The organism is Acinetobacter sp. 766875, assembly GCF_000582055.1.
Classification (GTDB): Bacteria; Pseudomonadota; Gammaproteobacteria; order Pseudomonadales; family Moraxellaceae; genus Acinetobacter; species Acinetobacter nosocomialis.
This window is the reverse complement of record NZ_JEXX01000002.1, coordinates 1-57,671: the sequence shown is the minus strand read 5'-3', so window position 1 is coordinate 57,671 and position 57,671 is coordinate 1. Positions and strand designations below refer to the sequence as shown.

Sequence of the window (57,671 nt, the reverse complement as noted above, 5' to 3'; positions counted from 1 at the left end):
GCCAATTGTAGGCTTTGTTGCCAGTTTAATATTTCTGGGTCGAGTGCCTCGGTAACAACATGGTGATCTTTATCTAAAGCTTGTGCAGTGAAATTGTTTTTAGTCCATTGCGTTAAAATCTGAATGATTTGCTCCATTTGAATTGGTTTGGTGACATAGTCATTCATACCAACTTTCAGAAGCTTTTGTTTTTCATCAGCAAGGGCATGGGCTGTTAATGCAATAATTGGAAGCTGCATTTCTCCATCTAGCGTTGACTCTAGTGAACGGATCGCGCGAGTAGTATCAATGCCTGACATAACTGGCATTTGAATATCCATAAACACCAAATCAAACGGTTTGAGTTTTTGGTCAATGCGTTCTTGGATGATATTCAGAGCTTCTTGTCCACTTAAGGCTTTAGTGGTTTTAACATTTAACTCACCTAACAATGCTTCTAAAACAATTAAGTTCGGTAAATGGTCATCGACCGCTAAAATATGTAAACCCTGACCATTAAAGTCTTGTTGTTCCTCTTCAAAAATAGGTTGGTCACTTAATAATTGAATGAGTCCGCTACGGCTTAATGGTTGATAAAGTGGGCGAGCACGATATTCAGTGAGCATGTTTGGCTCAAGGGTCATTTGATAGCCGTAAACTGCTAAGTTGCCCTGATAGCGGCTACGAATTTCTTTAAGCAGAGCTTCTGTATCGCCACTATGATCAACAATAAGCCATGTATTGTCTTTCTGGTCGAGGTGTTTTAGGCGGCTAAACAAGTCTAAAATTGATTGAGTTTCAATGTGTGGAACTTGGTAATTTTCAAGATAGTATCGTAATACACTTGCCGTTGCAGGGTGTGCTAAATAAGACACCACTTGTAAGTGTTCGAAGTGAGGGTGTTCTATTTCATGCTCTTCATCTACAGCAAACTGTGCAGTAAACCAGAATGTTGAACCTTTTTCTGTTGGTGCACGTTCTTGGTTATCTTCAAAACCAATTTGACCATGCATGAGATGAACCAGTTGTTTGGAAATTGCAAGACCTAAGCCTGTACCACCAAATTGGCGGGTAACAGATGCATCACCTTGTGAAAACGACTCAAATAACTTTTTACGGTCGGTACCACTTAAACCAATACCACTATCTTGAACGCTAAAATGCAGCAAACATTGACCAATGTCATCATGTTCCATACGTACACGAACAATAATTTCGCCGTCTGGGGTGAACTTGATTGCATTTGAAATTAGGTTGGTCAAGATTTGCTTAAAGCGTAAAGCATCTCCAATGACTTCTTGAGGAATGTTGTCTGCATAATAAAATGCCATGGCTATATGCTTTTGCGCAGCCAAAGGTGACAACATATCCATCACATCGAAAATAGCTTCTTCTAAATCAAACGGTGCTGTCTCAAGCTCTAATTTCCCTGCATCAATTTTTGAGAAATCTAATACATCGTTAATTAATGCTAATAAATGGGCAGAGGACTTGCGAATAGTCTGTAAATAGAGGTTTTGTTCATTACTTAGATTTTGTTGGCGTAGTAATAAATGAATAAAGCCATCAATACTGTTAAGTGGTGTACGAAGCTCATGACTGATATTGGCAAGGAAAACTGATTTTGCCTGATTTGATGAAATCGCTTGGTCACGTGCTTGACGGTAAGTAATGTTTTGAACTTCGAGGGTATCTAATGTTCTACGTAAATCTTCTTCGGTTTGTTCGGTGTGTTCTTTAAGCTCTAAAAAACTAAAATGTAGTCTTTTCACCACACTTGCGATATCACGTTGGAGTAAGCGTAATTCACCCGTACTGTTAATGACCATATGCTGATCTAATGTGTCTGCATTGAGTCGCTGTAGTTGCATCCGAATTTCGTACATTGGTGCAACCCAGCGACGAGAGAAGAAATTCAGACAGAGCAAAAGTAAGAGCAGCGTCATTAAACTCGTAATAACTAAAGCGATCAGAATACGATAACGTGCTAATTCTAGTGGTTGATTATCCATTTCAATCACTAGCCAGACAGGGGTTTTACCTGTGATATTGCTGATGCGAACCCCATAAATATTGTTATTGTTATAAGAGATCGGGCCAAAAAAACTATTGTTTTGCGTAAAGTTAGGCCAATAACGATTATCTCGATAGCCTACACTTAAGTAAGTCTGACCATTACTGTCAATTAAAGCAGCACGCTTGAGATTTTTTTCACTGAACATGCTTTGCATAATATGTTGAGCATGGTCATATTCATCGGGTTTGAGTTCTACTAATGTATAGAGATCTTTAGCGATTTGATTATAACGCGCCAGAATAGCTGAGGCATGATGCAGTTGCTGTTGTTTTGCAGAGTAAGATGTTTCAGTTAAAACCAGAAAAGCACCAACACCAGTTAAAATCATCATGGGCACAAAAATAAGAGCAATCAGTTGCCCATATGCATGATTCAGACGTAAGCGTTTCGATAAGGTTTTATTGAAATTAGACATGGCTACATCGGATTGATCTCTCTGTAGGGCATATTATCACGCTTTATTTTAAAACAGACGGCATTTTATAACTGACTGGGCTTTAATCACTTTAATTAAAAAGCATAGTGAAATGGGTGCAGTACCGATCATTTTTTCATACAATAGTGCCACCCCGATTTAGGTGTTGATCATGAGTAATACACAACCTGATTTTTTAGCCGACGAATTTTTGTTAGATCACTATGTAGGTAAAACACCTCTAGTCCGTTTGCAGCGCTTGGCTTGTCACACGCAGGCAACGGTTTTAGCAAAATTGGAAGGTAATAATCCGGCAGGTTCTGTAAAAGATCGCCCTGCATATAACATGATTATGCAGGCAGAAAAGCGTGGTCAAATTAAACCGGGTGATACGTTAATTGAAGCAACTAGCGGCAATACAGGTATTGCTTTGGCTATGGTTGCGGCAATGCGCGGCTATAAAATGAAACTTATCATGCCAAATAACATGAGCCAAGAACGCAAAGATGCGATGTTAGCTTATGGCGCAGAGCTGATAGAAGTGACTCCACAGCAAGGTATGGAAGGCGCACGTGATTTAGCTTTGCAAATGGAAAAAGACGGCAAAGGTCATGTTTTAAACCAGTTTGGTAATCCTGATAATGTTGAAGCTCATTACCTGACGACAGGTCCTGAAATCTGGAAGCAAACGGGTGGTAAAATTACTCACTTTGTAAGCTCAATGGGTACAACCGGTACCATTATGGGTGTTTCTAAGTATTTAAAAGAACAAAATCCAGACATTCAGATTGTGGGCTTACAACCAGCAGACGGTTCAAGTATTGCCGGTATTCGCCGCTGGCCAAAAGAATACTTACCAACAATTTTTGATAGCAGTCGTGTAGACCGAATTATTGATATTCCTCAAATTGAGGCGGAAAAAACCATGCGTAAATTGGCTCGTATGGAAGGTATCAGTGCAGGTACATCTTCAGGTGGTGCAGTTTGGGCATCAATTAAGATTGCAGAAGAAAATCCAGAAGCTGTTATTGTTTGCATTATCTGTGACCGTGGCGACCGCTACTTGTCTACAGGTTTGTTCTCAGTACAGGACGATAACTCATAATTGAGAGAAAGAATGCGTTTCCCAACTTTAGTTTTTGACATTGAAACTTTAACTGATTTAAAAGCGGGAGCGCATTTATATCATCTTGATTTGCCAGAGGCAGATGTTGAACAGGCACTCACAAAAATCCGCCGCCAAGAATCAGGTATGGATTTTCAGCGTTTGCCATTGCATGAAATCGTTTGTATCTCTGGTTTATGGATTGATGAATCGGGCTTTAGACTGTTTTCTTTTAGTCGAGAGCACTATTCAGAAGCTGAAATTTTACAGAAATTTCTATCTATTTTTGACAAGCGCCATCCCACTTTGGTGAGTTGGAATGGCTCACAATTTGATTTGCCGGTTATCTTGTTCCGTGCCATGTATCATGGTCTTTCTGCACCGGGCTTGTTCGATCAAGGTGAGCTTGATAGCCAGAAGCGTTTTAATAATTACCAAAACCGTTATCACCACCGTCATATTGATTTAATGGATGTGATGGCAATGTTTAATGGCCGTAATTTCCAGAAACTTGATGAGGTTGCCTGTATTTTAGGTTTACCAGGTAAGCGTGGTGAATCGGGGTATCATGTTCCTGAATATGTACGTGCTCAGCAATGGTTAAAGTTAACCAGTTATTGTGAGGGTGATGTACTCAATACATGGTTTATTTATTTGCGTTGGTTGTTACTTAAAGGTCAAATCAATGTAGATGAACATAATCATTGGATTAGTTCTAGTATTGAATATTTACAGACTATGCCTCAGCAGGCCGATTTTCTTGAAGTGTGGCAACGTTCATCGAAACATACCGACTTTACATCCCACTATTTTAATCCTTTAGATTTTTAGGTTCATTCTTTGAAACAGCAAGCCAAATCTCGCAAAGCTCAGCAACCTGAATATATTTTTCAGGTTGAAACTCTTTCTCATGAGGGGCGAGGAATTGCGCACTATGGTTCTCATCCGGATCATCCGGCAGATAAGCATGGTAAAAAGGTATTTATCCGTTATGCGTTGCCTGGAGAAACAGTAAAGGCTCAAATTACGCATGAGGCTAAGCGCCTTGAAGAAGCTGAAATGATTGAGCTTTTAGCAGAACCTTCGTCAAATCGCGTAGAGGCTGTTTGTCCTCATTATGGTATTTGTGGCGGCTGTAGCATGCAGCACATTCATCCAGATGAGCAAATTCGCTTAAAGCAAAATGTACTCCAGTCACATTTACAACACTTTGCGGGTATTCAACCTGAACAGTGGTTAGAGCCAATTCGATCTTTACAAAGTGATTATCGCCGTCGAGCGCGTATTGGTGTGCGCTATTTGCCAAAACAGGACCGTTTGATTTTAGGTTTCCGTGAGCATCATAGTAATCGTTTAACTTCTATCCATACCTGTAGTGTTTTGGACAAAAAATTATCAGATAGTCTGCCAGAATTGCGTACTTTACTCCAAAGTCTAAAAGGCAAAGCGCATATTGGTCATGTAGAATTAGCAAAAGGTGATGATGAAATTTCTTTATTGGTTCGCCATGTAGAAAAATTAAACAATTCTGATGTCAACCAATTAAGACAATTCGCGTTACACAAAGGCTGGCAGTTGTATTTGCAACCTAAAGGTCCCGAAAGTCTTCGTCGTATTGATGAAGATCAAGGTGCTATGCGATTACATTATGCTTTAAATGCATTTGAAGTAAATTTTGCTTTTTCGCCATTGGATTTTACGCAGGTCAATGGCACAGTAAATGAACAAATGGTGCAATTGGCATGTGAATTGCTTCAATTGCAGCAGGGTGAAAGAGTACTGGATCTGTTTTGCGGATTAGGTAATTTTTCGCTTCCACTTGCACGATGTGTTGGTGCAAATGGACAAGTTGTTGGTGTGGAAGCAAGTGAAGAAATGGTGCAGCGAGCAACGGATAATGCCAAGTGCAACAATCTGGTGCAAGCAAACTTCTTTTCACAAGATTTAACAAAAGATTTTTCGCATCATTCTTGGGCAAATCAAGGATTTGATGCATTATTGATTGATCCTCCTCGTGCTGGTGCATATGAAATTATGCAGTATGTACCAAACTTTGGAGCAAAAAGAATCGTTTATGTATCATGTAATCCAGCAACACTAGCAAGGGATGCAGGTGTTTTGGCTCAACATGGATACAAGTTAAAAAAAGCAGCGGTTATGGACATGTTTACGCACACAGAACATGTTGAATCAATTGCTTTATTTGAAAAAATTCAAGAGATAAACGATTAAAAACATGAGTTACATATCCAGGAGAATGGTATGGTCACAGTACGTGAACAGTTACCTGAACAACTAACTGAGTTGTCAGAGGAAACGACTGTAGAGCATGCCGCCGAAACACAAGTCGGTTTAGCCTCATGGTTGGATCGGGTTCGTGAAATATTAGATGGGGCAGAGCTTAAACAACTCGAAGAGGTTGCGCATTTAACCCTGCAAAAAGAGTTAGATTCAACGGTTAATCATCGTTCCAATACATTTGCTACTGGTGTTGGAATGGCGGATATTCTGGCGCATTTACATGTAGATGAAGATACTTTATCTGCTGCAATGCTTTATCGTAGTGTTCGTGAAGACATTACTGATATAGAAGAAGTAAAGCGCAAGTTTGGTGAGCAAGTCTATAACCTTGTCAAAGGTACTTTGGCAATGGGTAAGCTTTCAGAACTCATTGAAAAAAATAAACGACTAGAAGACCATTTTAATAACAACCAGAGGGAACATTTAAGCGGCATTTATAAAATGCTGATTTCAGTGACTGAAGATGTCCGTGTTGTTTTAATTAAGTTAGCTGAGCGTACTTATTCTTTACGTGAGTTAGCCAACTCTTCACGTGAACGTCAAGAGCGTGTGGCGCGTGAAATTCTTACTATTTATTCGCCATTGGCGCATCGCCTTGGTATTGCACAGCTTAAGTGGGAACTAGAAGATTTAGCCTTTCGTTATTTGGCACCAGACCGTTATAAAGAGATTGCTTCATTACTCAATGAAAAGCGTCTTGAGCGCGAACACTATATTCAGTTCGTAATCGACCGCTTAAAAAATGAATTGGCATCTTACGGTATTGAGGCGGAAATTACAGGTCGAGCAAAACACATTTATTCGATTTATCGAAAAATGAAAAGTAAAAACCTGAGTTTCGATCAGCTTTATGACATTCGTGCCTTACGTGTATTGGTGAATAGCGTGCCGGAGTGTTATCACTCATTAGGTATTGTTCATCAAATCTGGCGCCATATTCCACACCAGTTTGATGACTATATTACCAACCCGAAAGCTAATGGTTATCGCTCATTACATACTGCTGTAATTGCTGAAAATAAATCTTTAGAAGTACAAATCCGTACTCATGAGATGCATGATGAAGCAGAATTAGGTGTATGTTCGCACTTTAACTACAAAGAAGGCTCGAAGAATACCGACCATTCTTTTAACCATCGTTTACATTCGCTTCGTGCCGTTTTGGAACATTACCAAGAACGTAATGAAACCACAGTACACCAAAACGAAGATGAGACGGAAGGCTTTGATCAGCTTCAAGACTTTGAAGGTTTTGAAAAGATTTATGTGTTTAGCCGTGATGGTGATATTAAAGAATTACCACGTGGTTCAACGGTTTTAGACTTTGCTTATCATGTGCATACAGAAGTAGGAAACAAGTGTTATGCGGCACGTGTTAACCAACGTTATGTACCATTAACCTATACGCTAAAAACTGGTGAACAGGTCGAGATTTTAACCAAAAAAGACCGTGAGCCTAACCGTGACTGGTTGGTGAACTCTTTAGGGTATATCAAGACAGCTCGTGCACGTGACAAACTACGTCATTGGTTCAGACAGCAAGATCGTAGCAAGAACCTTGAAGTTGGCCGTGAGTTATTAAACAAAGAATTGTCTCGATTGGCGATTCACCCTAAGAGTATCGACCTGAACGACTACTCATCACATTTTAATGTGAAAACAGGGGATGACATTTTAGTTAGTCTGGTCAGCGGTGATATCAGCTTGCATGCCTTGATTAATCAGATTAATCGTCAAATGCATCTGGATCAGGATGAGCCTGAGCTGGTACTTAAACCAACATTAAATCCGCGCGCCAGTCATACTTTGTCTGCGCATGGCATCTTAATTGATGGTTTAGACAATGTTGAGTTACATATTGCACAGTGTTGCCAACCAGTTCACGGGGAGTCAATTGCTGGCTATATCACATTGAATCGTGGTGTAAGTATTCACAAAGTCTTGTGCTCTGATTATCAACGCATGATCAAGCAAGAACCAGAACGTGCTGTTGAAGCCGATTGGGAAATGCAGCCAACTCGTGGTCAAAGTGTTCAAATTGTGGTTGAAGCTTATGATCGTCGTGGTTTGCTCAAAGACTTAACTCAAGTGATTTTCTCTGACCAAATTAATATTCGTCAGGTGAATACAATTTCTGAGGCAGATGGTATTGCCAATATGAAGTTGCTCATTGAGGTCAAAGGTTTGGCTCAGCTTTCACGTTTGTTGGCTCGTTTAGAGCAACAACCAGGGATTATTAGCGCACGACGCATGATTCAAGGTGTTTAAATAAACTGAGTAAAAAGGCCGTCAATTGACGGCCTTTTTTTTTAACTACTTTCTTGATAAATAAATATTAGTTAAACGATTTAAAAACTGTGGACTTATGGTTGAGAGTTGATAAAGCAGTTTGGTTTTTATGCCAACAGGAGTATGAGTAGGAGTCCAGAAATGAGCTTTTTTCTCGACAAGTGAAAGGACCTGCTGAGCAATATCATTTGGTGTTAAGTCAACGCCCATATTTTGAATACTACCTGCATCCATATTATTGACCATTGCGGTTTGTACAAATAAAGGCATCACATCTAAAACACGAATACCATATTTTTTCCATTCCACATCTAAACCTTCGGTAATTCCGCGAACTGCAAACTTACTGGCTGAATAAGAAATAAGGTCAGCTTGCCCGTAAATTGCAGAAGCCGAAGAAAGATTAATGACTCGTGCAAAAGAAGCTTGTTTTAAATAAGGGAGTGCAGCATGGCAACCGTTGATTACACCGTTTACATTAATATTGATTGTTCTTTGGTGTGAATTGATATCGATGTGTTCAAAAGCCCCAGAATATAAAATCCCTGCGTTATTCACTAAAATATTAAGCTCGCCAGCCCAGTCAGTAAATTCTTTTAATATATGTTGCCATTGCTCGTAATCACTGACATCTAAATAACCAGCGCATGCATTGGGTCCTAACTCTGTTGCTAAGCTTTGAGCAAGTGATTCGTTAATATCATAAATGCCTACTTTATATCCTTGTTTGTAAAATACTCGTGCAATTTCTGCTCCAATACCTTGAGCTGCGCCACTAATCAGAATGCTATGTTTCATCTTTTTTTCTCTTTATCGTTACAATATGACGAATGATTTGCCGCTTTAATTTTGATCATAGCAAATTAAGATTTTAAATTTACTGACCAACTTTTTGAACTTGAGGGTTACCATGGATAAATTGCTTAAAATTATGCAAGAGCTACGTGAAAAATGTCCGTGGGATCAAGAGCAAACCCCAATGTCACTGACTAAATATGCAATTGAAGAAGCATATGAAGTCGAAGCTGCTATCCGTCAGGGCGATATTGATGAAATTCGAAATGAGTTGGGTGATTTGTTATTACAAGTTGTATTTCAATCACAAATGTTTAGTGAGCAAGGGGCGTTCAATTTTCAAGATGTAGTTGAGGCAATTAGTGAAAAATTGATAAGACGTCATCCACATGTGTTTCAAGCTGATCAATTTAATAACTTAACACCAGAACAAGTAAGCGAGTTATGGAAACAAATTAAACGACAAGAAAAGCAAGGCAAGCCGAAATCAAGATTAGATAAAATTAAACATGGTCCTGCACTGACTCAAGCACAGGAAATTCAAAAGAATGTTGCAAAAGTCGGATTTGATTTTGAAACAGTAGAAGATGCTTATGTAAAACTAGAAGAAGAATTAGGTGAATTCAAAGAGGCCCTTAAAAATCAAAATATTGATGAAATTCAAGACGAATTTGGAGATTGTCTGTTTTCATTAGTCAATGTAGGACGTAAACTTAACATTTCAAGTGAAACTTCACTTTTATCAACCATACATAAATTTAGAAGTCGTTTTGCTTTTATTGAAGAGCAAGCCATAAAACAGCAAAGAACATTAGAAGACATGACTTTGTCCGAGATGGATGAATTGTGGAACCAAGCAAAACGACAATTACATTCAGGGGAAAAACGACATGCGATACAGCATGAGAATTTGGAAAAATAATTGTTTTATTTTAATGATGTTGTGCTTGGGCGTAATTTCACCTTCGGTTTTTGCTCAATCTTTTGATCAGAATTTTCAGGAATGGAAGGCTAAACAGCAGATGTACGACCAAAAGTTAAACGTCTCTAAGCCTTCTCATTCATATGGTTCTAAAAATTCTTATACTAAGAGTTCTAATAACTCTACAGGGCAAATTCACTTGAATCAGGCCACTGTAAATGAGTTTCAGCAGTTAAAAGGCGTAGGTGAGAAAAAGGCGCAAGCGATTGTAGAATATAGACAGAAGAACGGAAGTTTTAAAAATATTGACGAAATTAAAAACGTCAAAGGAATCGGCCCCGCTATTTTTGAAAAAAATAAATCGCGTTTAGCCTTATAAAAGTTCTGTTCGTCAATTATCATTTCCTGCGCAATCTAAAGAGAATCAAATTGCCCTTTGTGTGTGTTAGAGCTATGATTAGCGACAACTTGTTATTTACGTCCTGACGTAGGAGACAGCGTCTTTTGCAAACCTTGCGAGCGTCAAAATGTGGTTTGTCCACAGCCCAACTTCCTTCTTCGATTTTAGATGTGATCGATAGTCTGAACAAAGCAGGCTATGAGGCTTATATTGTTGGGGGTGGTGTCCGTGATTTAATGCTAGGACTCAATCCTAAAGATTTCGATGCAGTCACCAATGCAACACCTTCTCAAATTAAAGAAGTTTTTGGTCGTCGGTGCCGAATTATTGGCCGTCGATTTGAATTGGCACATGTCTATTCAGGACGTGAGCTGATCGAAGTTGCGACTTTCCGTGCTCCTCCTAAAAAAGCAGTTACCAATGCTTCTGGCATGATTTTGCGTGACAATAACTGGGGAACCATCGAACAGGACTTTGCTCGACGCGATTTTTCTATCAATACGCTTTATTACCAACCACGTAAGGGTATTGTGCTCGATTTTTGTAAAGCAATTGATGATGTCAAGAATAAGACTTTGCGTTTATTGGGCGATCCTGTGCAACGTTTTGAAGAAGATCCGGTGCGTATGCTACGGACGTTACGTTTTGCAGCTAAGCTAAATTTTAAAATTGATCCGGCAATTCTCGATATTTTTGATGTTGAGATGACACAATTGCTTCGTGATGTTTCTCCGCACCGTTTATACGATGAGTCTCAAAAGCTTTTCACAATGGGTCATTTGGCACGTGTATTACCAATGCTAATTGAATTTGGCGTGTGGAAGCAGCTTTTTGCTGATATTCGTCCAGATCTCACCCCATTTATTCAACGCGCTGCAAAAAATACAGATCAACGCATTCAAATTGGCAAAACCATTAACCCTGCATTTTTCTATGCAGTTTTATTGTGGCAACCATTTTTAGAGCGTTGTGACTTTTATTTATCAAAAGGTGTGGTTCCAGCCGAAGCACGTGCTCAAGCAGGTTTAGATGTTTTAAAACGTCAAGCGACACGTACAGTCATTCCTCGTTTTGCCGAAACTTTTATTCGTGAAGTTTGGGAAATGCAAACCCGATTGCTTAATCCAAAGCCACAGCAAATTGAAGCATTGGCAAGCCATGCGCGTTTCCGTGCAGGCTTTGACTTCTTATTACTTCGTGAAAAGTCAGGAGATGACACAACACAAGGAATGGGAAGCTGGTGGGATGCTTACCAAGAAATGTCAAACGATGAAAAAGAAGCTGCGATTAGCAAATATAATCGTCAAAAAGCTAAAAGTCGTCGTAAGGTTGCTGTTGAACCTATTGAAAACAATAGAGCTGATGCAGAAATTGAGCCTTTGGTGGATGTTCCAGAGCCTCGAAGCCGTCGTGGTAAGAAAGAACGTGCACGACAAGAGCAGTCTGTTGATCGTTTTATGGAAAAATCTTCCACATCACAAACTAATATGACGAGCGATCACCCAATTTTAAAGCGCAAACGGGTACAACGTGATTTGAGCCAAGTTATTTTTGGGCCGACACAATGACAGTAACCACATATATTGGCTTAGGAAGTAACCTAGGTGACTCACGCCAGATTTTGTCTGAAGCAATAGCCAAGCTTAAAACTATTGGTGAAGTGAAGGTATCCAAACTGTACCAAAGCCCACCAATGGGTCCCCAAGATCAACCCAATTATCTAAATGCAGTAGCTCAGCTAAAAACTGAGTTACTTCCGCTTGACTTACTCGATCATTTACAGCGTTTTGAGCAAGAAGCTGGGCGAGTAAGACTCCGTCATTGGGGGGAGCGAACTTTGGACCTAGACCTGCTGATTTATGGTGATGAAAAAATACAAAATGAGCGCTTAACGGTGCCGCATGTAGGATTAATGCAACGAGATTTTGTTGTGATTCCTTTATTAGATTTAGACGCTGATTTACATATCAATGATCAGCCACTTAAGAATTTAGAACTCTTACAGCAGCCAACGCTGACTGTACTTGCTGATGAGTCTTGGGCTTAAAGTCTGACTTATTACGTTCTGCAAACTCCTGTAGAGGATACCATCATGATTAGTCTAAGTGACTTAAGAAAATTTAAAGCCGAAGGACGTAAGTTCTCTTGTCTAACTTGTTACGATGCAAGTATGGCAAAAGCAATGGAACTTGCTGAAATTGATACTATCTTAATTGGTGATTCTCTTGGAATGGCAATTCAAGGTCGTGATTCAACTTTACCTGTAACTGTTGAAGACATGGCTTATCATACAGCGGCAGTGCGCCGTGGTAACCAGCATGCTTTAATTATGACTGATTTACCATTTATGAGTTATGCCACTTTAAACGATGCTTTGCAGAATGCGAAAACAGTTATGCAAGCTGGTGCGCAGATGATCAAAATCGAAGGTAGCGCATGGCTAAGTGAAACTGTACAGGTGTTAACACGTAATGGTGTGCCTGTATGCGTACATTTAGGTTTAACCCCTCAGTCTGTACATGTTTTTGGTGGCTACAAACTACAAGCTAGAACCCGTGAAGCAGCTGATCAACTTATTGCTGACTGTACGGCGGTGGTTGAAGCGGGCGCGGCAGTTTTATTGCTCGAGTGCGTTCCGGCACAATTGGGTCAAGAAATTGCTGAATTATTCCCGAATACTCCTGTGATTGGTATTGGGGCAGGTAATGCAACTGATGGTCAGGTACTTGTAGTACAAGACATGTTAGGTTTAACTTTTGGTCGAGTTGCGCGGTTTGTACGTAACTTTATGAAAGAGCAATCTGGTGAAACAGCAATTTTAGATGCTTTTAAAGCGTTTCATGCTGCTGTACAGGACCAGTCGTTCCCAGCCAAAGAACATACTTTCCAAGTTGAGCTGTAATTCATGAAAACAGAAACCACTATACAAGGCTTAGCTGCTTCTTTAAATCCTGCTAGAGCTGCACGTAAAATCATTGGTTTTGTCCCAACTATGGGAAATCTACATGAAGGCCATCTCACCCTTGTTCGTGAAGCGAAAAAGTTATGTGATGTTGTGGTTGTGAGTATCTTCGTAAACCCGACCCAATTTGGTCCGGGTGAAGATTTTGATAACTATCCACGTACTTTAGAGCAGGACAGTCGTCTACTTGCTGATGTTGGTTGTGATATTATTTTTGCGCCTTCAGTTGAGCAAATGTACGGTACACAACCTCGTTTAACTAATATTAGTGTCAGCCAGATTACAGATGACTTATGCGGTAGTTCACGTCCTGGGCACTTTGATGGTGTAGCGCTGGTTGTCACAAAACTCTTTAATATTGTGCAACCGAATTATGCTTTTTTTGGTCAAAAAGATTATCAACAGTTGGCGGTGATTCGTCAGTTTGTACAAGACTTAAATATTCCATTAGAAGTGATTGGTGTACCCATTGTTCGTGCAGCAGATGGTTTAGCACTGAGTTCAAGAAATGGTTATTTGACTCCGGAACAACGTCAGATTGCGCCAGTCATCTATCAAGGACTAAAGCAAGCTGAAGAGCAATTACACCAAGGTAAAGATTTACAACAAGTCTTGGCAGATTTAAAAACGTTGTTGACAGACAATGGTTTTGTTGTGGATTATGTGGAAGCTCGTCAGCCAAACTTGTTGGCTGTGTCTCAATTTGATCGTGATATTGTGTTGTTTGTCGCGGCTAAGTTGGGCGGAACACGTTTAATTGATAATTTGCAAGTTGCCTTTACACCTCAATAATACATAAAAGGACAGCCATGCCATGAAGCGTATACTTATCGTGACAGGACAGTCTGGTTCAGGAAAATCTTCAGCTCTTCAAGTATTAGAAGATTTGGGCTATTACTGTATTGATAATTTACCTTTGGCATTGCTGCCTGAAATTGTGGCAAAGCTAGATCATGAAAATAATCTTGAACAGCTGGCTTTAGGTGTAGATGTCCGAAGTACTCGGGCTGATATGCAAGAGTTCGACCATGTTTTTGAGCAATTACAAAAACATGGTACGGTTGATGTGATTTATCTGACGACACAAGATCAGGATTTGATTGCACGATTTAGTGCGTCGCGTCGTCCACATCCGTTGGCGAATCGCTTCAAAAGCCTTTTGCAATGTATTCATGAAGAAAAGCAGTTACTGATTCCAATTCAGTTCCGAGCAACGGTTCATATTGATACCACTGATAAAAGTGTTCATGATTTAAAACATATCTTGCTGTCAAAATTAGGGCAGTCAGATAATCTGATTGTTATATTGCAGTCATTTGGTTATAAACATGGTATTCCTTTAGATGCCGACTATGTTTTTGACGTACGGCATTTACCAAATCCGCATTGGGATTTAGAATTACGCCGCTTTTCTGGTTTAGACGAGCCAGTTAAGCAGTTTTTAGAAGCAAGTCCGCAAGCAAACGAAATGTTTGAGGATATACACCACTTCTTAAGAAAATGGCTGCCGGCATTTGCTGAAGGGCATCGTCATTATATGACGGTTTCAATAGGTTGCACTGGCGGCCAGCATCGTTCAGTTTATATGGTAGATAGACTAAAACAAGCACTTGAGGCAGAATGGTCTGTTCAGGTCTTACACAGAGAAATGAAGCACTGGTCATGATAGACACAACTGTTGATGTAATTAATAAACTCGGTTTACATGCACGTGCATCAGGAAAACTGATAGAGGTCACTACGAAGTTTCGTTCGTCAATTCAGATTGGTAAGGGCGATCATTTAGTAGATGCAAAGAATATTATGTCGTTACTGATGTTAGGTGCAGGAAAAGGGACCACTTTACGTTTGGTCATTGATGGCACTGACGAAGAACAGGCATTAAATGAAGTACAGGCGTTATTCGCCGCAAAATTTTATGAGGCAGATTAATCGTGGCACGTCGTCCCCAGCGTTATACTGAAGAAGATTTTGATTCTTTAGAAGGACGTGCAAGTAAAACCGAACAGAAAAAAGCAGTTCAACGTATGGCTGCTTTAGGTGAGCAGTTAGCACAACTTTCTATCAAACAGATTCAAAAACTTCCGGTTGATGAGCGTTTAATTGATGCTCTTTTAGAAGTCCAGAATATTAGTTCGTTTGAAGCACGCCGTCGCCAATTTCAGCGTGTTGGTAAACTCTTGCGTAATGAAGATGAGACAGTCATTTTATCTTATTTGACTCCTCAACAAGGCGCGAAAAAACAAGCTCAATTGATGCGTTGGGTAGATCGTATGATCGAGCAGGGCGATCCTGCAATTAATGAGTTTAGTAAAATCTATAATGCATCAGAACGTCATACTTTGCGTCAGCATGTGTTAAGAATTAATCGTGATAAAACTCAGCAAGTTGCGGAAGCAGATCTTGAAGCAACTAAAATGAAATTTATTAACTATGTACAACAGGTTGCTCTATTGTCAGATCAAGGTTAATACCATTTTAACTAAAAAAGCGACGTTAAATACGTCGCTTTTTTTATTTCCGTTATTGTTTAAACGCGTTCTTTTGCCCATTCACGCAAAATGAATTTTTGCAATTTGCCTGTTGCGGTTTTTGGTATTTCAGTAATCACTACATCTTTGGGAACTTTAAAGCGCGCCAGTTCTTTTTGACAATGTGCAATAATTTCTTCAGGGGTAACTGTAGCACCTGTTTTTAATTCAATAAAGGCACATGGTACTTCTTGCCAACGTTCATCGGGTTTTGCCACAACAGCTGCCGTTAAAACCGCAGGATGTTTATATAAAACATCTTCAACTTCTAAAGATGAGATATTCTCGCCACCTGAAATAATAATATCTTTGGAGCGGTCAGTGATTTTTGCATAGCCATCTGGGTGGCAAACAGCTAAATCTCCTGTGTGGAACCAACCACCAGCGAAAGCTTCTTCAGTTGCCTTAGGATTTTTTAAATATCCCTTCATGACAATGTTGCCACGGAACATAATTTCTCCCATGGTTTCGCCGTCATTCGGAACGGGCTGCATCGTCTCAGGGTCTAGTACTCGCATACTATCTTGAAGTGGATAAGGCACACCCTGACGAGAGTGTAGTTGCGCTTGCTCGGTAATGGAGAGATCGCTCCATCCGGCCTGAGACGCACAAAGCGCAGATGGCCCATAGGTTTCAGTTAAACCGTAAACGTGGTTGACATTAATTCCAATATTTCGCATACCTTCAATTACAGCGACAGGTGGTGCAGCACCTGCCACCATAACTTCAACATGATGTTTTATGCTTGGCTGCTTTTCTTTCGGTAGATTAATAATCATGGATAAGACGATTGGAGCGCCACAGAAGTAATCAACTTTATGTTTAGCAATAAGCTGCATCACCAGTTCGGGGTCAACTTTGCGTAAACAAATATTGGTTCCGCCACTTGCTGCAATACTCCACGCAAAGCACCAACCATTGCAGTGAAAAAGGGGAAGTGTCCATAAATAAACAGCTCTAGGTTTCATACCGCAAGCTAAAATATTACTAGCTGCATTTAAATAAGCACCTCGGTGGTGATAAACCACTCCCTTAGGATTACCCGTTGTTCCTGATGTGTAATTTAAACTAATTGCATCCCACTCATCTTGCGGTAAATGCCATTCGAAATTAGCATCGCCTTGAGCTATCCATTCTTCATATTCAAACGAACCAAGAAATTGATTTTCACCTTCATATTCTTCATCAGCTACATCAATCACAATGATATGTTGGTTTGGAATGAGTGATAGGGCTTCTCGGGCTAGATTAACAAACTCGGGGTCAACCAAAAGCACTTTCGTCTCAGCATGCTCTAGCATAAAAGCGATGGTTTTAGCATCTAAACGGGAGTTTAGTGTATTAAGAACGGCCCCTGCCATAGGTACAGCAAAATGGGCTTCAATCATTGCTGGTACATTTGGTAGTAAAACTGAAACGGTATCGTTTTTAGTTATGCCTAATTGTTGAAGCTGAGAGGCAAATTGACGGCAGCGCTGATAAGTTTCTTTCCATGAAATCTGACGATTACCATGAATGATAGACGCTTGGTCTGGATAGATATAAGCTGCACGTTCTAAATAGCGCAGAGGGGATAACGCAACAAAGTTTGCGGGTGTGCGTGGTAATTCATCGTATGCACTAACCATGTAAAATAACTCCATGTTTCTATTTTTTAATTCATTCTTTGAAAATATGACTTAATATTAATCAAAGCATTAATGCTTTAGTCTTAAACAGAAATACCCCTCAGTCAGGAAATGAGCACAAATGCTATTTTCAACATCTTAAAACAGTTCTGATGAATAATTATCCTATTTATGTATTTCTTAAAATTTAGGTAGAGCGCTTATTAAAGTCATTTATTGCTGTTTACCGTATAAGCAAAATGTATTTATGATTTTATGAGCACAAAGGTTTTCACTTGGCTTGAACAAGTGTAAAATCTTTCAGGTTTTTTAATTTTGATTTACACCGTTTTTATATTTTGAGGCTTGCCTCGATCATAATCTCGCGGTGAAATGCTCCTTCGTATAGGGCATCACTCCTTAAGGATTTTTCTATGCCAATTATCACATTGCCAAATGGCGATCAAAAGAATTTTGATCACCCTGTATCTGTTATGGAAGTCGCTCAAAGTATTGGGCCTGGTTTAGCAAAAAATACCGTTGCTGGACGAGTAAATGATCGCTTAGTTGATGCATGTGACTTAATTACCGAAGACTCGACCTTACAAATTATCACTCCAAAAGATGAAGAAGGTCTTGAGATCATTCGCCACTCTTGTGCACACCTTGTAGGGCATGCAGTAAAGCAACTTTTCCCTGAAGCGAAGATGGTGATTGGTCCGGTCATTGAAGAAGGTTTCTATTACGACATCTGGATGCCACGTCCTTTTACATTAGATGATATGGCAGCAATCGAAGAGCGTATGAAAAAGCTCATCGATCAAGATTACGATGTTGTTAAAAAAATGACTCCACGTGATGAAGTTATTGCTGAATTTACTGCTCGTGGTGAAGAATACAAATTACGCTTGATTGCAGACATGCCTGAAGAAACTCAAATGGGCTTGTACTACCATCAAGACTATTTAGATATGTGTCGTGGTCCGCACGTACCGAACACAAAATTCTTAAAATCATTCAAGCTTACTAAAATCTCTGGTGCTTACTGGCGCGGTGATGCGAAGAATGAACAGCTTCAACGTATTTACGGTACGGCTTGGGCTGATAAAAAACAATTAGCAGCTTACATCAAGCGTATTGAAGAAGCTGAAAAGCGTGACCACCGTAAAATTGGTAAAGCATTAGACTTGTTCCATATGCAAGAAGAAGCACCGGGTATGGTGTTCTGGCATGCAAATGGTTGGACTATTTATCAAGTACTAGAGCAGTACATGCGTAAAGTTCAGCAAGACAATGGTTACCAAGAAATTAAAACTCCGCAAATCGTAGACTTTACGCTTTGGGAGAAATCTGGTCACGCAGCAAACTATGCAGAAAACATGTTTACGACTCATTCAGAAAGTCGTAACTATACTGTAAAACCAATGAACTGTCCTTGTCACGTTCAAGTGTTCAACCAAGGATTAAAATCTTACCGTGATTTACCAATTCGTTTAGCTGAGTTTGGTTCTTGTCACCGTAATGAACCATCTGGTTCTTTACACGGTATTATGCGTGTTCGTGGCTTTACACAAGATGATGCACATATCTTCTGTACTAAAGAACAGATTGGTAAAGAAGTTGCAGACTTTATTCAACTTACTTTAGACGTTTATAAAGATTTTGGCTTTGAAGAAGTTCAAATGAAGTTGTCTACTCGCCCAGAAAAACGTGTAGGTGATGACGCTCTTTGGGATTTAGCTGAAAAATCTTTAGCAGATGCTTTAGATGCAGCTGGTCTTAAATGGGAATTGCAGCCGGGTGAAGGCGCATTCTATGGTCCAAAGATTGAGTTCTCTTTAAAAGACTGTCTTGGTCGTGTATGGCAATGTGGTACCATTCAATGTGACTTCAACTTGCCAGTTCGTTTAGACGCTTCTTATGTAACTGAAGAAAACGAACGTGATCAGCCTGTAATGTTGCATCGTGCAATTCTTGGTAGTTTTGAGCGTTTTATTGGTATACTAATTGAACACTACGCTGGTTTCATGCCACCTTGGTTGTCACCTGTACAAGCATGTGTCATGAACATTACCGATGCTCAAGCTGAAGCAAGTGAGCAAGTTGTGGCAAAACTCAAGGAAAATGGCCTTCGCGCTATTTCTGACTTGAGAAATGAAAAAATCGGATTTAAGATTCGTGAGCGTACTCTAGAGCGCATTCCTTACCTGTTAGTTCTTGGTGATCGAGAAGTTGAAGAAGGTACAGTGAATGTACGTACTCGCTCAGGAAAAAATTTAGGTACTATGTCAGTGGATGCTTTCATTGACTTAGTGAAATCTGCCGTCGCCGAACGTGGCCGGTATATTGTGGAGTAAGAAAGATTAAACAGCCTGACCGTAACCAACAACAAGGTGCAAAGAGTAACCGTCCAGCAATTAACGATGAGATCCGTGCAAAAGAAGTACGCCTCGTCGCTGCTGATGGTGAGCAAAAAGGAATTGTTTCATTAAATGAAGCACTGCGTGCTGCTGAGGATGCAGATCTTGACCTTGTTGAGATTGTCGCAAACGCTGAGCCGCCTGTTTGTAAAATCATGGATTACAACAAGCACTTGTTTGACCTGAAACAGAAGCAAAAAGATGCCAAGAAAAAACAGCATCAAGTGCAAGTGAAGGAAATCAAACTACGCCCAGCAACTGATGTAGGTGATTATCAAGTTAAGCTTCGTGCTATTTTGAAGTTCCTTGAAGAAGGTAACAAAGTCAAAATCACTTTACGTTTCCGTGGTCGTGAAATGGCTCACCAACAACTTGGTTTAGCTCAATTGCAAAAGATTGAAGCAGACGTAGCTGAGTTTGGTATTGTAGAGCAAGCTCCGAAAATGGAAGGTCGACAAATGGGTATGTTACTTGGACCGAAAAAGAAAAAGTAATACTCAAAAAAAGCACTGCAAACGCAGTGCTTTTTTATGCCCGTCATTTCTTGATTTAATTCCTTTAAATTGCGATTTAATAACTTTTTAAACCAAAGTTATTCTCAAATTTTATGTGTTTTTTGGTGTTGGACATATCATTGTATTAGCCAAAACATGATATAACGCAAGACGCAGTCATGATAACGATGAATAGGAAAATAGAATGATTGATCTATATTATTGGGGAACACCCAATGGACATAAAATCACAATTGCCTTAGAAGAAATGGGACTGGATTACACCCTTTATCCAATTAATATTTTAGAAAATGATCAATTTCAACCAGATTTCCTGAAAATTTCCCCGAATAATAAAATCCCCGCAATTGTTGATCAGGACGGTCCACGTGGTGAGCCAATTTCAGTATTTGAATCAGGCGCGATCTTACAATATTTAGGTCGAAAAACCGGATTGTTTTATCCAACAGATGAACAAGAGCGGGTTGAAGTTGAACAATGGCTCATGTGGCAAATGGGTGGGCTAGGGCCTATGCTTGGGCAGAATCATCATTTTAACCGCTTTGCGCCAGAGAAAATTCCTTATGCAATTGAACGTTATGTGAATGAAACTAAGCGTTTATATGGCGTATTAAACAAACAACTTATAGGGCAAAAATTTGTTGCGGGGGAATACTCAATTGCTGATATGGCAATTTTACCTTGGATTCTGCGCTATGAATGGCAGGGGATTCAATTGGAGGACTATCCTTATGTACAAGAATACATTGTCCGCCTAACAGCACGTCCTGCGGTACAAAAAGCTTTATCAATTAAAGTTATCTAATTTTGCTTGGTAGCACAATGAATAAAGTGAAAGGTAGTTTGGTTTAATTAGAATGCTAAGTTACTTTTTACTTTTTTTGAGTGCTTTGGGGGCTGCTACATTATTACCATTACAATCAGAAGCTGTACTCGTTGCTTTATTATTAAAAAATCAACAGTCCGCTTTTCTTCTTATTTCGATTGCTACTTTTGGAAATGTACTCGGTTCATGTGTGAACTGGTGGTTAGGTTTAAAAATAGAACAGTTTAAACATAAAAAATGGTTTCCAGTTTCTGAAAAACGTCTAGAACAAGCCCAACGTTTTTATCATAAGTATGGCTTTTATTCGCTACTTTTAAGTTGGACACCTGTGATTGGTGACCCTATTACTTTGGTTGCTGGCTTACTCAAAGAAAATTTTTGGCGCTTCTTATTTATGGTTCTTATTGCTAAGGCTGGGCGTTATATTTTCATTTATTGGGTAATTACAGACTTTATTTAAAATACAAGCATCCGAAGATGTTTATATTAAAACTATTTATTTAGTCTTCCGAGCTTTTGGTAATGTCGACTTTAAATAGGTCATTGGTTTTTAACCAACAGAACGTGACCACTGCAAGCGTCATACAACCACCAAAAATAGTCGCTACAATAGTCCCCAAATATTTAGCAGCCAACCCTGATTCAAATGCACCCAGCTCATTACTGGATGACACAAACATGCCATTTACAGCCGCTACCCGACCACGCATATTTTCTGGTGGGAATATTTGCAAAATGGTTTGTCGAACCACAACTGAAATACTGTCACAAGCACCTGTCATGGCCAGTGCAAATAGGGATAACCACATATTATTCGAGAAAGCGAAAAGGATCGTAAATACACCAAATCCGGCAACTGCAAGTAGCATGTTACGCCATGCGTGCTGAGTTGGCGGAAAACGAGTCAAAGCAATCATGGTAATGAGTGCACCAATAGAAGGCGCTGCACGCAAATAACCTAAGCCTTCTGGCCCTACTTTTAAAATATCTTCAGCAAAGATCGGCAGTAAGGCAATCACACCTCCAAATAAAACGGAGGCTAAGTCTAAAGAAATAGCCCAGAGAACGATTTTTGTTTTCCAAATAAAGCGGAAACCATCACCTAAGCTTTCTAATACATTCGCAGTTTCAATTTTAGGAAAGCTTCGTTTTTGTAATAAATTAATAAGAATAAAACAGATGCTGAGTAGGGCAGCAACACTAAAAAGACTGGTTTCTCTGCCTAAGTAAGCAAGCATAAAACCGCCTAGCATAGGCCCAATAATCACGCCACTTTGCCAACCAATTGTTGTCCATGTGGCACCATTGGCATAAAGCTCGCGTGGAATTAAGAATGGTTTCAATGAGGTGGCAGAGGGATTATAAAACCCACGTATCGTACCTAAGCCAAAGATGACTGCGTAAATACCCCAAGAAAGGAAATTTACACTGATATGACCTAAACCATGCAAGTGGAACAGCAACCACAAAACTAAAGGTAGAGGTACCGAGAAAAATAAACAGATTTTCATAATGACCTGTTTATTAAATTTATCAGCAAAATAGCCACCCCAAAGCGATAGAGCAATAAATGGAATGGCTTCTGCTAGTCCAATTAAACCTAAAGTTAGAGGATCTTTGGTAATTTGATAAAGTGAATAAGCAACAATAATTTCTTGAATCAAAATTGCTAACGTTAAGCAAAATTGATTAATGGTAACAATAGAGAAATCTCTATAGCGCAGTGCAGCGAATGCATCATGTTTCTGCATTTGAAATATCGTATGTTGATAATTTGAACATATTATAGAGCTAAATAAGGCGTAATGTTGAATTTATTAGCAGTGACCAATCTCTAAAAAAACGATATGAATTTTTAATTTGTTAAGACATTCATCTAAAAAAGCACTACGAGTAGTTTTAATTTTAGTCAGCATACTATAAAATACGCGCTTCCTTACCTGCAGGTCGATTTTGCAATGGTGCAATCGCGCCGAACAGGTGCCTAAAAGAGGTTACTATGGCTAAGTTAAAAACTCGCCGTGGTGCAGCTAAACGCTTCAAAGCGACTGCAAACGGTTTTAAGCGTAAACAAGCGTTCAAGCGCCACATCTTGACCAAAAAATCTGCTAAACGTATCCGTCAATTACGCGGCTGTGTAATGGTTCATGTTTCTGACATGAATTCAGTTCGTCGTATGTGCCCATACATCTAAGGAGATTATAAATGGCTCGTGTAAAACGTGGTGTAGTGGCTCATCGTCGTCACAAAAAAATTCTTGCTCGCGCTAAAGGTTACTATGGTGCTCGTTCACGCGTTTACCGCGTAGCGTTCCAAGCGGTAATCAAAGCTGGTCAATACGCTTACCGTGACCGCCGTCAAAAGAAACGTCAATTCCGTGCTCTATGGATTGCGCGTATCAATGCTGGTGCTCGTCAAAACGGTTTGTCTTACAGCCGTATGATCGATGGCTTGAAAAAAGCTCAAGTGATCATCGACCGTCGCGTATTAGCTGACATCGCTATGCATGATGCAGTAGCATTTGCTGCTTTAGCTGAAAAAGCTAAAGGTGCATTAGCTGCATAAGCTTAGAGATTCAAAAAGAGGCCGCTTTTTAGCGGTCTTTTTTATTTTTAATGGTTCTATTTTAAAAAGAGAAAATAATCAGAGATAAATGATGAAAGATGAAAAATTTCTAAATGACTTAATTCAAAAAGTACAGCAAGGTTACCAATTCAAATATTTGTATTTTTGGGGACATACTCCTAAACAAGCTAATCTTGTCGATAAAAGCTGTTTTAGCCAGTGGTTTCCTGCGCAATTTAGAATTGACGGTGTTGAGTACTTTACTGCTGAACACTATATGATGGCGCAAAAAGCAAAATTATTTAATGATGAAGAAATTTTTGCACGGATTTTGCAGGTTAAACATCCGAATGAAGCGAAGCAACTCGGTCGTAAAGTGCGTAACTATGATGAACAAATATGGCAAGAAAATCGTTTTGACATAGTGGTGCAGGCGAATTTTGCTAAATTCTCACAGTATTCTGAATTGAAAAAATTCTTATTAGCAACGAAAGACCGTATTTTGGTTGAAGCATCTCCTGTCGATAAAATTTGGGGTATTGGTATGGCGCAAGACCATCCACATGTCCAAGATCCATCTCTATGGCAAGGTCTAAATTTGTTGGGGTTTGCTTTAATGTATGTTCGAGAGCGGCTTTTAACTGAATAGGTTGGTGTGAGATCAACCAATGCTTCACTTTAAAAAAAGTAGTAAGGTGAGGGGAACAAATTGAAGTCATTAAATAATTCAGATATTCGTATAGCATCATTTAATGATGCATTATCTATTGCAGAAGTACATGTGCAAGGTTGGAAAGAAACCTATGCCGGTATGGTTAAGCAAGAAATATTAGATGAGCTTAACGTACTAGATAAAGAACAGTTATGGAAAGAGATAAGCAGAAGTCCTGATCATAAGTTATTTATCTATACTGAAAATGGGGTAGTGAAAGGCTTTCTTGATGGTTATTTAAACCCAGAAAATAATATTGCTGAAATTCTAGCTTTTTATCTTTTAAAAGAAGTTCAAAAGCAAGGCATAGGCCGTGAATTATTCCAAAAGTTCTATCAATGTGCTTTAAATCAAGGTTATGCTTTTATTCGTTTAGAAGTCTTTAATAAAAATCCGAGCTGTTTCTTCTATGAAAAAATGGGAGCACAGTTAATTAATGAAGCCGAACTACCAGAGTTCGGCCTCGGAATAACAGAATTACTTTATCAATGGAAACTTTAATCTTGATTAAAGACCAAAATAATAAGCTAAGGCACAAATAATTACCGTTAGTACAATAAGCTTAATTACACCTGTTCCTCCAGCCTTATGATGAGGTGCTTTTAAATGAATTGCGGACTCATTCGTTGCATCAAAAGGAGAAGGTTTTTCAACTGGTTTTAATTGTGCAGTTTGATAATGATTGGCTGCTTTCACAATGAGCTTTGCAAATAGATCATCAGTTTTGTGGGTAAAGTTTCTTAAGTTAATAATTTGTTCTTGGTCTAGGTCTTCCCCTAAAGGATCATTTGCGCTGCGTTTTTTCTGCTCTAAATAGTCAGATAGAGCTTGGGTGCGATAGAGGAGTTGATGCGCACAATCTGCTGGGTAGTTTTCAGGTATAAGTGCAAGTGTTGGTTGATGATCTATCGAAATTTGATGAGTTGATCCATCAAAATATTTTTTCTGAAATTCGGGTTCTTCAAAACCTGCTGCATACTTACTCCGAAATAACTCGGTTTCCATAAAGTCAGCAATTTCATCCCACTGAGGTGCCTTTAAGTCAGCTTCAACTTTCTTAGATAATTTTTCATTCAACTCAAAACGCCAGAAAGTTTCTAAGCGTAAATCGCTACGCTGATTTAAAGGTGGTTCAAATTCGTTATCGCTACTGTACCACTCTGCAAGCTCATGACCAAAAATCCATGCGATTTTTTTATTGTTTTGGTGGCTTACAATAAAATGAGCATAAGGTAAAAGCTCGACATTACTATTCGGGTTTTGTTCTTCATTTAAAATAGTAGATAGGTGAAGAGAGATTTGAGTTGTCCCTTGTTTTTTGAGTGCTTCTAACCAAACTTGGAAATGTTGAGCAAGTAAATGCTGTGAAATTAAGTCACGAAATTGAAAACTATGCTGGTCAAAAATATGATGTTGTCGCCATTGGTTGAAGCTTAAATTCTGGCGAAGGTATTCATTACCGTAGGTCACAAGTGTAAGTTGTTGTTTCCAAATCTGATTGAGCGCCATAATAATTGATCTCATTGACGATGCTATTATTTTATACGTTTTATCTTTTTGTTGCCTAATACATTTTTCATGATGGATAAACTTCATCAATACGGTGAAAAACTGTTAGAATGCAGTGTTTTATTATATTTTTAAATTTGTTGCTTTGAGAGTTAATATGTCACTGGAAGCCCTGACCACAGAAGCGCTTGCTGCCATTGCAGCAGCTCAAGACCTTGTTGCACTTGATCAGGTGCGTGTGCAATTTACAGGGAAAAAAAGCCAGCTTGCAGAACAATCGAAAGCATTAGGGAAAATGGACCCTGAAGAACGTAAAGTACAAGGTGCTGCGATTCATGCTGTTCGAGAAACAATTAATAGTGCTTTAACTGAGCGTCAAACGGCATTACAACAAGCTGCGCTAGCACAAAAACTAGCAAATGAGACCATTGATATTACTTTGCCAGGTCGTGGACAGCGCATTGGTACAGTTCATCCTGTTACTCAAGTGCAAGAGCGTATTTGCCAATTCTTTACTAAAGCTGGTTTTACGGTTGCAACAGGGCCAGAAGTTGAAGATGACTATCATAACTTTGAAGCATTAAATATTCCTGGGCATCACCCTGCACGTGCCATGCACGATACTTTCTATTTTGATGCAAACCATTTGTTGCGTACGCATACCTCTGGTGTGCAAATTCGTACCATGGAAACAAGTCAGCCGCCAATTCGTATTGTATGTCCGGGCCGTGTATACCGCTGTGACTCCGATCAAACGCATTCGCCAATGTTCCATCAAATCGAAGGTTTGTATGTTGCTGAGAACACCAGCTTTGCTGAATTAAAAGGTTTATTAATTAACTTACTTAATGAGTTTTTTGAGAAAGATTTAAAAGTACGTTTCCGCCCATCATATTTCCCATTTACAGAGCCTAGTGCAGAAGTAGATATCATGGATGAGCGTGGACGTTGGTTAGAAGTATTAGGCTGTGGCATGGTGCATCCAAATGTATTGCGTGCTGCGGGTATTGATCCTGATAAATACAAAGGCTTTGCTTTTGGTTTAGGGGTAGAACGTTTTGCAATGTTGCGTTATGGCATTAATGACTTGCGTATGTTCTATCAAAATGACGTGCGTTTCTTACGCCAATTTGCCTAACATTTTTTCAGGATTAAATAAGGTTTATAAAGATGAAGATTAGCGAAAATTGGTTGCGCACATGGGTTAACCCTGCAATTGATAGTGATACATTATCTGATCAGTTGACTATGCTTGGTCTTGAGGTAGATGAACTAGCGCCTGTTGCTAAGCCATTTACCGGAGTTGTAGTTGGTGAAGTTCTAACAGTTGAACAGCATCCAGATGCAGACCGTCTGCGTGTAACAACAGTGAATATTGGTACAGGTGAACCTTTACAAATTGTATGTGGTGCTCCTAACGTTCGTGCTGGAATGAAAGCACCTGTGGCAACTATTGGCGCAGTATTACCAGGCGATTTTAAAATCAAAAAAGGTAAGCTTCGTGGCGTTGAGTCACAAGGTATGTTGTGCGGTGCTTCTGAAATTGATCTTGAAGATAAAATCGATGGTTTGCTTGAGCTACCTGCCGATGCTCCAGTAGGGGTAAACATCCGTGAATACTTAAAACTTGATGATAACGTCATCGATATTAGTATTACGCCAAACCGTGGTGACTGTTTCAGTATCCGTGGTATCGCACGTGAAATTGCAGTGATTAACCAACTGCAAATGAATGAACCTGAAATTAAATCGGTTGATGCGACAATCACTGATGAGAAAAAGGTTGTTATCAGCACAGAGGGTGCTCCACGCTATTTAGGACGTGTCATTAAAAATGTAAATGTGAAAGCTGCTACTCCTGAATGGATGGAACAAGCTTTAGCACGTTCAGGTATTCGTACACACAGTATTTTAGTTGATGTAACGAACTACGTTCTAATGGAATTAGGCCAGCCAATGCATGCTTTTGATTTAGCTAAAATCGAAGGTACTGTACAAGTTCGCCAAGCTAAGCCGCAAGAAAAGTTGCAACTTTTGAATGATCAAGAAGTTGAATTGCAAGAAGATGTGATGGTTATTGCTGATGACCAGAAAGCTTTAGCAATTGCCGGTATTATGGGTGGTCTAGCGTCAAGTGTAACTGATGATACAACAGATATTTTCTTAGAAAGTGCATTCTTTGCTCCGCTTGCGATTGCTGGGCGTGCTCGTCGTTTTGGTTTACACACAGACTCTTCGCAACGTTATGAACGCGGTGTAGATTTCGAATTACCTTTGATTGCGATGAACCGTGCTTCCCAGCTTATTCAAGAGTTGGCAGGTGGTGAGTTTGGTCCAATTACTATAGCTGAAAAATCTGATTTACTTCCTAAACGTGAAGCGATCGAACTTAAGCAAGCTCAGGTAGACCAATTATTGGGATATCAAGTTGCTGCTGAATTTATTACAGATGCTTTAACCCGACTAGGTTGTGAAGTAACTGTTAAAGCTGATGGCGAATGGAGCGTAGTTCCACCTTCACATCGTTATGATATGGCAATTTATCAAGATTTGATTGAAGAAGTTGCTCGTATTGATGGATATGACAATATTCAGATCAGCTTACCAAGCATGGATGTTCAGCTTGCTAAGTACCAAGATCGTTTTGAAATTGCACAGCTACGCCAAACAGTAGTTACTTTAGGTTACCAAGAAGCAATCAGCTTTAGCTTTGCTGATGCAAAACTTGAAAAGCAGTTAAACCCGCAAATCAATCCACTTATGCTAGCAAATCCAATTTCAAGTGATTTGGCAGCAATGCGTAGCACTTTGCTTTCTAGTTTAATTCCTTGTGTGCAATATAATTTAAATCGTCAGCAAAGCCGTGTACGTTTCTTTGAGCTTGGTTTACGTTTTGATTATCAAGATGCCAATTCTATTCAAGACTTAAAGCAAATCCCGACATTAGCTTTAATTGCTGTAGGTTCTCGTGAACCAGAATCATGGCATGCTAAGCCACAACCAATGGACTTCTTCGATTTTAAAGGTGAAGTAGAGGAAGTTTTAGCTGCTGGACGTGTCAAAGTTGAATATGTACGTTCAGAGCGTTCATGGTTACATCCAGGACAGTCTGCTGAAATTTTAGTTGATGGTAAATCAATTGGTTACCTAGGTCGTTTGCACCCATCTTTAGAAAATCAGCTCGATTTGAGCACAACTTGGGTTGCTGAGCTTGATCAGGCAGCAGTTTTGCAATCTTATGTATCTAATTTTACAGAATTATCACGTTTTCCTTCGGTTAGACGTGATATTGCGCTTTTAATCTCTGATAATATAAATGTTAGAGATATTCAGCAGTTAATCGAAAAAACTGGTGGAGAGCTTTTAGACTCTACTTGGTTATTCGATGTGTATACGGGGCAGGGTGTCGAAGAAGGTAAACGTTCATTAGCGTTTGCACTATTATGGCAACATCCTTCACGTACGCTTGAAGATGCTGAAATTAAATCTGGTATGGACAATATAATCCAAGTGTTGGAAAACACTTATCAAGCGACATTGAGGGCCTCATGACAGCACTAACTAAAGCAGACATGGCTGATCATTTAAGTGAGTTAACCAGCTTAAATCGCCGTGAAGCAAAACAAATGGTCGAGTTGTTCTTTGACGAAATTAGCCAAGCGCTTATCGCGGGTGAGCAGGTTAAGCTTTCTGGTTTTGGTAATTTCGAGCTTAGAGATAAACGCGAGCGTCCGGGACGTAATCCTAAAACAGGCGAAGAAATTCCGATTTCTGCCCGTCGTGTAGTGACCTTTAGAGCAGGTCAGAAATTTAGACAACGCGTTGGAAATGAGCAGATCGATTGATCTGCTTTTTTTTATTTATATTTGGTTTTATTAGTTTTGAATGAATCGTATTTAATATAAGCCTAGAAATACTTTATATCGATATATCAAGTACATCTGTACTGAAATTATAAAATTTTAGGTATAAAAAAAAGAGGACATAAAGTCCTCTTTTTTATCTAATCTAGGATATAGATTAGTGTGCAGCAGAAGCAGCAGCGTCAGCAGAAGCAGTAGCTTCAGAAGCAGCAGTAGTAGCTTCAGAAGCAGCAGCAGCAGTTTCAGAAGCAGCAGCATCAACAGCAGTAGCAGCTTCAGAAGCAGCAGCAGTAGCTTCAGAAGCAGCAGCTACAGCTTCAGAAGCAGCAGCAGCAGCTGGAGCTTCTTCTTTCTTAGAACAACCAACGAAAGCTAAAGTAGCGGCAACAGCAGCAGCAACAGCGAATTTTTTGAATAACATGGCATCACTCTCACAAAAAAAATTTGAGATTAAAAAAACCTAAGTTAGGCTGTTTTGCTTTTATTATTCCTAAACGTAGCTAGGTAACAACGCATGGAGCAGTCTAACTGGTCTGCCGCTATGCTATCACTGCAAATGTTGAAATACTACTGTCACCTGTCAAAAAAGCGCAGAAAAATTGAAAAAACAGCCTGTTTTTTAACAGAAAAAAACAATCAATTAGATTAGATATATTGGAAAAGGTATAAGTAAGCTACTAAAAAACATAATTTTTTTATATTAAAAATATTTGTTTTCAAAAGCTTAAATATATCCTTACATAAGGTTTAACAAAATGTATTTTTGTGTAAAGCATGTCAACCAAATAAAAAAGCTACTCATGAGAGTAGCTTTTTGGAAAACAACATAATGATTAAGTGGAAGCTTTACGTTTCATCTGATCAAAGAAATCATCATTTGTTTTGGTTTCTTTCATACGGTCAAGTAAGAATTCCATAGCAGCCAACTCATCCATAGGATGAAGAAGTTTACGGAGGATCCATACTTTACGTAATTTATCTTCATCCATTAAACGTTCTTCACGACGTGTACCTGACTTCTTAATATTCATGGCAGGGAAGACTCGTTTCTCAGCAATACGGCGATCAAGTGTAATTTCTTGGTTACCAGTACCTTTGAATTCTTCGTAAATTACATCGTCCATTTTACTGCCAGTTTCAATAAGAGCAGTAGAGATGATTGTTAAAGAACCGCCTTCTTCGATGTTACGAGCAGCACCGAAGAAACGTTTTGGACGTTCTAATGCATGTGCATCTACACCACCGGTCAATACCTTGCCTGATGAAGGAATTACAGTGTTGTATGCGCGAGCTAAACGTGTGATAGAGTCAAGTAAAATCACAACATCTTTTTTATGTTCAACAAGACGTTTTGCTTTTTCAATGACCATTTCAGCTACTTGTACGTGACGTGCTGGTGCTTCATCAAATGTTGAGGCAACGACTTCACCGCGTACGGTACGTTCCATTTCAGTTACTTCTTCTGGACGCTCATCAATAAGTAAAACAATAAGGAACACTTCCGGATTGTTTCTCACAATAGATTGTGCAATGTTTTGAAGTAACATTGTTTTACCCGCTTTTGGCGGTGCAACAATAATAGAACGTTGTCCTTTACCAATTGGCGCAACTAAGTCGACAACACGAGCAGTTAAGTCTTCTGTTGTACCATTACCAAGTTCCATAACCAATTGTTCGGTTGGGAAAAGGGGAGTTAAGTTTTCAAATAAAATTTTATTTCGAGAATTTTCTGGCGTGTCATAGTTAATCTGGTTAACTTTGAGCAACGCAAAATAACGCTCACCTTCTTTCGGAGGGCGAATAGTACCTGTGATGGTATCACCTGTACGCAAGTTAAAGCGTCGGATTTGTGAGGGGCTCACATAAATATCATCCGGACCAGCTAAATACGAACCTGCGGCAGAGCGCAAAAAACCAAAACCATCAGAGAGAATTTCAAGAACGCCGTCACCAAAAATTTCTTCGCCATTCATTGCATGGCGTTTCAAGATGGCAAAGATAATATCTTGCTTTCGGTTACGAGCCATACCTTCAAGGCCCATAAATTCAGCAATTTTAATTAGTTCGCCGATTGGTTTTTTCTTGAGTTCAGTTAAGTTCATAGGGGTCAGAATTAGGAAAGAATAGAGTGTGGTTTAAAAGAAGAAAAATCGCTCGCATACAAAAAAGAGTATCGCAATTGTATTTACACAATAACAATTCAGAAGTCTAATTAACTGTTTCGAAGAGAAATGTGAAAAAACAATTTCTGTTGCCGAGTGGCGATCTTTATGTTTGTGTCTTGTAAGAAGCCGGACAGAAGACGATTCCCTTCAGTGCCTCTTGAGCATGCAATATAAGTGAGATCAGCTAATTTGTCAATTTATAGCCGAAAAAAATACGCTATAGAGATATAGCGTATTTCATCTGTAACGTTCGGACTTAAACGTTTTCGTCAATGAAGCTAACGAGTTTAGAACGAGGTACAGCACCGATTTGCTGCGCTACTACTTCACCATTTTTGAAAAGTAATAAAGCAGGAATATTACGGATATTGTATTTCACTGCAGTATCTTCACAAGAAGTCACGTCAACTTTAACGATTTTTACTTTACCAGCATATTCACTTGATAAATCTTCAAGAACAGGTGCAATCGCTTTACAAGGTGCACACCAACCTGCCCAGAAATCAACAAGTACAGGTGTTTCTGCATCTAGAACATCTGCTTGGAAGTTATCATCAGTTGTATTTACAATAGTCGCAGACATGGTACGGCTCCAATTTTTAGAAAAAAGTGCTATCACTATAGGAGGATATAATCTCTATCAGTATTACATAGCTACTTAGTTCAATGTAAGGGTTTGATGCTATTATTCAAGGCTTAATTAAATTTGTCTAATGGATGCTCACGATATTCACCATCGGCTTGTACAATCGTTTAACAAATCGAAAATTATCGATGGCTATTAATTGTTGATGAAAATGGCTTTTCAATTGCATTCTTGTGAATTACTCTAGGCGTGAATTGTTATGGGTTTAGTTCAATAATGTCTGACTTTCTGATTGATGAAGAATTACTTGCTGCCATAGATATGGGGTCGAACAGTTTTCACCTTGCCATTGCACGGGTAGATCACGGTGAAGTTAAAAAAGTGGCTTCAATGTCAGAAAAAGTACAGCTTGCAGCTGGTCTTGATGAAAATAAAAACTTAACAGAAGCTGCACAGCAACGTGGCTTGGCATGTTTGGCTCGTTTTGTCGGGCGTTTGGGGTCGGTTCAACCTAATCGTTTAAGAATTGTGGCAACGAATGCTTTACGTCAGGCTAAAAATGGCCATGAGTTTATTCAAAAAGCTGCTGAAATTTTACCTAAACCTATTGAAATTATTGCAGGCCGTGAAGAAGCACGACTGATTTATCTTGGTGTATCTCACACGATGGCAAATGGTGGACGCCGCTTAGTTGTTGACATCGGTGGAGGGTCTACTGAGTTTATTATTGGCGAAGAATTCGAGCCGATTTATACCGAATCATTACAGATGGGTTGTGTAGCATATACTAAAGCCTACTTTGCTGATGGTGAAATTACCCAAAAAGCTTTTGATAAGGCAGTGGTTGCTGCGCGCAAAGAACTTTCAGCGATCGCAACAACTTATAAGATGGAAGGTTGGGATACTGTTGTTGGTTCTAGCGGAACAATTAAAGCCTGCCGTCAAATTATGGTAAATATGGGGTTAAGTGACGAGCAAGAAAATGTTACTCGTGAAGGCCTCTATAAACTTAAAGATAAGTTGCTCAAGTTCAAAAATATTTCTGAAATTGATTTTGAAGGACTTAGAGAAGATCGACGAGCAGTTTTGCCAGCCGGATTGGCAATTTTGTACGCAGTTTTTGAAGTATTAGAAATTGAACATTTGGCATATTCTGATGGTGCATTACGTGAAGGAGTCATGTATGACCTTTTAGGTCGTTTTAAGCATGAAGATATCCGAGATCGTAGTGTGCAAGCCCTAATGGGACGTTATAACGCTGATCCGAAACAAGCAGAACGAGTTGTAAATACAGCTCAACACTTATTTGATGGGGTAGCAGAATCTCTGAATTTAACCAGTGAAGACAGTGACTTACTGCGCCGTGCAGCATATTTGCATGAAATTGGTTTAGCAATTAGTCATGGTGGTTATCATCGTCATGGTGCTTATTTATTACAGCATTCTGATATTCCTGGTTTCTCACAAATTGATCAAAACCATCTTTCACATTTAGTTGCTCATCATCGTCGTAAATTACGTAATGATGTAAAAAATGAAGTTTTAAAGGCGGGCGGTAATAAATTACTCTACCTAAGTCTATTACTTCGCCTTGCAGTTTTACTCAACCATAGTCGCAGTGATCAGATGCTTCCTGCCATTGAATTGACCATCATAAATGATCAACAATGGCAGCTTAGTGTTTCTGGTGATGCCAAACAATGGCCATTGTTAGTTGCCGACTTGCATGATGAGCAAGAGCAGTTTAAGCATTGGGACATTGAATTGAATATTCAGTCGGAAAAATTTATCGATTAAAGGGATAATATTCGACCTATGAAAAAAGCTACTCAGTCCAAAGCGTGGACAACGGTTCAAATTGCACGTCATCCTGATCGTCCGCAGTTTCTAGATTATGTCGGTGAAATCTTTACAGAGTTTGATGCCTTGCATGGTGATCGTTTGTTTGGTGACGATGGTGCGATGGTAGGTGGTCTTGCTCGTTTTGACGGTCAACCTGTGATGGTCATTGGACAACACCGTGGTCGTAGTACCCGTGAAAAATTAAAGCACAACTTTGGTATGGCGAACCCAGAAGGTTACCGTAAATCTCAGCGTTTACTAGATATGGCTGAGCGTTTTAATCTTCCGGTTTTCACGTTTATTGATACGATGGGTGCATATCCAGGTGTTGGTGCTGAAGAACGTGGACAAGCTGAAGCAATTGCCACTAGTCTTGCTCAACTTTCAAGTTTGAAAGTTCCTGTTGTTGCAACAGTACTCGGTGAAGGTGGTTCTGGCGGTGCTCTAGGTATTGGGGTTGCTGACCGTGTGATTATGCTATCACATAGTATTTATTCTGTGATTTCACCAGAAGGTTGTGCATCTATTTTATGGAAGACTGCTGAAAAAGCAGCTCAAGCGAGTGAAGCTTTAGGTTTAACAGCAGATAAACTACAATCTCTAGGTATTGTTGAATATGTAGTAGATGAAGGCGAAGGAGCTCATTTAGACCCTGAGCGTGTGATGCAAAACCTAAAAGTAGTTTTAAAGCAAGCTTTGGATGAATTGCTACCGATGGATGCAAATGAACGATGCGAAGCACGTTATCAACGTTTAATGAAGTTTGGCAGCGAAAATTTAGGCATCACGTCTTAAAGCAGGCTCAAGAGTTTTCAGAAAATAGTTCTTTTCTTATTGGATGTAGTGGTGGCATGGATTCAATGCTACTACTACATTTAATGACTCAAATTTTCCCTCAAAAGATCCGGGTAATTTACATTGATCATCAACTGCAAGAACAAAGTGCAGAATGGGGGAAACTTGTTGCCAGTCAGGCAACAAGTTTAAATATTTCTTACATTATTCAAAAAGTACAGATTTCTGATGGGAATCTGGAAGCTCAAGCACGTCAAGCACGTTATCAAGCTTATCAGCAACATTTACAACAAAATGAAATTCTATTGCTTGCTCATCATCAGCAAGATCAGGCCGAAACAGCTATTTTACGTTTATTGTCAGGTACAGGTGTAGATGGACTTGCTGCAATGCAAGCCATTGATTACCGTACAAACATGACGATTTGGCGTCCTTTTTTGGATTTAACACGTGAGCAAATTGCTTTTTGGGCTGCTCAGCTTGAAGTGAAGTATATTGATGATCCAATGAATTATGATACCCATTATGACCGTGTGTGGTGTCGTGAAGAGCTTTGGCCATTTTTATCAAAAAGATTTCCAAAAATGCAGCAGGCGCTGAGCCGAACCAGTTATCTCATGCAGGATGCTTCCGAAATTTTAGAAGAAGTTCTGAAAAATGATTGGCAATATTCGGGTTCAGCTGACTATTTAGATTTAACGAAATTATTTGAGTTATCTTTTGCACGACAGCGCCAGTTACTTTCTGCATGGATGAAGGGTGATGGGCAATATCGGCCTGCATTTGAAATGGTCGAGCGCTTAAAAAAAGAAGTCATTGATTCTAAATCTGATGCACAAGCCGCTTTACATTGGAACCAGTTTTATTACGTCCGTTATCAAAATATTCTTTATAGGTTAAGTAAACAGATTTATCTTGCTGAAAAATTAAATCCGGTTGAAGCTGAACTGGAGCATTCATTTAAATTACAAGAAGAATGGCAGGGCGCAGCAGGGCTGTTCAATATTGAGAGTAAAAAAATTGGTTTAAGTCATTCTTTATTGAATAAAAAATTGAAAATAATTCGACGTCAAGGTGGGGAAAAGATTCATCTATATGGTCGTGTTGGACAATGGCCGTTAAAAAAAGCGATTCAAGAAGCACATATTTTGCCTTGGCTTCGTCATACAATTCAAATATTAGTCATAGATAATGTTATGCTTGGGGTTTTTACACCGAAAGGATTTTGGTTGGCTCAGTCTCCGTATTGTGAGCAAGGAGGATGGCAACCAGATTTAATTTCTCATTCTTGTGATCTGGTAAATGGCGAATATGGTTATGACAAGTGCAGTAAATAGTAATATCTGTTTTATTGGTGGTGGTAATATGGCCCAAGCGTTGATCGGCGGGCTGATTTCAAGAGGTTTGCCGCCAACACGTATTACCGTTTCAGATCCAGTTGAACAAATCCGTCATTTATTACAAGAAAAAGAAGTTCATGTAACCCAAGATAATGTGGCTGCAATTAAAAATGCGGATGTTGTCGTACTTGCGGTAAAGCCACAAGTTCTAGCGAATGTTCTACGTCCGCTGAAAGGCTTATTATCGGATAAACTGGTTATTTCCATCATTGCTGGTGCGGAAATTAAGACAATATCAAATCTTATTGATAGCGAACGAATTGTTCGTGTTATGCCGAATACGCCAGCATTAGTTCAAACTGGCGCACATGGTATTTATGCGACTGATGTAGTTGATGCTTCAGACCGTGAATTAACGAGTCAAATTTTAGCAGCAACTGGTTTAACAATTTGGGTAAACTCCGAAGCTCAAATTGATGCGGTAACAGCAGTTTCAGGTTCAGGCCCGGCTTACTTCTTCTACCTCATGGAAAGTATGATCCGTGCAGGTAAAAATCTAGGCCTAGATGAAAAAGTTGCAACTGCTTTAACTCTTCAAACGGCATTAGGTGCGGCTCAAATGGCAATTACGAGTTCAAATACTCCGTCTGAACTACGTAAAAATGTGACATCACCGAATGGTACAACACAAGCTGCACTTGAAGTTTTTGATCGTGCACAAATCTCTCAAAATATTCAATCTGCATTAGCTGCTGCACAGAAACGTAGCCAAGAATTGGCTCAAGAACTGAGTGACAGTGCAAAATAGCTTTAATAGGATAAGACAACTATGGGTGCAAATTCTGCGCTAATTTTTGGAATTTTAATTAACGTTGCGATTTTATTGGTCTTTTTCCGGTTCTTAATGCAATTGGCGGCAGTAAGTCCTTATAATCCTGTGGTTTTATCGACAGTAAAGGCGACGAAGATTGTTGATATTTTTGGCCGAATTTTTCCAACAGTCGCAAAAGGCCGATTCAATTTAGCCGCGTTAGTTCTTTTAATTATTTTATATTTACTGAAAATTTTCGGTGTGATGTATCTTTCAGGTTCAATGCCAAATAGTCCGATTCATTTAGTGATTTTGACATTTGTGACAATGATCCAAGATTTGATTCGTTTCTGTCGTTATTTAATTTTTGCGACAATCATTTTGAGTTGGGTGGTGATGTTCACTCAATCTCGTTCACCTTATATTGAAGTCATTCAAGATTTGGCAGAACCATTATTAGCCCCGTTCCGTCGCTTACTGCCTAATATGGGAATGATTGATTTGTCGCCAATTTTGGCATTCTTAGCGCTCTATATTGCTGAGATCTTAATGAATGAAGTCGCTAAAGTTCTTTTAACTGGACTTTAAGTTGAGACGATAAAAAAGGGCTGTATTTCACAGCCCTTTTTTATTGGTTTATTGATGACTTAGTGTGCATCATCCCAGTTTTGTCCTTGCCCAACTTCAACAAGTAAAGGCACAGAAATTTCGACAACGGATTCCATAACACTTGCGATTTGCTTAGAAAGTTCTTCTGCAATATTTTGATCGGCTTCAAACACTAATTCATCGTGTACCTGAAGTAGTAGTTTTGCTTGATCTTTTGGCAAGATTTTATCAACTGCAATCATTGCAAGTTTAATAATATCAGCTGCACTACCTTGCAAAGGCGCATTGATCGCAGCACGTTCAGCAGCCTTACGTACCATCACATTTCGAGCATCAATATCTGGTGTATAAAGACGACGTCCTAAAATAGTTTCAACAAAGCCTTGCTCCGATGCTACTTGGCGGGTACGTTGCATGTATTCATAAATACCCGGATAGCGTTGGAAATATTGCTTAATATAGTTTTGCGACTCTTGACGTGTGAAGCCTAACTGACGAATTAAGCCAAACTCGGACATACCGTAAAGTAAACCAAAATTTACAGCTTTAGCTTGGCGACGCTGATCATTTGTTACATCTTCGATCGCAATACCCAATACTTCTGCTGCCGTACGGCGGTGAACGTCTTGTCCGTGCTGGAACGCATGTACTAAAGCATCATCTTGAGAAAAATGAGCCATTAAACGAAGTTCAATTTGTGAGTAATCGGCTGCTAGTAAAACTCGTCCTTCTGGTGCAATGAATGCTTTACGAATTTGACGGCCAATTTGTCTACGAATTGGAATATTTTGTAAGTTAGGATCCGAAGAAGATAGACGACCTGTCGCTGTGAGAGCTTGGTGATAACTTGTATGTACGCGATGGGTATCGTTATGAGATTGCTCAACTAGACGGTCAGTATAGGTACTTTTTAGCTTTGCTAACCCACGATGTTCTAGAATAATTTCCGCTAATGGGTGTTCGATTTTTTCTAAAACACTTTCACTGGTACTGTATTGTCCAGTTGCAGTTTTTTTACCACCTTTAATACCTAATTTATCAAATAGGATTTCGCCTACTTGTTTAGGTGAAGCAATGTTAAAAGTTTCATCTGCAATTTCCATAGCCTGATTTTCAAGGCCTTCCATGGTTTTTGCAAATTCAACACTTAATTTATCTAAGAATGCATGATCTAAACGAATACCATCTTCTTCCATGCCTGACAAAATTCGGGCAACCGGCATTTCGATGTTATATAAAATATTTTCTAGCTCAGGATGTGCTTTAAGTTTATTTGAAAGGACTTCATATAAACGATAAGTCACATGCGCATCTTCGGCTGCATAATGAGCAGCAACTTCAATCTCAATTTGATTAAAAGTCTTCTGTTTAGCACCTTTACCAGCAATTTGTTCAAAAGTTGTGGTTAAGTGACTTAAATAGACACGAGCTACATCATCCATGCCATGACGAGTTGCTGCTGCATTTAATACATAAGATGCCAGCATGCTATCGAAATACCAGCCTCTAAGTTCTATACCGTGATTAGCAAAAATGTGCGCATCATATTTAAGGTGATGACCGATTTTTTTAACCGCTTCATTTTCTAATACTGGCTTAATTTGAGCCAGAATTTGTTCACGATCCAGCTGCTGTGGCGCATTTTCATAGTTATGTGCTAAAGGCACATAATAGGCATCTTTTGCATCAAAGGCGATTGAAAAACCAACCATTTCGGCAATACGGTAATCAAGACTTGTGGTCTCTGTATCAATAGCAAAATGATCGGCATTTTGCATGCGTTGCCAGAGTTGATCCCAAGCTTCTTGAGTTAAAACAGTATGATAATTTGCAGTCCCAAGCTGATCATCTTGACTAGTTAAGCTAGCTTGATCTTCTGTTTCTATTGTTTCAGCAGGTTTAACTTCATTTTGAACCACGGTCTGTGAAGCTTGCTGTTTGTAGCTTGAGCTATTTGGATTGTTTGGATGATCAAGCGACTGTAATTGGTTTCTAAACTCGAGCTCAGTGTATAGATTACGCAAAGCCTCTACGTTTGGATCAGTAAGCTTTAACTCATGCCAGTCAAGTTCTAAAGGAAGATCACACACAATACTGGCTAACTGGTGATCAAGCTTAATATTGTCTAAGTTATCTTTAATATTTTGGCTAAGTTTGCCTTTAAGCTGGTCTACATTCGCAATGATATTATCTAAAGTGCCATATTCGGTCAGTAACTTGGCTGCTGTTTTTGCTCCCACGCCAGGCACGCCCATAATACCGTCAGACGCATCGCCCATAAGGGTTAAGTAATCGATAATTTGATTTGGCCAAACACCAAATTTTTCAAATACACCGTCGGTGTCCATTACACGATCTTTAAAGCTGTCTTCTAATTTTACATGGTCATTGACGAGCTGAGCCATGTCTTTATCTCCGGTTGAGATCAGTACATGATGCCCCTCAAGTACGGCACGTTTAGCCAGTGTCCCGATAATGTCATCAGCTTCAGCACCTGGAAGGCTATATAAAGGAATTCCTTGCGCTTTAATTAGAGCGTGTAAATATGGAATCTGTTGAGATAACTCTTCCGGCATGGTTGGGCGGTCACCTTTATAAATAGGTGAAAGCTTATGACGGAAAGTTGGCTCAGGCGTATCAAAAATGACGGCCATATGTGTTGGTTGCATACGACGCATTAATTTTTGAATGGCAGAAATTGCCCCACGTATTGCATTGGTATGTAACCCTGTAGAGGTCGTCAATGGTGGTAATGCATGATATGCACGAAATAAAAAATAGGACCCATCAACCAAGACAAATGGTGGCATTGAACAATTCCTTAATTTGAATTAGGGGTATTTTACGTGAAAACGGCTATGAATGCAGGTTTATGATTTTTGCAGTATTTTGTATGTATAAATATACGCTTGTATTGGCTTGAAGTAAGATGATATGTAATGAAGGTGTCATATTGCTAAGCCCATGTATAAAAAAGACAAACAGGGAATGATCGTTGTTTTGATCGCTTTGACTTTGTTTTTAGCCATTTCAATTGGTTTTAAATTTCAGAGTGCCGTTGTTGCTTTATCTATTGCTCTTACTGTCATACTAGTTCAGTCGTTATCAAATCTACATCAACGTTTAACTCATTTAGAAGAGCAGTTTTCTCACCAGACAACGCCACTTTATTCTATTCATATGCAAAGAACGGTAATTTATACCGCCGCTTTGGTTGCATTAGTTGCTTATATCAATCATTGGATGTGGATTGCTGGTGGGGCATTACTGGTTTTACTGTTATGTTTGATTCAAACTATTAGTACATTTCATACTCGTCTATTGTTCCTCGAGTCAGCCAAGCAAACAGTAAGTGTAAATGAATCTATACATACAGAAGTGATAATGCCTGTATCAGAGCAAGCTGATCCAAACAATATTACCGAGCCAGCTTTACCTGAAACAACAGCTTTAGATCAAGAAGAACAAATAGCTCGTACACAGACCACCGCATGGTGGCAACCAGCAGTCGATTGGATGATTCATGGTAATCCAATTTTAAGAGTTGCTGTTGCTGTGCTTATGGTTGGGGTGGTGCTCTTACTGCGTTTTGCCAGTGAGCATTGGCAGTTGAGCTTAGGTGTGAAACTTGGTTTTATTGCCATTGCTGGAGGTGTATTAACAGCATTTGGATATACCTTGCAAAAGAAAAACCAGTTATTTGCTGTGGCGTTGCAAGGTGTCGGGTTAGCGATTGTCTTTCTAACGCTTGTGTTCTCGCATCATTTCGGTGTAATCGCAAGTCTAACTACAGCGAGTATTTTATTTGCTATTTTATTATCAATTACGGTATTCCTGAGCTTAAAACAACAAGCCATTTATTTAGCAATACTGGCACTCGGTATGGCTTATGCGGCTCCTTTAGTGATTCCGCAATATCGTCCTGATGTGATTTTTCTATTTAGTTACTATTTTGTCATTAATCTTGCGGTCGCTGCCGTTAACTTTATTCAGCCATGGAAAGTTTTAAATCAAATTGCTTTCTTTGCCACAATGTTTATTGGTGGTAGTGCAATCGCATTTTATGCCGAGCCAGCAAAATTTGGCACATTAGACTGGATCTTATGGTGTCATATTGCCTTGTTTATTTGGTTAAGTGTTCGTTATAGCCAAAATATATCTCGGGTTTCAGCACATGAAAAACAAGAAGGGATTCGTGTATCTCCACTCTTAGATGTTGGCCTTATTTTTAGTGTTCCTGTATTAGGCTTTACGCTTCATGCCTATTTAGTTCATGAGTCGACCCAAGCTTTGACCATTGGTGCTGCTGTATTAGCGTGTACCTATGCGGTATTAACTTATTGGATTAAAAAATCCCATCCACAACTTTCAGTTCTTGCAAAAAGTTTTTTCATACTCGCGGTTGCTTTTTTTGCCTTAATTTTTCCACTTGCAAAGGGAGCGCACTGGACGGCAATTGGTTGGGTCGCACAAGGTACGGCTTTAATCGTTTGGGGAGTAACTGAGCGCTATCGTTTAAGCCGATATATTGGCGTAGTTTTAGTTTTACTCAGTTCACTTGCACTGTTTTATCAGGTTTGGGCAAATGAAGAGTTTCCAACGCTAAGCACTAGCATTTATGCAATTGCTCAATTCATTTCTGCTTTTTATTTATTGCAATACAACAGTAAAGAGCAACGCTATTTTAGCGCAAGTATGTTTAGCGGTATTTTCTTATGCTTAGGTATGTATGCGGGCGCCGTAGCTGGTATAGAAATAATGGCATGGCATCATCATGCTTTAAGTCCGTATTTGATCTTCGCTGTAGCCCTAATCGCAATATTTAGTGCTATTGTTCACTATAAACTTCGTGTGCAATGGCAAAGTTTGCAGTTAATTTTAATTAGCCTGTTACTGTTGTTAATTTTGGGGGAGGTCTCTGTTAGTCAAGTATTTACGTTGTTTAAATGGGGAGACTCATTACAGCAAACTACTTTCCTAGTTGCTACAATTATTCTGAGCGGTTTATTTATTATGGCTCAACCGCAGACGGGTGAGTCTGGATACTTAAAAGTCTGGGCTGGTTTAAGCTGGTTAGCGTTAGCGATAGTTGGCGTGGCTATTTTCCCAAAAATGCCAATAGTCGCTTTGGCTTTTGTTCCTGTGGCTTATTCGCTTTGGGCTTATAAAACTCATAAAACGACACTATTGCATCAAATTCCGGTGTGGTGTTTAAGCTTACTGTGGTTGCTTGTGGTGAGTATTGATAGCCATTCTGCCGAGTACCTTTATTTTATTCCTTTAATTAACTTAACGGACTTTCTTTCAATTGTGGTATTTGCAGGCTTACTTTTTATTGTTTATCAACATGATTTTGATCAAGATAAGTCACTGGAGTGGACTTTTAAAATTACAACAATTTTAGTGGGCTTACTGGTATTTAGTAGTGTAGTCGTTCGGGGCTTGCACCATTACTGGGCAACACCGCTATGGAGCGCTTCAATTTGGACAAATGGTCTAGTACAGCTAAGTTTGACCTTACTTTGGGTTATTTTGGCATTTGTATTGACGACATTCTCTAGTCGAAAAATGATTCGTCAACTCTGGTTTGTAGGCGCTGCACTTTTAGGGATTGTTGTATTAAAGCTGATTTTGCTTGATCTATCGCAAAGTGCAACGTTAACTCGAGTTATTTCATTTATTGGAGCAGGTGGGGTAATGTTGATTATTGCTTATCTTGCACCATTACCACCATCATCTACCGCACAGAAGAATCAAGAGCCTAAGCTTTAGGCTCTCTTTTTAACTCTTTTTGATTACTGTATTGATCGATATCATCGTCAGCAAAAATATTAGATGGTCGATCAATTAATCCCATTTTAGGAACAGGAATCTCAATTTGGTTATCTAAAAAGCCATTTCGGATACGTTCTTGCATTTCATCTCGAACTTTTAAAGAATTTTCTTGGCGGCACCACATTGCAAATAAAAGCTCAATCGATGATTCCCTAAATGCAGTTACTGTAACCGCAGGTTTTGGGTCATCTAACACGAGTGGGTAATTTGCTGCGACGTTAAGTAGAACCTCACGGACTTTAATAATGTCTTCATGAAAGTTAATGGCGAGTGTAATTGGAATACGGCGTATCGGGTATTTAGATAAGTTGTGTACAGGGGCACGAATAAGTTGTTCATTCGGTAAACGAATATAGACGTTGTCGAGTGTAAGCAATTTTACTGAAAGCAAATCAATTGAGATGACTTCACCTTCGATGGTATTGCCACGAATGAGGGTGATTTGAATAGTATCACCGACTTCAAATGAACCTTCACCAATCAAAAATAAACCACTAATCAAGTTACTGGCAGAGGTTTGCGAAGCAAAACCAAGTGCTACTGTTAAGATCCCCGCTGCCCCTAGGAATACACTAAGTTTGAACCCGGCTTCTTTTAAACTCGTCATAATGAAGAGTAAGAAAATAAAATAGAAAATACCGCGGCGCCATACCAGACGCTGATGAGCATTAAAACGTGAGCCAACGGTTCTAATAAATGTATTTGAAATAATACGGGCAAGGACAAAACCAATAAAACAAAGCACAACACCGACTAAAATTTCACTGATACGTTCGGTGTTAATATTGGTGAATATACTTTTGAGGCTATCAGCGATATCTCTAGGAATATTTGAATCAGCCATAGAACCCCCTTAAAAAAATGAATCAAACATATTAAATAGTGCACCGCCAGGTGAACGTGGGGGATGTACGTAAGTCACTTCACCTGCAAGAGGCGGTGTACGGTTTTCAATTCGTATACGAGCTGGACGGTCAGACCCTTCATAATAAACTTTAATCTGTGAGGTCCATAAGCGTCCCGTACTTTCACTATAAAATAGCGGTAGGGCGGTAACCGGAACATTCATACGATCAAAGCGTAATTGATGATTACTGGTATTGTGAAAATCAATCGGCGTAACTGCTCTAAAGGCACGTGGTGTTAATAGATTTAAATCGGTACGTCCATCAACAGAGGTGGCATAGCAAATTTCACCTTGCTGTGCATTGGGTCCAAACCATGTATCTTTAGGCTGAATTACAGGAATCTCAAATAAAGGTTCATGCTGACTTTCAACTAAACCTGCAATCCATAAAGGAGTACTAATATAAAGAGTCCCTCGCTGACCTGCTGGAATATAAATTGGATCAACAGGTTTAATCACAACAGATCGGTCCGCCAAACGTGGCATGAGTAGAAACTTCGGATTAGTTTTTCTAAACATGTAACGTTCGACTTGAACAGTATGGGGGAAACCAAAATTTGCATCCGAGATAATGTGCCAATCTTGTTCATTATCATCTTGGAGAGTGGGACGATAATATTCGATACGCCATTCTTTTATGCCCCGCGTTAAACGAAAGAGCATTGAACCGAATTGCCATGCTTTCGACTGGTTAATTTCAAAGTGCTGTTCACCCCACCATTTTAAAGAATTCTGGGGGCGAGGCTGATATTCATTATTTTCAAACAAGACGTAAAATTCCTCTACCGAGTTGTTAAACAGACTTCACGCTGTAATCTGCTTAGAGTACACTCAAAATCATCTTACTCATCATTATAAATTGTGATGCAAATATTGAAACAAATACAAGTTCCATATAGTTTTGCCAAGCGTCATGGTGTTTTATTTCGTTATGACGGTGATCAAGTTTTTATTGTTAGACGTCAAAATACAGAAAAAATTGCATTGCAGGAAGCAAGACGAATTTTGGGGAAGCCTGCACATTATCAGCTATGTACTGAACAAGAGTTTAATAGCTTATTAAGTACGAGTTATGCTGGTGACACAGGGGAGTCGCAACAAGTTGCAGCAGGTCTAGAAGATCATCCAGATTTATTGAGTTTGGCCGATCAGGTTCCTGAAACAGAAGACTTAATGGACCAAGAAGATGACGCGCCTATTGTCCGTCTGATCAATGCACTTCTATCAGAGGCGATTCGAGTTGGTGCTTCTGATATCCATATTGAAGCTTTTGAAAAAAAATTATCCGTTCGTTTGCGGGTAGATGGTCAATTACGTGAAATTGTACAGCCGCGCCGTGAGTTGGCACCGTTACTTGTTTCACGTATTAAAGTTATGGCGAAACTAGATATTGCCGAAAAGCGTGTGCCGCAAGATGGACGTATTTCTTTACGACTTGCTGGACGTGAAGTGGATGTGCGTGTATCTACTTTGCCTTCGTCTCATGGCGAGCGAGTTGTTATGCGTTTGCTTGATAAACAAGCGGGTCGCCTTAATATGACTCACTTGGGTTTAATGGCAAATGACTATGAGCGTTTAACTCAATTGGTGCATCGTCCACACGGAATTATTTTAGTTACAGGTCCTACGGGTTCGGGAAAAACCACTACCTTATATGCAGCTTTATCTGATTTAAATGATAATACACGCAACATCTTAACTGCCGAAGACCCAATCGAATATCAACTTGAAGGCATAGGGCAAACACAAGTTAATACCAAAGTGGATATGACATTCGCTCGTGCTTTAAAGGCAATGTTACGTCAAGATCCAGATGTTGTAATGGTTGGTGAGATTCGTGATTTAGAAACTGCTGAAATTGCAGTGCAAGCATCATTAACAGGTCATTTGGTTTTATCGACACTACATACCAATACTGCTATTGGTGCGGTTACTCGTCTTAAAGATATGGGAATTGAACCGTTCTTACTTTCAAGTTCTTTAATTGGGGTCGTTGCTCAGCGTTTGGTTCGTACCTTATGTCCACATTGTATGACATGGCGTGAAGCCGATACTTTTGAAAAGCAGGTTTTTCAGTATATTTCGCATGAGCCAACTTTAAAGTTACCGGAAGCTCAAGGGTGTGAGCAATGTTCCCACTTAGGGTTTAATGGCCGTACAGCGATTTATGAAATTGTACCTATTGATGAACCTATGCGCCGACTCATTCATGGTAATGCAGCAGAGTTTGAATTAGAAAATCATGCCCGTCAGTATTCTGGTTCTATTCGAGATGATGGCTTGCGTAAAGTGCTCTCAGGCAAAACTACACTTGAAGAAGTACTTCGTGTAACTAATGAAGCAAGTGAAGCATAATACGAAAGATATAAAAAATGCCCGATAATATTCGGGCATTTTTCAATATGAATAATTATTCAGTCACAATATTAAAAGTTACATCAATATTGTTACGAGTCGCATTTGAATATGGACAAACAATATGAGCTGCTGCAACTAATTTTTCAGCTTCTTCGCGGTCCATACCAATTAAATAAACATTTAAAGTAACTTCAATACTAAAACCTGTAGGAATTGGACCAATACCAACTTCACCTTCAACATAAGCATCTTTGCTAATGTTGAATTTATCGCGGTTAGCAACAAATTTTAAAGCGCCTAAAAAGCACGCTGAATAACCAGCTGCAAATAATTGTTCTGGGTTGGTTACAGCACCACCAGCGCCACCCATTTCTTTAGGCACACCAAGTTGTACGTCTAATACACCGTCTGATGAAGTTGCACGACCATCACGGCCACCAGTTGCTTTAGCTTTTGCACGATACACAACTTTTTCTAAAGACATCTTTTTATTCCTAAATTAAATTGAATACAAATATATCGTACACGACTTAAATATTTTGACAAGTTAATTTTGTAAAAAAAGTGGTAATTATTTAGCTATATTTGTACGAAGCTGTGTCAGTTGATCTTTTAGGCCGAGTAACGTGGTCATATCACAAGAACTTGCTTCCAATATATGAGCTGGAATATTCACTGCCCGTTCTTTAAGTTTTTTCCCGTTTTCGCTTAACGTAATAATTACTTGTCGTTCATCTTCTTTTGAACGAGTACGATTAACAAATTGCAGTGCTTCTAGCTTTTTTAAAATTGGTGTTAAGGTGGAGGACTCTAAAAATAACTTGCTGCCAATTTCTGAAACAGTAAGCTCATCTTTTTCCCATAAAACCAACATCACCAAATATTGAGGATAGGTAATACCTAATGGAGTTAAAAGTTTACGATAAAGTTGATTAAGAGCTAAATTTGTTGAATAAATGAGGAAACATAATTGATTCTCAAGCTTTAAGTTTTGACAGTCTTGGTCCATATATTCCTCAGAAAACTAGTGGGTGCTTTTCTAGTATATCGCTTTATGTTTAATTTCTTAAATGCTCATAATTCTGAGTTATTGATAAAAATCAGATAACGCAAAAAAAGTGTAATCAAAGGATTACTCTATAACTTTAAAATATGAATTTGAAACAATTACCAGAGGTCAGCAATTTTTTTCATTAAACGAGCACGGTATCTTGCAGTTGGATTGTTCTCATCGCGTTGTTGCTCTTGTTCGTAAAAATCCTGCCAAGCTGTAATCATTTCCAAGGTTGTGCCTTGTTTTTTTATCATAGAAACATCAGCTGGTTGAATATTTTCTAAACGTTGTCTTGCACCTTCAGCACCAGTTCCCCAGCCAATAATTCGTTGCCCAAAAGCAGGAAGAGGAATATTTTTTGGAGTAGGTGGAAAAGTATTTTGTTTAAGCTGTAAATTTGGGGAAACAAAATGATTTGTTGCACCAAAATCCGCTGCGTAACAGTGAATATTTGCCCCTAAGCAAAAAATGCTAAATAAGTATTTCCACATGAATAATTAAGCTTTTAATAGTGAATTAATTTACGATGAGTCATTAAAGGCATTGAAGTGCGAACAAGTTCTTGAGCAGCTAAATCAAAAGGTACAGTAATTAAACCATTACCTTCATGTTCAATCATACTTAAAATTTGTCCACGGCTATCAGTTGCTCCTGCATGTCCCCAAGTTTGACGTTTTTCCCCATGCCAACCTTGTTGTGCCGCTCCTAAAACATAGCATTGGCTATCCATTGCACGTGCTTGCAACAACAGCTGCCAGTGCATTTGCCCTGTTGTATAGGTAAATGCTGCTGGAGCAGTCAATAGATGAGCGCCTTGTTGTCTGAGGGTTAAAGCTAACTCGGGAAAACGCAAGTCATAACATACCATTAGGCCGATATTGCCAAAAGGAGTAGATGTGACTACAACGTCTGTTCCAGGCTCAAAGAAACGGGATTCTTGATATCCACCGACAGCATCGCCAACTTGTACATCAAATAAATGTATTTTGTCGTATCGTGCTTCTGTACCTTCAGGACTGATACATAAGCTTACTGTGCGCACGCGGCCATCTTGAATGATAGATCCATCTGGACGGAATGGGCAGGGCAGAGTACCTGCAACAATCCAGATTTGATATTGATGCGCAAGTTTCTCAAGTCTTTGCTGGATCGATTCAAATTGCTCAGCTGTTTCACGCTGTTTACCAGCAGCGAAACATACAAAGTTCTCGGGAAAAACAATTAAGCTAGCATTTTGAGCCTTGCTTTGCTGAATCAATGACTCAATTATTTGAAAGTTGCTTTCAATGTCATCTTGAGAATTCATTTGAACAACTGAAACAAGAGTCATATACAAATCCCGATTAGCAATAAAATTTAGGCATTTTGCTTATCAGATACTTGTTCAAGCGTATCTTGTTCTTTCTGCAATTGCTTAACAAGTGGCTCAAACATATTCTGATTATTTGCATTGAGTTTCATCAATGTCTTATGCGCATCCAGAACAGTTCTTAGCATCGCATTATGAGTAATGTGTTCATCCGTTAACGTTAAAGTACAAACGTTAGGATCGCCACAATAATTCAGAATGACAAAAACCTGCCCTAGCCCCATGCTGTTGGCTAAGGTTGTGATATCTGGATTGGTAGATAGCATCACAGCTTGAATATGATGAGTCTGTTTCAGTTTTAAACCTAGCTTAGCTAAGATACCTAATACAGTACTATCAATAAATGTTGTTTGGGTTAAATCAACGATTGCACCAACAACATTCTCTTGCTGTTCAATTCTGTTTAAAAGTTTGTCTAGACTTATACAAGAATGGGCTCGCACTTCACCAATAAGTTTGAAAATATGCGTTCCATTTAAGCTTGCATATTCAACATGACCTGTTGACATATAAATGCCATTTTCAGAGAAGGATAGAAAAATTATCACATAGTGCCATCTCAGACTCAAGAGTCCTTAAGTCGTATATTTTTTAATTGTTTGATTTTTAAATTAATTCATTCGACAAAGACTAAAGATGGCAATGTCATCAGCAACATGATCAGGGGCTTGGAATGATTGATTTTGCAAATGTTGAACCAATTGTTGAAATTGATCATTCAATCCGCCATCAAATGGTTCTAATGCTCCATCTGAACAAACTATGAAACGTGCATGACGATTTAATGTGCAAACGTGTTCTTCAACTTCTAGTTCGTCAGTTAAACCCAAAGGAAAGCTACTAGTTGTTAAAATTTTTGGAGGTTGATTAGGTTCAAAAATAATTGGAGGAGGGTAGTGACCTGCACTAGACCAACGAAGGCTATGTGTTTCCAGATTTAAAATACCAACTACAATCGTAATATGTTTTTCAATATTCTCTTGAACTAACATTCCATTTAATTTTTTAATCAACTGTCGCGGTGTTTTTGAACGACCATGAAAGGCAGCCATCCATGAAGTTAATAAACTGCTTGTAACACCGTGTCCCGATACATCGGCAAGATAGAATAAAACCTCTTTATCATTTAATTTCCAATAATCATACCAGTCACCTGATAGATAGGCGGAAGGTTGAAAAAAAGTTTCAACTTCATAATTTAATAAATCAATAGGATTTGGTAATAAACGTTTTTGCAATTCTGCGGCGGAAGGTAAATCGCGACTATCTTGATTGCGTTTATATTGAGCATCAATCCTTGTTAATGCCTTGTTTAAATCTTGAGGTAACTGGTTCCATACCCATCCCGCAAGAGCACCTGCTTCCCATGCTTGAGCTAAAGCACTACCTTCATGCTCAAAAGCAATAACAATGGTAGGTAAACGCCATTTATGAGTCAGGAAATCTTGTACATCTGCAATTGCGATAATTGTTGGATCATATAAATCGAGATCATCTATGTGAATGACTTGTAAGTCTGGTAATGCTTCCAGAGCTTGCTCTAAGAAAGGAATAGAGCGGGTCGGTTTAATAAAATACATAGAAGATATGGTAGTCCTTTTACAAGATCACTTTATCCATCATAGAGGATGTATGATCAAAATCAAGGTATTGCCTTTTTATATGAAGACTACAATACCTTGATTTCTTCTTTAATTATTTTTTAGTTTTAGTTTGACTATCATCTGGTACATCTTCAGATTCGTCATCATCAATAAAAGATACGTCTGCTGAATTACCTTTTTTCTCAGCAATCTGGAAAGCCTTACGTTGGAGATACAAATCGCGAATCATCGCATATTGATCACCTTGTATGGTTTGATCCAAATCTAGATATTGAGCACGTGTATCAATGGCCTGTAAGACATTAGTTGACCAGTAAAGACCATCTTGGTTATCCATGATGTACTTTTGTGGACGAGCCTGAGAATCTACACCTAAGCCAATCCCATCACGTAATGTACTCGGTCCAAAGAAAGGCAACATCAAAAATGGCCCAGAAGGAACGCCATAATAACCAAGAGTTACACCAAAGCTTTCATCTTCAGGCGGAAGGCCTAAGCGACTAGCAGGGTCAGCTAAACCTAAAGTTGTTAATGTATTAACAGTAAATCGGCCGAGTGTTTTTGCTGCACGTCCAGGGCGTCCTTGAATTAACTGGTTAACAGCATTCCATGGCTCTCCAAGATTTTTACGGAACTGACGATAAGAGCCACGCACATCTTCTGGAGTTTTCTCATTATATTGAACTGCAACTGGACGAAGAATATTGCGATCCAACATGTCATTAAAAGAATAAATCGGACGGTTTAATGACTGTAATGGATCTTTTACTGTATCCGGTTGAGCAGCGTTTGCATTAATTTTTAAATCTTTAGCTTTTAGTGCTTTCAAGTCTTTAATAATTTGTGAACGGGGGCGGCCCTGCTGAGCCTCTGTCGAAGTAGCATCTTCCGGACTAGCGGCAGATTCTTCAGCAAGATTTTCCTGAGCGTGTGCTGAGGTATAAAGACCCACAGTTAATAAGCTCGATAATAGTAAATTAGAATAATTCATATAATTCCTTAACCGCTAGCCAGGCTCTGTTCAATATGCAGTTGGATAGAGATATATTTTAATACAGAAGCGATAAGCTATTATCAATGTAAAATTGGTCAAATAATATAGAAAAATGACTAAAAAGCCCAAAAAATGATCGGTTGATTCGTGGGATGTGAAAAAGGTATTGCAAAGGGATTTGGATGGTCTATAATGCACATCCATCGGCGGTGATGCAGATAGAAACTTGTTGAAAAACAGTTACTTGAGATTAGATTGGTTACTTTAAGTGATGAATTTAATGTTAAGTTGGTTTGAGAAATAAGTTTTAAAAATATCGAAATTACCTGTTGACTTTTAAGAGATTAAGAGTAATATAGCCGACCTAGCTTGCTGGTGACGAACCAGGAAGAAGATCATTAAGAGAATTGAAGAACAACTTGTGTGGATTTTTACTGATTGATTAATCGAAATAATTTTCATTGATTGATTGGTTTAAATTACTCGAAGTTTATTTGAGCGAAATTTAAGTCAGTAATTGATGAGCCAGAATTGGCACCTTGTCTATAAATAAGGTGCAAAATGATTTTAACTGAAGAGTTTGATCATGGCTCAGATTGAACGCTGGCGGCAGGCTTAACACATGCAAGTCGAGCGGGGGAAGGTAGCTTGCTACTGGACCTAGCGGCGGACGGGTGAGTAATGCTTAGGAATCTGCCTATTAGTGGGGGACAACATCTCGAAAGGGATGCTAATACCGCATACGTCCTACGGGAGAAAGCAGGGGATCTTCGGACCTTGCGCTAATAGATGAGCCTAAGTCGGATTAGCTAGTTGGTGGGGTAAAGGCCTACCAAGGCGACGATCTGTAGCGGGTCTGAGAGGATGATCCGCCACACTGGGACTGAGACACGGCCCAGACTCCTACGGGAGGCAGCAGTGGGGAATATTGGACAATGGGCGCAAGCCTGATCCAGCCATGCCGCGTGTGTGAAGAAGGCCTTATGGTTGTAAAGCACTTTAAGCGAGGAGGAGGCTACTTTAGATAATACCTAGAGATAGTGGACGTTACTCGCAGAATAAGCACCGGCTAACTCTGTGCCAGCAGCCGCGGTAATACAGAGGGTGCAAGCGTTAATCGGATTTACTGGGCGTAAAGCGCGCGTAGGCGGCTAATTAAGTCAAATGTGAAATCCCCGAGCTTAACTTGGGAATTGCATTCGATACTGGTTAGCTAGAGTGTGGGAGAGGATGGTAGAATTCCAGGTGTAGCGGTGAAATGCGTAGAGATCTGGAGGAATACCGATGGCGAAGGCAGCCATCTGGCCTAACACTGACGCTGAGGTGCGAAAGCATGGGGAGCAAACAGGATTAGATACCCTGGTAGTCCATGCCGTAAACGATGTCTACTAGCCGTTGGGGCCTTTGAGGCTTTAGTGGCGCAGCTAACGCGATAAGTAGACCGCCTGGGGAGTACGGTCGCAAGACTAAAACTCAAATGAATTGACGGGGGCCCGCACAAGCGGTGGAGCATGTGGTTTAATTCGATGCAACGCGAAGAACCTTACCTGGCCTTGACATAGTAAGAACTTTCCAGAGATGGATTGGTGCCTTCGGGAACTTACATACAGGTGCTGCATGGCTGTCGTCAGCTCGTGTCGTGAGATGTTGGGTTAAGTCCCGCAACGAGCGCAACCCTTTTCCTTATTTGCCAGCGAGTAATGTCGGGAACTTTAAGGATACTGCCAGTGACAAACTGGAGGAAGGCGGGGACGACGTCAAGTCATCATGGCCCTTACGGCCAGGGCTACACACGTGCTACAATGGTCGGTACAAAGGGTTGCTACACAGCGATGTGATGCTAATCTCAAAAAGCCGATCGTAGTCCGGATTGGAGTCTGCAACTCGACTCCATGAAGTCGGAATCGCTAGTAATCGCGGATCAGAATGCCGCGGTGAATACGTTCCCGGGCCTTGTACACACCGCCCGTCACACCATGGGAGTTTGTTGCACCAGAAGTAGCTAGCCTAACTGCAAAGAGGGCGGTTACCACGGTGTGGCCGATGACTGGGGTGAAGTCGTAACAAGGTAGCCGTAGGGGAACCTGCGGCTGGATCACCTCCTTAACGAAAGATTGACGATTGGTAAGAATCCACAACAAGTTGTTCTTCATAGATGTATCTGAGGGTCTGTAGCTCAGTTGGTTAGAGCACACGCTTGATAAGCGTGGGGTCACAAGTTCAAGTCTTGTCAGACCCACCATGACTTTGACTGGTTAAAGTTATAGATAAAAGATACATGACTGATGATGTAAGCTGGGGACTTAGCTTAGTTGGTAGAGCGCCTGCTTTGCACGCAGGAGGTCAGGAGTTCGACTCTCCTAGTCTCCACCAGAACTTAAGATAAGTTCGGATTACAGAAATTAGTAAATAGAGATTTCGGTCTTGGTTTATTAACTTCTGTGATTTAAGTATCACGGTATTAAGCATGACCTGACGAAGGCGTGTTTATTCATTAACAGATTGGCAAAATTGAGTCTGAAATAAATTGTTCACTCAAGAGTTTAGATTAAGCAATTAATCTGAATGAATTGAGAACTAGCAAATTAACTGAATCAAGCGTTTTGGTATATGAATTTAGATTGAAGCTGTACAGTGTTTAAATACACAGTGCTCTAAACTGAAATGTTGAAGTTACTAACTTGTAGGTAACGTCGACTGTTTGGGGTTGTATAGTCAAGTAATTAAGTGCATGTGGTGGATGCCTTGGCAGTCAGAGGCGATGAAAGACGTGATAGCCTGCGAAAAGCTCCGGGGAGGCGGCAAATATCCTTTGATCCGGAGATGTCTGAATGGGGGAACCCACCTACTTTAAGGTAGGTATTGCAACATGAATACATAGTGTTGCAAGGCGAACGAGGGGAAGTGAAACATCTCAGTACCCTTAGGAAAAGAAATCAATTGAGATTCCCTCAGTAGCGGCGAGCGAACGGGGATCAGCCCATTAAGTTATGTGTGTTTTAGTGGAACGCTCTGGGAAGTGCGAACGTAGAGGGTGATATTCCCGTACACGAAAGGGCACACATAATGATGACGAGTAGGGCGAGGCACGTGAAACCTTGTCTGAATATGGGGGGACCATCCTCCAAGGCTAAATACTCCTGACTGACCGATAGTGAACCAGTACCGTGAGGGAAAGGCGAAAAGAACCCCTGTGAGGGGAGTGAAATAGATCCTGAAACCGCATGCATACAAGCAGTGGGAGCACCTTCGTGGTGTGACTGCGTACCTTTTGTATAATGGGTCAGCGACTTATATTCAGTAGCGAGGTTAACCGTATAGGGGAGCCGTAGAGAAATCGAGTCTTAATAGGGCGTTTAGTTGCTGGGTATAGACCCGAAACCAGGCGATCTATCCATGAGCAGGTTGAAGGTTGGGTAACACTAACTGGAGGACCGAACCCACTGTCGTTGAAAAGCCAGGGGATGACTTGTGGATAGGGGTGAAAGGCTAATCAAGCCTGGTGATAGCTGGTTCTCCCCGAAAGCTATTTAGGTAGCGCCTCGGACGAATACCATAGGGGGTAGAGCACTGTTTCGGCTAGGGGGTCATCCCGACTTACCAAACCGATGCAAACTCCGAATACCTATGAGTACTATCCGGGAGACAGACTGCGGGTGCTAACGTCCGTAGTCAAGAGGAAAACAATCCAGACCGCCAGCTAAGGCCCCAAAATCATAGTTAAGTGGGAAACGATGTGGGAAGGCATAGACAGCTAGGAGGTTGGCTTAGAAGCAGCCACCCTTTAAAGAAAGCGTAATAGCTCACTAGTCGAGTCGGCCTGCGCGGAAGATGTAACGGGGCTAAAACTATGTGCCGAAGCTGCGGATTTGACATTAGTCAAGTGGTAGGGGAGCGTTCTGTAAGCCGATGAAGGTGTATTGAGAAGTATGCTGGAGGTATCAGAAGTGCGAATGCTGACGTGAGTAACGACAAAACGGGTGAAAAACCCGTTCGCCGAAAGACCAAGGGTTCCAGTCCAACGTTAATCGGGGCTGGGTGAGTCGACCCCTAAGGCGAGGCCGAAAGGCGTAGTCGATGGGAAATTGGTTAATATTCCAATACTTCTGTGTAATGCGATGAGAGGACGGAGAAGGTTAAGTCAGCCTGGCGTTGGTTGTCCAGGTGGAAGGATGTAGGTATGTATCTTAGGCAAATCCGGGGTACTCTATACTGAGATCCGATAGCAAGCTGTACTTGTACAGCGAAGTGGCTGATACCATGCTTCCAGGAAAAGTCTCTAAGCTTCAGTTACACAGGAATCGTACCCGAAACCGACACAGGTGGTCAGGTCGAGTAGACCAAGGCGCTTGAGAGAACTCTGCTGAAGGAACTAGGCAAAATGGTACCGTAACTTCGGGAGAAGGTACGCTGTTGTTGGTGATGGAACTTGCTTCCTGAGCTGATGACAGCCGCAGAAACCAGGCCGCTGCAACTGTTTATTAAAAACATAGCACTCTGCAAACACGAAAGTGGACGTATAGGGTGTGATGCCTGCCCGGTGCTGGAAGGTTAATTGATGGGGTTAGCGTAAGCGAAGCTCTTGATCGAAGCCCCAGTAAACGGCGGCCGTAACTATAACGGTCCTAAGGTAGCGAAATTCCTTGTCGGGTAAGTTCCGACCTGCACGAATGGCATAATGATGGCGGCGCTGTCTCCAGCAGAGGCTCAGTGAAATCGAAATCGCTGTGAAGATGCAGTGTACCCGCGGCTAGACGGAAAGACCCCGTGAACCTTTACTGCAGCTTGACACTGAACTTTGACCTTACTTGTGTAGGATAGGTGGGAGGCTTTGAAGTTGGAACGCTAGTTCCAATGGAGCCGTCCTTGAAATACCACCCTGGTAATGTTGAGGTTCTAACTCTGTCCCGTTATCCGGGACGAGGACCGTGTCTGGTGGGTAGTTTGACTGGGGCGGTCTCCTCCTAAAGAGTAACGGAGGAGTACGAAGGTGCGCTCAGCGTGGTCGGAAATCACGCGTAGAGTATAAAGGCAAAAGCGCGCTTAACTGCGAGACCCACAAGTCGAGCAGGTACGAAAGTAGGTCTTAGTGATCCGGTGGTTCTGTATGGAAGGGCCATCGCTCAACGGATAAAAGGTACTCTGGGGATAACAGGCTGATACCGCCCAAGAGTTCATATCGACGGCGGTGTTTGGCACCTCGATGTCGGCTCATCTCATCCTGGGGCTGAAGCAGGTCCCAAGGGTATGGCTGTTCGCCATTTAAAGAGGTACGCGAGCTGGGTTTAGAACGTCGTGAGACAGTTCGGTCCCTATCTACCGTGGGCGCTGGAAATTTGAGAGGATCTGCTCCTAGTACGAGAGGACCAGAGTGGACGAACCTCTGGTGTACCGGTTGTGACGCCAGTCGCATCGCCGGGTAGCTATGTTCGGAAGGGATAACCGCTGAAAGCATCTAAGCGGGAAGCCTACCTCAAGATAAGATTTCCCTAGGAATTTATTCCTCTAAAGAGCCGTTCGAGACTAGGACGTTGATAGGTTGGATGTGGAAGCATAGTGATATGTGAAGCTGACCAATACTAATTGCTCGTGAGGCTTGACTATACAAC

Annotated in this window: 50 protein-coding genes, 2 tRNA genes, 2 rRNA genes and 1 pseudogene (1 of these 55 running past the window's edge); 37 read left to right on the top strand and 18 right to left on the bottom strand. The window is 40.0% G+C overall.

What is annotated here, in order from left to right; translation table 11 throughout:
• Positions 1-2,471 carry the 5' portion of a GacS-like sensor histidine kinase gene (locus tag J576_RS02745; protein ID WP_002054575.1) on the bottom strand. It extends 337 nt beyond the left edge of the window, so only the first 2,471 of its 2,808 coding nucleotides appear in the window; the start codon lies at positions 2,469-2,471; its stop codon lies off the left edge, out of view.
• 172 nt (positions 2,472-2,643) lie between these two features.
• Between J576_RS02745 and cysM the strand changes: the two genes are divergently transcribed.
• From cysM to J576_RS02725, 4 genes are read left to right on the top strand one after another with little or no spacing between them, the layout of a single operon-like run.
• Positions 2,644-3,576 carry a cysteine synthase CysM gene (gene cysM / locus J576_RS02740; RefSeq protein WP_002054567.1) on the top strand — a complete coding sequence of 311 codons (933 nt, stop codon included), beginning with the start codon at positions 2,644-2,646 and terminating at the stop codon, positions 3,574-3,576.
• 12 nt (positions 3,577-3,588) lie between these two features.
• Complete coding sequence (locus tag J576_RS02735; RefSeq protein WP_002054539.1) at positions 3,589-4,407, top strand: 3'-5' exonuclease; 819 nt, start codon at positions 3,589-3,591, stop codon at positions 4,405-4,407.
• Positions 4,408-4,416: 9 nt separating this feature from the next.
• A complete protein-coding gene (rlmD, locus tag J576_RS02730; RefSeq protein ID WP_002054556.1) occupies positions 4,417-5,808 on the top strand; it encodes a 23S rRNA (uracil(1939)-C(5))-methyltransferase RlmD in 1,392 nt (463 codons plus the stop codon).
• A gap of 30 nt (positions 5,809-5,838) precedes the next feature.
• The gene (locus tag J576_RS02725) at positions 5,839-8,145 is read left to right on the top strand and encodes a RelA/SpoT family protein (protein ID WP_002054537.1); all 2,307 of its coding nucleotides are present in this window, start codon (positions 5,839-5,841) and stop codon (positions 8,143-8,145) included.
• A 45-nt stretch (positions 8,146-8,190) separates the two neighbouring features.
• Here J576_RS02725 and J576_RS02720 read toward each other — a convergent pair whose 3' ends face one another.
• Positions 8,191-8,964: an SDR family oxidoreductase gene (locus tag J576_RS02720; protein ID WP_002054535.1), complete on the bottom strand. Its 774-nt coding sequence runs from the start codon at positions 8,962-8,964 to the stop codon at positions 8,191-8,193.
• Positions 8,965-9,076: 112 nt separating this feature from the next.
• Here J576_RS02720 and mazG point away from each other — a divergent pair, with 112 nt between their 5' ends.
• The 9 genes from mazG to yjgA all read left to right on the top strand — a co-directional run bounded on the left by mazG (position 9,077) and on the right by yjgA (position 15,716).
• On the top strand, positions 9,077-9,883 hold the full coding sequence (gene mazG, locus J576_RS02715; protein ID WP_002054545.1) for a nucleoside triphosphate pyrophosphohydrolase: 807 nt from the start codon (positions 9,077-9,079) through the stop codon (positions 9,881-9,883).
• Positions 9,852-10,262 (top strand): ComEA family DNA-binding protein, encoded by a 411-nt coding sequence (locus tag J576_RS02710; protein WP_002054540.1) that lies wholly within the window; start codon positions 9,852-9,854, stop codon positions 10,260-10,262. Before mazG ends, J576_RS02710 begins: the two co-directional genes overlap by 32 nt.
• 125 nt (positions 10,263-10,387) lie before the next feature.
• The gene (pcnB, locus tag J576_RS02705; protein WP_002054534.1) at positions 10,388-11,851 is read left to right on the top strand and encodes a polynucleotide adenylyltransferase PcnB; all 1,464 of its coding nucleotides are present in this window, start codon (positions 10,388-10,390) and stop codon (positions 11,849-11,851) included.
• Complete coding sequence (gene folK / locus J576_RS02700) at positions 11,848-12,330, top strand: 2-amino-4-hydroxy-6-hydroxymethyldihydropteridine diphosphokinase (RefSeq protein WP_002054538.1); 483 nt, start codon at positions 11,848-11,850, stop codon at positions 12,328-12,330. The genes pcnB and folK overlap by 4 nt, the downstream gene beginning before the upstream one ends.
• 45 nt (positions 12,331-12,375) lie before the next feature.
• Positions 12,376-13,185 carry a 3-methyl-2-oxobutanoate hydroxymethyltransferase gene (gene panB, locus J576_RS02695; RefSeq protein WP_002054550.1) on the top strand — a complete coding sequence of 270 codons (810 nt, stop codon included), beginning with the start codon at positions 12,376-12,378 and terminating at the stop codon, positions 13,183-13,185.
• A gap of 3 nt (positions 13,186-13,188) precedes the next feature.
• On the top strand, positions 13,189-14,037 hold the full coding sequence (gene panC / locus J576_RS02690) for a pantoate--beta-alanine ligase (protein WP_002054580.1): 849 nt from the start codon (positions 13,189-13,191) through the stop codon (positions 14,035-14,037).
• Between the two features lie 22 nt (positions 14,038-14,059).
• Positions 14,060-14,911, top strand: coding sequence for an RNase adapter RapZ (rapZ, locus tag J576_RS02685; protein WP_002054547.1), 852 nt, complete (start codon positions 14,060-14,062; stop codon positions 14,909-14,911).
• Positions 14,908-15,177, top strand: a complete 270-nt coding sequence (locus tag J576_RS02680) for an HPr family phosphocarrier protein (RefSeq protein ID WP_000567533.1) — start codon at positions 14,908-14,910, stop codon at positions 15,175-15,177. The genes rapZ and J576_RS02680 overlap by 4 nt, the downstream gene beginning before the upstream one ends.
• Positions 15,178-15,179: 2 nt before the next feature.
• Positions 15,180-15,716, top strand: a complete 537-nt coding sequence (gene yjgA, locus J576_RS02675; RefSeq protein WP_002054513.1) for a ribosome biogenesis factor YjgA — start codon at positions 15,180-15,182, stop codon at positions 15,714-15,716.
• Positions 15,717-15,775: 59 nt separating this feature from the next.
• Here yjgA and J576_RS02670 read toward each other — a convergent pair whose 3' ends face one another.
• A complete protein-coding gene (locus tag J576_RS02670) occupies positions 15,776-17,404 on the bottom strand; it encodes an acyl-CoA synthetase (RefSeq protein ID WP_002054581.1) in 1,629 nt (542 codons plus the stop codon).
• 413 nt (positions 17,405-17,817) lie between these two features.
• On the opposite strand from J576_RS02670, the gene thrS reads away from it, so the two are divergent.
• The 4 genes from thrS (at position 17,818) to J576_RS02650 (ending at position 21,604) form a co-directional block, all read left to right on the top strand.
• On the top strand, positions 17,818-19,740 hold the full coding sequence (gene thrS, locus J576_RS02665) for a threonine--tRNA ligase (protein ID WP_002054572.1): 1,923 nt from the start codon (positions 17,818-17,820) through the stop codon (positions 19,738-19,740).
• 5 nt (positions 19,741-19,745) lie between these two features.
• Positions 19,746-20,297 (top strand): translation initiation factor IF-3, encoded by a 552-nt coding sequence (gene infC / locus J576_RS02660; protein ID WP_079377112.1) that lies wholly within the window; start codon positions 19,746-19,748, stop codon positions 20,295-20,297.
• Positions 20,298-20,502: 205 nt separating this feature from the next.
• Positions 20,503-21,123, top strand: a complete 621-nt coding sequence (locus tag J576_RS02655) for a glutathione S-transferase N-terminal domain-containing protein (RefSeq protein ID WP_002054551.1) — start codon at positions 20,503-20,505, stop codon at positions 21,121-21,123.
• A 52-nt stretch (positions 21,124-21,175) separates the two neighbouring features.
• Positions 21,176-21,604 (top strand): YqaA family protein, encoded by a 429-nt coding sequence (locus tag J576_RS02650; protein ID WP_002054527.1) that lies wholly within the window; start codon positions 21,176-21,178, stop codon positions 21,602-21,604.
• A gap of 40 nt (positions 21,605-21,644) precedes the next feature.
• Here the strand turns inward: J576_RS02650 and nreB are convergent, their stop codons facing one another.
• Positions 21,645-22,895: a nickel resistance MFS transporter NreB gene (gene nreB, locus J576_RS02645; protein ID WP_002054560.1), complete on the bottom strand. Its 1,251-nt coding sequence runs from the start codon at positions 22,893-22,895 to the stop codon at positions 21,645-21,647.
• Positions 22,896-23,024: 129 nt separating this feature from the next.
• Between nreB and J576_RS20385 the strand changes: the two are divergent.
• The 5 genes and pseudogenes from J576_RS20385 to J576_RS02625 form a co-directional block, all read left to right on the top strand.
• Positions 23,025-23,132: pseudogene (locus J576_RS20385) on the top strand (hypothetical protein); the annotation flags it as partial.
• Positions 23,133-23,143: 11 nt separating this feature from the next.
• On the top strand, positions 23,144-23,338 hold the full coding sequence (rpmI, locus tag J576_RS02640) for a 50S ribosomal protein L35 (protein ID WP_002054552.1): 195 nt from the start codon (positions 23,144-23,146) through the stop codon (positions 23,336-23,338).
• 11 nt (positions 23,339-23,349) lie between these two features.
• Positions 23,350-23,709: a 50S ribosomal protein L20 gene (rplT, locus tag J576_RS02635; protein WP_000124858.1), complete on the top strand. Its 360-nt coding sequence runs from the start codon at positions 23,350-23,352 to the stop codon at positions 23,707-23,709.
• A gap of 91 nt (positions 23,710-23,800) precedes the next feature.
• Entirely contained in the window at positions 23,801-24,358 is a 558-nt protein-coding gene (gene ybiA, locus J576_RS02630) for a riboflavin biosynthesis intermediates N-glycosidase (RefSeq protein ID WP_002054578.1), read from the top strand.
• A 60-nt stretch (positions 24,359-24,418) separates the two neighbouring features.
• Positions 24,419-24,922 (top strand): GNAT family N-acetyltransferase, encoded by a 504-nt coding sequence (locus J576_RS02625; RefSeq protein WP_002054524.1) that lies wholly within the window; start codon positions 24,419-24,421, stop codon positions 24,920-24,922.
• 6 nt (positions 24,923-24,928) lie between these two features.
• Here the strand turns inward: J576_RS02625 and J576_RS02620 are convergent, their stop codons facing one another.
• Positions 24,929-25,930, bottom strand: a complete 1,002-nt coding sequence (locus tag J576_RS02620) for a hypothetical protein (protein WP_002054510.1) — start codon at positions 25,928-25,930, stop codon at positions 24,929-24,931.
• Positions 25,931-26,087: 157 nt separating this feature from the next.
• Between J576_RS02620 and pheS the strand changes: the two genes are divergently transcribed.
• Genes pheS through J576_RS02605 form a run of 3 tightly spaced genes read left to right on the top strand, consistent with a single transcriptional unit; the run spans position 26,088 to position 29,775 of the window.
• A complete protein-coding gene (gene pheS, locus J576_RS02615) occupies positions 26,088-27,068 on the top strand; it encodes a phenylalanine--tRNA ligase subunit alpha (RefSeq protein WP_002054514.1) in 981 nt (326 codons plus the stop codon).
• A gap of 32 nt (positions 27,069-27,100) precedes the next feature.
• Positions 27,101-29,482 (top strand): phenylalanine--tRNA ligase subunit beta, encoded by a 2,382-nt coding sequence (pheT, locus tag J576_RS02610; RefSeq protein WP_002054518.1) that lies wholly within the window; start codon positions 27,101-27,103, stop codon positions 29,480-29,482.
• Complete coding sequence (locus J576_RS02605) at positions 29,479-29,775, top strand: integration host factor subunit alpha (RefSeq protein ID WP_000126166.1); 297 nt, start codon at positions 29,479-29,481, stop codon at positions 29,773-29,775. Before pheT ends, J576_RS02605 begins: the two co-directional genes overlap by 4 nt.
• Before the next feature lie 175 nt (positions 29,776-29,950).
• Here the strand turns inward: J576_RS02605 and J576_RS02600 are convergent, their stop codons facing one another.
• Positions 29,951-30,214, bottom strand: a complete 264-nt coding sequence (locus J576_RS02600; RefSeq protein ID WP_002054565.1) for a hypothetical protein — start codon at positions 30,212-30,214, stop codon at positions 29,951-29,953.
• Positions 30,215-30,307: 93 nt separating this feature from the next.
• On the opposite strand from J576_RS02600, the gene J576_RS19465 reads away from it, so the two are divergent.
• Positions 30,308-30,442: a hypothetical protein gene (locus J576_RS19465; RefSeq protein WP_017393480.1), complete on the top strand. Its 135-nt coding sequence runs from the start codon at positions 30,308-30,310 to the stop codon at positions 30,440-30,442.
• A gap of 184 nt (positions 30,443-30,626) precedes the next feature.
• Here the strand turns inward: J576_RS19465 and rho are convergent, their stop codons facing one another.
• Positions 30,627-31,895: a transcription termination factor Rho gene (rho, locus tag J576_RS02595; protein WP_001054522.1), complete on the bottom strand. Its 1,269-nt coding sequence runs from the start codon at positions 31,893-31,895 to the stop codon at positions 30,627-30,629.
• A gap of 319 nt (positions 31,896-32,214) precedes the next feature.
• Positions 32,215-32,541: a thioredoxin gene (gene trxA, locus J576_RS02590; protein ID WP_002054512.1), complete on the bottom strand. Its 327-nt coding sequence runs from the start codon at positions 32,539-32,541 to the stop codon at positions 32,215-32,217.
• A 279-nt stretch (positions 32,542-32,820) separates the two neighbouring features.
• Here trxA and ppx point away from each other — a divergent pair, with 279 nt between their 5' ends.
• Genes ppx through J576_RS02565 form a run of 5 tightly spaced genes read left to right on the top strand, consistent with a single transcriptional unit; the run spans position 32,821 to position 37,920 of the window.
• Positions 32,821-34,341 (top strand): exopolyphosphatase, encoded by a 1,521-nt coding sequence (ppx, locus tag J576_RS02585; RefSeq protein WP_002054555.1) that lies wholly within the window; start codon positions 32,821-32,823, stop codon positions 34,339-34,341.
• An 18-nt stretch (positions 34,342-34,359) separates the two neighbouring features.
• Positions 34,360-35,181, top strand: coding sequence for an acetyl-CoA carboxylase carboxyltransferase subunit alpha (locus J576_RS02580; protein ID WP_002054564.1), 822 nt, complete (start codon positions 34,360-34,362; stop codon positions 35,179-35,181).
• Complete coding sequence (gene tilS / locus J576_RS02575; protein ID WP_081401038.1) at positions 35,118-36,518, top strand: tRNA lysidine(34) synthetase TilS; 1,401 nt, start codon at positions 35,118-35,120, stop codon at positions 36,516-36,518. Before J576_RS02580 ends, tilS begins: the two co-directional genes overlap by 64 nt.
• Complete coding sequence (proC, locus tag J576_RS02570; protein ID WP_080631569.1) at positions 36,493-37,329, top strand: pyrroline-5-carboxylate reductase; 837 nt, start codon at positions 36,493-36,495, stop codon at positions 37,327-37,329. Before tilS ends, proC begins: the two co-directional genes overlap by 26 nt.
• 21 nt (positions 37,330-37,350) lie before the next feature.
• Complete coding sequence (locus J576_RS02565; protein WP_002054582.1) at positions 37,351-37,920, top strand: YggT family protein; 570 nt, start codon at positions 37,351-37,353, stop codon at positions 37,918-37,920.
• Between the two features lie 59 nt (positions 37,921-37,979).
• Here J576_RS02565 and polA read toward each other — a convergent pair whose 3' ends face one another.
• On the bottom strand, positions 37,980-40,751 hold the full coding sequence (polA, locus tag J576_RS02560) for a DNA polymerase I (protein ID WP_002054529.1): 2,772 nt from the start codon (positions 40,749-40,751) through the stop codon (positions 37,980-37,982).
• A 154-nt stretch (positions 40,752-40,905) separates the two neighbouring features.
• On the opposite strand from polA, the gene J576_RS02555 reads away from it, so the two are divergent.
• On the top strand, positions 40,906-43,713 hold the full coding sequence (locus tag J576_RS02555; protein WP_025468015.1) for a DUF2339 domain-containing protein: 2,808 nt from the start codon (positions 40,906-40,908) through the stop codon (positions 43,711-43,713).
• Here J576_RS02555 and J576_RS02550 read toward each other — a convergent pair.
• Complete coding sequence (locus J576_RS02550; protein WP_002054522.1) at positions 43,703-44,620, bottom strand: mechanosensitive ion channel family protein; 918 nt, start codon at positions 44,618-44,620, stop codon at positions 43,703-43,705. The genes J576_RS02555 and J576_RS02550 overlap by 11 nt on opposite strands.
• A 9-nt stretch (positions 44,621-44,629) precedes the next feature.
• Positions 44,630-45,451: a DUF432 domain-containing protein gene (locus J576_RS02545; RefSeq protein ID WP_002054549.1), complete on the bottom strand. Its 822-nt coding sequence runs from the start codon at positions 45,449-45,451 to the stop codon at positions 44,630-44,632.
• 96 nt (positions 45,452-45,547) lie between these two features.
• On the opposite strand from J576_RS02545, the gene gspE reads away from it, so the two are divergent.
• Entirely contained in the window at positions 45,548-47,038 is a 1,491-nt protein-coding gene (gspE, locus tag J576_RS02540; protein ID WP_002054544.1) for a type II secretion system ATPase GspE, read from the top strand.
• A 55-nt stretch (positions 47,039-47,093) separates the two neighbouring features.
• Here the strand turns inward: gspE and J576_RS02535 are convergent, their stop codons facing one another.
• From J576_RS02535 to J576_RS02505, 7 genes are all read right to left on the bottom strand, one after another.
• Positions 47,094-47,525, bottom strand: coding sequence for an organic hydroperoxide resistance protein (locus J576_RS02535; protein WP_000051124.1), 432 nt, complete (start codon positions 47,523-47,525; stop codon positions 47,094-47,096).
• An 87-nt stretch (positions 47,526-47,612) separates the two neighbouring features.
• A complete protein-coding gene (locus J576_RS02530) occupies positions 47,613-48,050 on the bottom strand; it encodes a MarR family winged helix-turn-helix transcriptional regulator (RefSeq protein ID WP_002054569.1) in 438 nt (145 codons plus the stop codon).
• 158 nt (positions 48,051-48,208) lie between these two features.
• Complete coding sequence (locus J576_RS02525; RefSeq protein ID WP_002054542.1) at positions 48,209-48,586, bottom strand: DUF4951 domain-containing protein; 378 nt, start codon at positions 48,584-48,586, stop codon at positions 48,209-48,211.
• 14 nt (positions 48,587-48,600) lie between these two features.
• Positions 48,601-49,425 carry a carbon-nitrogen hydrolase family protein gene (locus tag J576_RS02520; protein WP_002054557.1) on the bottom strand — a complete coding sequence of 275 codons (825 nt, stop codon included), beginning with the start codon at positions 49,423-49,425 and terminating at the stop codon, positions 48,601-48,603.
• A gap of 26 nt (positions 49,426-49,451) precedes the next feature.
• Positions 49,452-49,973 carry an anti-anti-sigma factor GigB gene (gene gigB / locus J576_RS02515; RefSeq protein WP_000103065.1) on the bottom strand — a complete coding sequence of 174 codons (522 nt, stop codon included), beginning with the start codon at positions 49,971-49,973 and terminating at the stop codon, positions 49,452-49,454.
• A gap of 102 nt (positions 49,974-50,075) precedes the next feature.
• Positions 50,076-51,044 carry an RsbU family protein phosphatase GigA gene (gigA, locus tag J576_RS02510; protein WP_002054548.1) on the bottom strand — a complete coding sequence of 323 codons (969 nt, stop codon included), beginning with the start codon at positions 51,042-51,044 and terminating at the stop codon, positions 50,076-50,078.
• A 115-nt stretch (positions 51,045-51,159) separates the two neighbouring features.
• Entirely contained in the window at positions 51,160-52,059 is a 900-nt protein-coding gene (locus tag J576_RS02505; RefSeq protein WP_002054553.1) for an MlaA family lipoprotein, read from the bottom strand.
• Between the two features lie 571 nt (positions 52,060-52,630).
• Between J576_RS02505 and J576_RS02500 the strand changes: the two genes are divergently transcribed.
• The 4 genes from J576_RS02500 (at position 52,631) to J576_RS02485 (ending at position 57,666) form a co-directional block, all read left to right on the top strand.
• Positions 52,631-54,168 (top strand): 16S ribosomal RNA (locus tag J576_RS02500).
• Positions 54,169-54,227: 59 nt separating this feature from the next.
• Positions 54,228-54,304, top strand: a tRNA-Ile gene (locus J576_RS02495).
• Between the two features lie 55 nt (positions 54,305-54,359).
• Positions 54,360-54,435, top strand: a tRNA-Ala gene (locus tag J576_RS02490).
• A gap of 340 nt (positions 54,436-54,775) precedes the next feature.
• Positions 54,776-57,666, top strand: a 23S ribosomal RNA gene (locus tag J576_RS02485).
• The 16S and 23S rRNA genes sit together here with 2 tRNA genes alongside, the layout of an rRNA operon.
• The last annotated feature ends 5 nt before the right edge of the window (positions 57,667-57,671 follow it).

What these genes read in the sequence shown, in the direction of transcription:
- cysM (WP_002054567.1), top strand. Translation starts at nt 2,644, where the DNA reads ATGAGTAATACACAACCTGATTTTTTAGCCGACGAATTTTTGTTAGAT.
- J576_RS02735 (WP_002054539.1), top strand. Translation starts at nt 3,589, where the DNA reads ATGCGTTTCCCAACTTTAGTTTTTGACATTGAAACTTTAACTGATTTA.
- J576_RS02725 (WP_002054537.1), top strand. Translation starts at nt 5,839, where the DNA reads ATGGTCACAGTACGTGAACAGTTACCTGAACAACTAACTGAGTTGTCA.
- J576_RS02720 (WP_002054535.1), bottom strand. Translation starts at nt 8,964, where the DNA reads ATGAAACATAGCATTCTGATTAGTGGCGCAGCTCAAGGTATTGGAGCA.
- mazG (WP_002054545.1), top strand. Translation starts at nt 9,077, where the DNA reads ATGGATAAATTGCTTAAAATTATGCAAGAGCTACGTGAAAAATGTCCG.
- J576_RS02710 (WP_002054540.1), top strand. Translation starts at nt 9,852, where the DNA reads ATGCGATACAGCATGAGAATTTGGAAAAATAATTGTTTTATTTTAATG.
- folK (WP_002054538.1), top strand. Translation starts at nt 11,848, where the DNA reads ATGACAGTAACCACATATATTGGCTTAGGAAGTAACCTAGGTGACTCA.
- panB (WP_002054550.1), top strand. Translation starts at nt 12,376, where the DNA reads ATGATTAGTCTAAGTGACTTAAGAAAATTTAAAGCCGAAGGACGTAAG.
- panC (WP_002054580.1), top strand. Translation starts at nt 13,189, where the DNA reads ATGAAAACAGAAACCACTATACAAGGCTTAGCTGCTTCTTTAAATCCT.
- rapZ (WP_002054547.1), top strand. Translation starts at nt 14,060, where the DNA reads ATGAAGCGTATACTTATCGTGACAGGACAGTCTGGTTCAGGAAAATCT.
- J576_RS02680 (WP_000567533.1), top strand. Translation starts at nt 14,908, where the DNA reads ATGATAGACACAACTGTTGATGTAATTAATAAACTCGGTTTACATGCA.
- J576_RS02670 (WP_002054581.1), bottom strand. Translation starts at nt 17,404, where the DNA reads ATGGTTAGTGCATACGATGAATTACCACGCACACCCGCAAACTTTGTT.
- thrS (WP_002054572.1), top strand. Translation starts at nt 17,818, where the DNA reads ATGCCAATTATCACATTGCCAAATGGCGATCAAAAGAATTTTGATCAC.
- J576_RS02655 (WP_002054551.1), top strand. Translation starts at nt 20,503, where the DNA reads ATGATTGATCTATATTATTGGGGAACACCCAATGGACATAAAATCACA.
- J576_RS02650 (WP_002054527.1), top strand. Translation starts at nt 21,176, where the DNA reads ATGCTAAGTTACTTTTTACTTTTTTTGAGTGCTTTGGGGGCTGCTACA.
- nreB (WP_002054560.1), bottom strand. Translation starts at nt 22,895, where the DNA reads ATGCAGAAACATGATGCATTCGCTGCACTGCGCTATAGAGATTTCTCT.
- rpmI (WP_002054552.1), top strand. Translation starts at nt 23,144, where the DNA reads ATGGCTAAGTTAAAAACTCGCCGTGGTGCAGCTAAACGCTTCAAAGCG.
- rplT (WP_000124858.1), top strand. Translation starts at nt 23,350, where the DNA reads ATGGCTCGTGTAAAACGTGGTGTAGTGGCTCATCGTCGTCACAAAAAA.
- ybiA (WP_002054578.1), top strand. Translation starts at nt 23,801, where the DNA reads ATGAAAGATGAAAAATTTCTAAATGACTTAATTCAAAAAGTACAGCAA.
- J576_RS02620 (WP_002054510.1), bottom strand. Translation starts at nt 25,930, where the DNA reads ATGGCGCTCAATCAGATTTGGAAACAACAACTTACACTTGTGACCTAC.
- pheS (WP_002054514.1), top strand. Translation starts at nt 26,088, where the DNA reads ATGTCACTGGAAGCCCTGACCACAGAAGCGCTTGCTGCCATTGCAGCA.
- pheT (WP_002054518.1), top strand. Translation starts at nt 27,101, where the DNA reads ATGAAGATTAGCGAAAATTGGTTGCGCACATGGGTTAACCCTGCAATT.
- J576_RS02605 (WP_000126166.1), top strand. Translation starts at nt 29,479, where the DNA reads ATGACAGCACTAACTAAAGCAGACATGGCTGATCATTTAAGTGAGTTA.
- J576_RS02600 (WP_002054565.1), bottom strand. Translation starts at nt 30,214, where the DNA reads ATGTTATTCAAAAAATTCGCTGTTGCTGCTGCTGTTGCCGCTACTTTA.
- J576_RS19465 (WP_017393480.1), top strand. Translation starts at nt 30,308, where the DNA reads ATGGAGCAGTCTAACTGGTCTGCCGCTATGCTATCACTGCAAATGTTG.
- rho (WP_001054522.1), bottom strand. Translation starts at nt 31,895, where the DNA reads ATGAACTTAACTGAACTCAAGAAAAAACCAATCGGCGAACTAATTAAA.
- trxA (WP_002054512.1), bottom strand. Translation starts at nt 32,541, where the DNA reads ATGTCTGCGACTATTGTAAATACAACTGATGATAACTTCCAAGCAGAT.
- ppx (WP_002054555.1), top strand. Translation starts at nt 32,821, where the DNA reads ATGTCTGACTTTCTGATTGATGAAGAATTACTTGCTGCCATAGATATG.
- J576_RS02580 (WP_002054564.1), top strand. Translation starts at nt 34,360, where the DNA reads ATGAAAAAAGCTACTCAGTCCAAAGCGTGGACAACGGTTCAAATTGCA.
- tilS (WP_081401038.1), top strand. Translation starts at nt 35,118, where the DNA reads ATGCGAAGCACGTTATCAACGTTTAATGAAGTTTGGCAGCGAAAATTT.
- proC (WP_080631569.1), top strand. Translation starts at nt 36,493, where the DNA reads ATGGTTATGACAAGTGCAGTAAATAGTAATATCTGTTTTATTGGTGGT.
- J576_RS02565 (WP_002054582.1), top strand. Translation starts at nt 37,351, where the DNA reads ATGGGTGCAAATTCTGCGCTAATTTTTGGAATTTTAATTAACGTTGCG.
- polA (WP_002054529.1), bottom strand. Translation starts at nt 40,751, where the DNA reads ATGCCACCATTTGTCTTGGTTGATGGGTCCTATTTTTTATTTCGTGCA.
- J576_RS02555 (WP_025468015.1), top strand. Translation starts at nt 40,906, where the DNA reads ATGTATAAAAAAGACAAACAGGGAATGATCGTTGTTTTGATCGCTTTG.
- J576_RS02550 (WP_002054522.1), bottom strand. Translation starts at nt 44,620, where the DNA reads ATGGCTGATTCAAATATTCCTAGAGATATCGCTGATAGCCTCAAAAGT.
- gspE (WP_002054544.1), top strand. Translation starts at nt 45,548, where the DNA reads ATGCAAATATTGAAACAAATACAAGTTCCATATAGTTTTGCCAAGCGT.
- J576_RS02535 (WP_000051124.1), bottom strand. Translation starts at nt 47,525, where the DNA reads ATGTCTTTAGAAAAAGTTGTGTATCGTGCAAAAGCTAAAGCAACTGGT.
- J576_RS02530 (WP_002054569.1), bottom strand. Translation starts at nt 48,050, where the DNA reads ATGGACCAAGACTGTCAAAACTTAAAGCTTGAGAATCAATTATGTTTC.
- J576_RS02525 (WP_002054542.1), bottom strand. Translation starts at nt 48,586, where the DNA reads ATGTGGAAATACTTATTTAGCATTTTTTGCTTAGGGGCAAATATTCAC.
- J576_RS02520 (WP_002054557.1), bottom strand. Translation starts at nt 49,425, where the DNA reads ATGACTCTTGTTTCAGTTGTTCAAATGAATTCTCAAGATGACATTGAA.
- gigB (WP_000103065.1), bottom strand. Translation starts at nt 49,973, where the DNA reads ATGTCAACAGGTCATGTTGAATATGCAAGCTTAAATGGAACGCATATT.
- gigA (WP_002054548.1), bottom strand. Translation starts at nt 51,044, where the DNA reads ATGTATTTTATTAAACCGACCCGCTCTATTCCTTTCTTAGAGCAAGCT.
- J576_RS02505 (WP_002054553.1), bottom strand. Translation starts at nt 52,059, where the DNA reads ATGAATTATTCTAATTTACTATTATCGAGCTTATTAACTGTGGGTCTT.